Source organism: Sphingomonas sp. SRS2 (assembly GCF_000971055.1).
In the GTDB taxonomy this organism is placed as follows: Bacteria; Pseudomonadota; Alphaproteobacteria; order Sphingomonadales; family Sphingomonadaceae; genus Rhizorhabdus.
The window spans coordinates 57672-115342 of the sequence record NZ_LARW01000084.1; the positions used below are offsets into that span (position 1 = coordinate 57672).

At 62.7% G+C, this 57671-nt stretch carries 47 protein-coding genes and 2 pseudogenes (2 of these 49 cut by a window edge); 27 read left to right on the plus strand and 22 right to left on the minus strand.

Annotation, left to right across the window (positions count from 1 at the left end; all coding sequences use genetic code 11):
- Nucleotides 1-934, minus strand: the beginning of a protein-coding gene (locus WP12_RS10575) for a serine hydrolase domain-containing protein (RefSeq protein ID WP_046193674.1). 1052 nt of this gene lie to the left of the window's left edge; 934 of the gene's 1986 nt are visible here — the first part of the coding sequence; the start codon lies at nt 932-934; its stop codon lies off the left edge, out of view.
- 195 nt (nt 935-1129) lie between these two features.
- Here WP12_RS10575 and WP12_RS10580 point away from each other — a divergent pair, with 195 nt between their 5' ends.
- A complete protein-coding gene (locus WP12_RS10580) occupies nt 1130-1744 on the plus strand; it encodes a helix-turn-helix domain-containing protein (RefSeq protein WP_235399093.1) in 615 nt (204 codons plus the stop codon).
- The gene (locus tag WP12_RS10585) at nt 1741-3009 is read left to right on the plus strand and encodes a dipeptidase (RefSeq protein WP_046193676.1); all 1269 of its coding nucleotides are present in this window, start codon (nt 1741-1743) and stop codon (nt 3007-3009) included. The genes WP12_RS10580 and WP12_RS10585 overlap by 4 nt, the downstream gene beginning before the upstream one ends.
- Nucleotides 3010-3048: 39 nt before the next feature.
- Here WP12_RS10585 and WP12_RS10590 read toward each other — a convergent pair whose 3' ends face one another.
- The 4 genes from WP12_RS10590 to WP12_RS10605 are packed head-to-tail and all read right to left on the minus strand — an operon-like array spanning nt 3049 to nt 7865.
- On the minus strand, nt 3049-3978 hold the full coding sequence (locus WP12_RS10590) for a right-handed parallel beta-helix repeat-containing protein (protein WP_046193736.1): 930 nt from the start codon (nt 3976-3978) through the stop codon (nt 3049-3051).
- 17 nt (nt 3979-3995) lie between these two features.
- Nucleotides 3996-4922 carry a glycosyltransferase family 2 protein gene (locus WP12_RS10595; RefSeq protein WP_046193677.1) on the minus strand — a complete coding sequence of 309 codons (927 nt, stop codon included), beginning with the start codon at nt 4920-4922 and terminating at the stop codon, nt 3996-3998.
- Between the two features lie 13 nt (nt 4923-4935).
- Nucleotides 4936-6348, minus strand: coding sequence for an ArnT family glycosyltransferase (locus WP12_RS10600; RefSeq protein ID WP_046193678.1), 1413 nt, complete (start codon nt 6346-6348; stop codon nt 4936-4938).
- Between the two features lie 2 nt (nt 6349-6350).
- On the minus strand, nt 6351-7865 hold the full coding sequence (locus tag WP12_RS10605) for a hypothetical protein (protein ID WP_152663953.1): 1515 nt from the start codon (nt 7863-7865) through the stop codon (nt 6351-6353).
- Nucleotides 7866-8028: 163 nt separating this feature from the next.
- On the opposite strand from WP12_RS10605, the gene WP12_RS10610 reads away from it, so the two are divergent.
- Entirely contained in the window at nt 8029-8775 is a 747-nt protein-coding gene (locus tag WP12_RS10610; RefSeq protein WP_052730318.1) for an FkbM family methyltransferase, read from the plus strand.
- 49 nt (nt 8776-8824) lie between these two features.
- Here WP12_RS10610 and WP12_RS23435 read toward each other — a convergent pair whose 3' ends face one another.
- Nucleotides 8825-9805, minus strand: a complete 981-nt coding sequence (locus WP12_RS23435) for a glycosyltransferase family 2 protein (protein WP_052730319.1) — start codon at nt 9803-9805, stop codon at nt 8825-8827.
- A gap of 518 nt (nt 9806-10323) precedes the next feature.
- On the opposite strand from WP12_RS23435, the gene WP12_RS10620 reads away from it, so the two are divergent.
- Nucleotides 10324-11202 carry a PEPxxWA-CTERM sorting domain-containing protein gene (locus WP12_RS10620; protein WP_046193739.1) on the plus strand — a complete coding sequence of 293 codons (879 nt, stop codon included), beginning with the start codon at nt 10324-10326 and terminating at the stop codon, nt 11200-11202.
- Between the two features lie 5 nt (nt 11203-11207).
- Here WP12_RS10620 and WP12_RS10625 read toward each other — a convergent pair whose 3' ends face one another.
- Nucleotides 11208-12485, minus strand: coding sequence for an ATP-grasp domain-containing protein (locus WP12_RS10625; RefSeq protein WP_152663954.1), 1278 nt, complete (start codon nt 12483-12485; stop codon nt 11208-11210).
- Between the two features lie 257 nt (nt 12486-12742).
- On the opposite strand from WP12_RS10625, the gene WP12_RS10630 reads away from it, so the two are divergent.
- Both WP12_RS10630 and WP12_RS10635 read left to right on the plus strand, forming a co-directional pair.
- Complete coding sequence (locus tag WP12_RS10630; RefSeq protein ID WP_046193681.1) at nt 12743-14245, plus strand: oligosaccharide flippase family protein; 1503 nt, start codon at nt 12743-12745, stop codon at nt 14243-14245.
- Nucleotides 14242-14985: a hypothetical protein gene (locus WP12_RS10635; protein ID WP_046193682.1), complete on the plus strand. Its 744-nt coding sequence runs from the start codon at nt 14242-14244 to the stop codon at nt 14983-14985. The genes WP12_RS10630 and WP12_RS10635 overlap by 4 nt, the downstream gene beginning before the upstream one ends.
- On the opposite strand, the gene WP12_RS10640 is transcribed toward WP12_RS10635, so the two are convergent.
- The gene (locus tag WP12_RS10640; protein WP_084690889.1) at nt 14952-15593 is read right to left on the minus strand and encodes an IS630 family transposase; all 642 of its coding nucleotides are present in this window, start codon (nt 15591-15593) and stop codon (nt 14952-14954) included. The two genes, WP12_RS10635 and WP12_RS10640, sit on opposite strands and share 34 nt — an antisense overlap.
- Complete coding sequence (locus WP12_RS24810; protein WP_046193683.1) at nt 15509-15895, minus strand: helix-turn-helix domain-containing protein; 387 nt, start codon at nt 15893-15895, stop codon at nt 15509-15511. The genes WP12_RS10640 and WP12_RS24810 overlap by 85 nt, the downstream gene beginning before the upstream one ends.
- Before the next feature lie 338 nt (nt 15896-16233).
- Here WP12_RS24810 and WP12_RS10650 point away from each other — a divergent pair, with 338 nt between their 5' ends.
- On the plus strand, nt 16234-16734 hold the full coding sequence (locus WP12_RS10650) for a GNAT family N-acetyltransferase (protein ID WP_046193684.1): 501 nt from the start codon (nt 16234-16236) through the stop codon (nt 16732-16734).
- A gap of 23 nt (nt 16735-16757) precedes the next feature.
- Here WP12_RS10650 and WP12_RS10655 read toward each other — a convergent pair whose 3' ends face one another.
- The 3 genes from WP12_RS10655 to WP12_RS10665 form a co-directional block, all read right to left on the minus strand.
- On the minus strand, nt 16758-17723 hold the full coding sequence (locus WP12_RS10655) for a LysR substrate-binding domain-containing protein (protein ID WP_046193685.1): 966 nt from the start codon (nt 17721-17723) through the stop codon (nt 16758-16760).
- A 102-nt stretch (nt 17724-17825) separates the two neighbouring features.
- Nucleotides 17826-18203, minus strand: coding sequence for a nuclear transport factor 2 family protein (locus tag WP12_RS10660; RefSeq protein ID WP_046193686.1), 378 nt, complete (start codon nt 18201-18203; stop codon nt 17826-17828).
- 11 nt (nt 18204-18214) lie between these two features.
- Nucleotides 18215-18973: an FMN-binding negative transcriptional regulator gene (locus WP12_RS10665; protein WP_160299209.1), complete on the minus strand. Its 759-nt coding sequence runs from the start codon at nt 18971-18973 to the stop codon at nt 18215-18217.
- A gap of 76 nt (nt 18974-19049) precedes the next feature.
- On the opposite strand from WP12_RS10665, the gene WP12_RS10670 reads away from it, so the two are divergent.
- The 9 genes from WP12_RS10670 (at nt 19050) to WP12_RS10710 (ending at nt 35452) form a co-directional block, all read left to right on the plus strand.
- Nucleotides 19050-20081, plus strand: a complete 1032-nt coding sequence (locus WP12_RS10670; protein ID WP_046193741.1) for a phosphotransferase — start codon at nt 19050-19052, stop codon at nt 20079-20081.
- A complete protein-coding gene (locus tag WP12_RS10675; protein ID WP_235399094.1) occupies nt 20078-21403 on the plus strand; it encodes an aspartate aminotransferase family protein in 1326 nt (441 codons plus the stop codon). Before WP12_RS10670 ends, WP12_RS10675 begins: the two co-directional genes overlap by 4 nt.
- A gap of 26 nt (nt 21404-21429) precedes the next feature.
- Nucleotides 21430-22806: a P1 family peptidase gene (locus WP12_RS10680; protein ID WP_052730324.1), complete on the plus strand. Its 1377-nt coding sequence runs from the start codon at nt 21430-21432 to the stop codon at nt 22804-22806.
- Between the two features lie 110 nt (nt 22807-22916).
- On the plus strand, nt 22917-25028 hold the full coding sequence (locus WP12_RS10685; protein ID WP_046193687.1) for a TonB-dependent receptor: 2112 nt from the start codon (nt 22917-22919) through the stop codon (nt 25026-25028).
- Between the two features lie 243 nt (nt 25029-25271).
- Nucleotides 25272-28400, plus strand: coding sequence for an amidohydrolase family protein (locus tag WP12_RS10690; protein ID WP_052730325.1), 3129 nt, complete (start codon nt 25272-25274; stop codon nt 28398-28400).
- The gene (locus tag WP12_RS10695) at nt 28400-31672 is read left to right on the plus strand and encodes an LpqB family beta-propeller domain-containing protein (RefSeq protein ID WP_235399095.1); all 3273 of its coding nucleotides are present in this window, start codon (nt 28400-28402) and stop codon (nt 31670-31672) included. Before WP12_RS10690 ends, WP12_RS10695 begins: the two co-directional genes overlap by 1 nt.
- Nucleotides 31673-31909: 237 nt before the next feature.
- Nucleotides 31910-33019 (plus strand): serine hydrolase domain-containing protein, encoded by a 1110-nt coding sequence (locus tag WP12_RS10700; protein ID WP_084691088.1) that lies wholly within the window; start codon nt 31910-31912, stop codon nt 33017-33019.
- Between the two features lie 19 nt (nt 33020-33038).
- On the plus strand, nt 33039-34409 hold the full coding sequence (locus WP12_RS10705; RefSeq protein WP_052730327.1) for a peptide MFS transporter: 1371 nt from the start codon (nt 33039-33041) through the stop codon (nt 34407-34409).
- A gap of 38 nt (nt 34410-34447) precedes the next feature.
- Complete coding sequence (locus tag WP12_RS10710; protein ID WP_046193691.1) at nt 34448-35452, plus strand: right-handed parallel beta-helix repeat-containing protein; 1005 nt, start codon at nt 34448-34450, stop codon at nt 35450-35452.
- 23 nt (nt 35453-35475) lie between these two features.
- On the opposite strand, the gene WP12_RS10715 is transcribed toward WP12_RS10710, so the two are convergent.
- Nucleotides 35476-36693 (minus strand): aspartate aminotransferase family protein, encoded by a 1218-nt coding sequence (locus WP12_RS10715; protein ID WP_200894492.1) that lies wholly within the window; start codon nt 36691-36693, stop codon nt 35476-35478.
- Between the two features lie 42 nt (nt 36694-36735).
- Nucleotides 36736-37770 (minus strand): phosphotransferase, encoded by a 1035-nt coding sequence (locus WP12_RS10720; protein WP_052730328.1) that lies wholly within the window; start codon nt 37768-37770, stop codon nt 36736-36738.
- A 188-nt stretch (nt 37771-37958) separates the two neighbouring features.
- On the opposite strand from WP12_RS10720, the gene WP12_RS10725 reads away from it, so the two are divergent.
- The 7 genes and pseudogenes from WP12_RS10725 to WP12_RS25810 form a co-directional block, all read left to right on the plus strand.
- Nucleotides 37959-39344, plus strand: coding sequence for an aspartate aminotransferase family protein (locus WP12_RS10725; protein ID WP_084691089.1), 1386 nt, complete (start codon nt 37959-37961; stop codon nt 39342-39344).
- Nucleotides 39344-40807: an NAD-dependent succinate-semialdehyde dehydrogenase gene (locus WP12_RS10730; RefSeq protein ID WP_052730329.1), complete on the plus strand. Its 1464-nt coding sequence runs from the start codon at nt 39344-39346 to the stop codon at nt 40805-40807. The genes WP12_RS10725 and WP12_RS10730 overlap by 1 nt, the downstream gene beginning before the upstream one ends.
- 105 nt (nt 40808-40912) lie before the next feature.
- A complete protein-coding gene (locus WP12_RS10735; protein WP_152663958.1) occupies nt 40913-41959 on the plus strand; it encodes a hypothetical protein in 1047 nt (348 codons plus the stop codon).
- A gap of 255 nt (nt 41960-42214) precedes the next feature.
- Complete coding sequence (locus WP12_RS10745; RefSeq protein ID WP_046193696.1) at nt 42215-43303, plus strand: PepSY-associated TM helix domain-containing protein; 1089 nt, start codon at nt 42215-42217, stop codon at nt 43301-43303.
- Nucleotides 43300-44715 carry a putative porin gene (locus WP12_RS10750; RefSeq protein ID WP_046193697.1) on the plus strand — a complete coding sequence of 472 codons (1416 nt, stop codon included), beginning with the start codon at nt 43300-43302 and terminating at the stop codon, nt 44713-44715. The genes WP12_RS10745 and WP12_RS10750 overlap by 4 nt, the downstream gene beginning before the upstream one ends.
- 2 nt (nt 44716-44717) lie before the next feature.
- Nucleotides 44718-45929 carry a carbohydrate porin gene (locus WP12_RS10755; RefSeq protein ID WP_084691091.1) on the plus strand — a complete coding sequence of 404 codons (1212 nt, stop codon included), beginning with the start codon at nt 44718-44720 and terminating at the stop codon, nt 45927-45929.
- Nucleotides 45930-46448: 519 nt separating this feature from the next.
- A pseudogene (locus tag WP12_RS25810) lies at nt 46449-47336 on the plus strand (IS110 family transposase); the annotation flags it as partial.
- A gap of 128 nt (nt 47337-47464) precedes the next feature.
- Here WP12_RS25810 and WP12_RS26460 read toward each other — a convergent pair.
- From WP12_RS26460 to bioB, 6 genes and pseudogenes are all read right to left on the minus strand, one after another.
- Nucleotides 47465-48724: pseudogene (locus WP12_RS26460) on the minus strand (PBSX family phage terminase large subunit); the annotation flags it as partial.
- Nucleotides 48721-49107, minus strand: a complete 387-nt coding sequence (locus tag WP12_RS10770; RefSeq protein WP_046193700.1) for a DUF5681 domain-containing protein — start codon at nt 49105-49107, stop codon at nt 48721-48723. The pseudogene WP12_RS26460 and the gene WP12_RS10770, both read right to left, overlap by 4 nt.
- Complete coding sequence (locus tag WP12_RS10775; protein ID WP_052730331.1) at nt 49104-50012, minus strand: DNA-methyltransferase; 909 nt, start codon at nt 50010-50012, stop codon at nt 49104-49106. Before WP12_RS10775 ends, WP12_RS10770 begins: the two co-directional genes overlap by 4 nt.
- A complete protein-coding gene (locus WP12_RS10780) occupies nt 49996-50445 on the minus strand; it encodes a DUF2924 domain-containing protein (protein ID WP_046193701.1) in 450 nt (149 codons plus the stop codon). Before WP12_RS10780 ends, WP12_RS10775 begins: the two co-directional genes overlap by 17 nt.
- Nucleotides 50445-50690 carry a DUF3489 domain-containing protein gene (locus WP12_RS10785; protein WP_046193702.1) on the minus strand — a complete coding sequence of 82 codons (246 nt, stop codon included), beginning with the start codon at nt 50688-50690 and terminating at the stop codon, nt 50445-50447. Before WP12_RS10785 ends, WP12_RS10780 begins: the two co-directional genes overlap by 1 nt.
- 263 nt (nt 50691-50953) lie before the next feature.
- Nucleotides 50954-51955 carry a biotin synthase BioB gene (gene bioB / locus WP12_RS10790; protein WP_046193703.1) on the minus strand — a complete coding sequence of 334 codons (1002 nt, stop codon included), beginning with the start codon at nt 51953-51955 and terminating at the stop codon, nt 50954-50956.
- Nucleotides 51956-52074: 119 nt separating this feature from the next.
- On the opposite strand from bioB, the gene WP12_RS10795 reads away from it, so the two are divergent.
- From WP12_RS10795 to WP12_RS10810, 4 genes are read left to right on the plus strand one after another with little or no spacing between them, the layout of a single operon-like run.
- Nucleotides 52075-53742, plus strand: coding sequence for a flavin-containing monooxygenase (locus WP12_RS10795; RefSeq protein WP_046193704.1), 1668 nt, complete (start codon nt 52075-52077; stop codon nt 53740-53742).
- Nucleotides 53743-53746: 4 nt separating this feature from the next.
- A complete protein-coding gene (locus WP12_RS10800; RefSeq protein ID WP_084691092.1) occupies nt 53747-55054 on the plus strand; it encodes an acyl-CoA dehydrogenase family protein in 1308 nt (435 codons plus the stop codon).
- A gap of 9 nt (nt 55055-55063) precedes the next feature.
- Nucleotides 55064-55834: an SDR family NAD(P)-dependent oxidoreductase gene (locus tag WP12_RS10805; RefSeq protein WP_046193706.1), complete on the plus strand. Its 771-nt coding sequence runs from the start codon at nt 55064-55066 to the stop codon at nt 55832-55834.
- 22 nt (nt 55835-55856) lie between these two features.
- Nucleotides 55857-56702: a 3-hydroxyacyl-CoA dehydrogenase family protein gene (locus WP12_RS10810; protein WP_046193707.1), complete on the plus strand. Its 846-nt coding sequence runs from the start codon at nt 55857-55859 to the stop codon at nt 56700-56702.
- Nucleotides 56703-56743: 41 nt separating this feature from the next.
- Here the strand turns inward: WP12_RS10810 and WP12_RS10815 are convergent, their stop codons facing one another.
- Both WP12_RS10815 and WP12_RS10820 read right to left on the minus strand, forming a co-directional pair.
- On the minus strand, nt 56744-57517 hold the full coding sequence (locus WP12_RS10815; RefSeq protein ID WP_084691100.1) for an enoyl-CoA hydratase-related protein: 774 nt from the start codon (nt 57515-57517) through the stop codon (nt 56744-56746).
- A gap of 14 nt (nt 57518-57531) precedes the next feature.
- Nucleotides 57532-57671 carry the final stretch of an acetyl-CoA C-acyltransferase gene (locus tag WP12_RS10820; RefSeq protein ID WP_046193709.1) on the minus strand. The gene runs 1063 nt beyond the window's last position, so only the last 140 of its 1203 coding nucleotides appear in the window; the start codon falls outside the window, past its right edge; it ends in the stop codon at nt 57532-57534.

Genomic DNA, 57671 nt, shown 5'->3' on the forward strand with positions numbered 1-57671 from the left:
GCATCAGTGCCGCGGTCTCGGGCTTCAGCAAGCCGCGCCCCTTGTCGAGATGCGCGATCATGAAACGCGCCATGTCGAGCCCCGTCGAAGACAGCGAACCCGCGGGAGCCGGGCCGACGAACTCGAAGCCTTTCGCGGGCTCCGAGGCGCGGTCATAGCCTGCCGACATATGAGGCTGCAGGGCCTTGGGCAGCGGCTGGCGAAAGCTCGACATCCGCATGTCGAGCGGAGCGAAGATGCGGCGTTCGACATAGTCGTCGAACGGCATGCCGGAAACGCGCTGCACGATATAGCCGGCGAGCGCGGTCGCCCAGTTCGAGTAATTCGGCGTGGTGCCAGCATCGAAGATGCGCGTCGGCACCCAGTCCTTCAGATAGACTTCGAGTGGAACCTGTACCTTGGGGTCATAGACGATGATGTTCTTCAACACCTCCTCAAACCCGCCGGTATGCGTCATGATCTGGCGCAGCGTGACGGGCTTCCCGTTGCGCGGCGGAATCTTGAAATCGAGATAGGCGTTCACGTCGCGATCGAGATCGAGCTTGCCTGCCTCGACCTGCTGCATCACCGCCGTCCAGGTGACGAGCTTAGAGGTTGATCCCGGCCGGAACAGCGTTCGCGCCGGATCAACGGGCGTCCGCTTGGCGACATCGGCATAGCCATAGCCCCGTGCGGCGATCACCTGACCATCCTTGACGACGGTGACGACCGCGCCCGCGATGTCGCCGCTGTGAAGCGCGTAGGGCGTATAGCCGTCGAGCCACGCGTTAACATCGGCGGCGACGAGCGCATGGCTGCCTGGCGGCGAGAGCGGCGTCGGCGCGGCGATCACGGGGACAGGCGCGGGAGCAGGCATTCGCAGCGCCGGCCCCTGCGCGAACACCACGCTTCCGACCAGCATAGCCACCGTGGCGATCAGCGCTCCTGTACGCATTGACATCTCTCCTGCCCATTGCCGCGCCTTCCAAACTTCTATATTGAAGATGGAACGCTCTGATCGGGACTTAATGATCCTGATTAGAGAATTGGTCAACAGCTTTCGGGAAGGATCACCGTGTCGTCAGCGCCGTCCACCTTGGGAGTTCTGCTCCGTGGCCTGCGGTCCCGGGAGGGATGGACACTGAAGGAGATGAGCGAGAAGAGCGGCATCCCGGTTTCCACCCTGTCCAAGATCGAACATGATCGCCTGACCCTCACATACGACAAGCTTCAGTCGCTGGCGCAGCGGCTTGGCCTGCGCTTGTCCGAACTCTTCGCCGAGACCGGGGACGAACCGGTTCAGGCCGTGACCGCACGGCGCAGCCTCAGCGACATTTCGCGGTCAGTCCGGGTCGAGACGCCTAATTACGACTATTATTATCTCTGCACCGAGCTTCGCCGAAAGCGCATGGTTCCGCTGCTGACGAAGATTCGCGCGCGTTCGGTCGAGCAGTTCGGGGAACTGGTCCACCATAGCGGCGAGGAATTCCTCTATGTGCTGAGCGGCAAGGTGGTCGTGCAGACCGAATTCTACGATCCGGTTACGCTGGGACCCGGCGAGGCGCTGTATATCGATTCAAGCATGGGTCATGCCTATCTGGCCGCCGAAGGCTGCGATGAGGCGGAGGTGCTGGCGGTGATGTCCAGCGCCGACGAAGACCTGATGGAATCGCTGCTCGAAATCCATGATGTGCAGAAGGGTGCCAAGACAATCGCGAAAAGCACATCGGGCGCACGCCCCCGCGGTGTGAAACGCGGACGATGATCAAGCGCTCGATCGTGCTTCTGCTGGCGGCGGCCTGCGCGCCGCTGATGTCGCCGGCCCATGCCGCGTCGCCCGATTACGAAGCCCGCGTCGCCGGCATCCTGCGCGCGATGCCGCTGATCGACGGGCATAATGACTGGCCCGAAGCCTTGCGCGAACGGGAAGGCGATGGCCGATGGACAGCCGACCTCACCGATCTGTCGGGCCGCTCCCCTCGCTACAACACCGACATCAAGCGCCTCCGCAGGGGGATGGTCGGCGGGCAGTTCTGGTCAGTCTGGGTATCCCCCACCCTCCCCGGCAAGGAGCAGGTCGAACAGACGCTCGAACAGATCGACCTCGTGAAGTCGATCGCGGCACGTTACCCGGACGATTTCGCCATGGTCCGCACCGCCGACGATGTGCGCCGCGCCCATGCCTCCGGCCGGATCGCCAGCCTGATCGGGGTCGAGGGCGGCGGTCAGATCGACAACAACCTGTCGGTGCTGCGCTCCTATGCGGCGCTCGGCGCCGGCTATCTCACTCTCACCCATTCGCTGACGATCGAATGGGCCGACTCCGCGACCGACAATCCCAAACATGGCGGGCTGACCGAGTTCGGCCATATGGTCGTCCTGGAGCTCAACCGGCTCGGTATGCTCGTCGACCTGAGCCATGTCAGCGAAGCGGCGATGCGCGATGCGCTCGCGGTGACCAAGGCGCCGGTGATGTTTTCGCATTCGAGCGCGCGCGCCATTGACGATCATCCCCGCAATGTATCCGACGCGGTGCTCAAGCTCGTTCGCCAGAATGGCGGCGTGGTGATGGTCAATTACGCACCTGCCTATATTTCAGACGCCTATCGCCGCTGGTCGGCCGATGCCGCGGCGGAAAGGACGCGCCGCAACTCACCGCCTTTCGATGGCCTCGATATCGGGCAGCCGGAACGGGCGGCCGCCAATTTCGCCACATGGCTGAAGGCCCATCCGGCGCCGCGCGTGACATTGTCAGAGGTCGCCGATCATATCGATCATATCGCCCGCATCGCCGGCGTCGATCATGTGGGCATCGGTTCGGATTTTGACGGCGTCGGCGAGGCGCTCCCCACCGGTCTCGAAGATGTCGCGACCTATCCCGCACTGTTCGCCGAACTGATGCGCCGCGGATGGAGCGATGCCGACCTGTCAAAGCTGGCCGGCGGCAATATATTGCGGGTGATGGAGGCCGCCGAGCAGGTGCGCGTCAGCCTTGCGCCAGCCGCGACGGGGGCGAAGACCAGGCCCTAATGTGAAGGGCCACCCGCCGGAAACGCGCGGGTGCCGAGTTTACCGGGCGATCGGGCTCGATAGCTGGATGCCCGGGCCTATGTCGTTCACCCCCCGTTTCACCGAGCCGCTGCTGTCGGCGATGAAATAGGTCGTCCAGCTTACCGGAACGGCCAGCCGGGCGCGATTGTTCGCGACGACCAGATCCCTGGACGGATTGCGCCGGGACTCCGCCGCCACCGCGATCAGGGCCATGTGGTTTTCCTTGTTGGAACCCTGCACCAACAGGTTGCCGCTGATCCGCCCCTGCGAACCATCGGGCAGGTCGATCAGATAGTTGGTGCCGCGGCCGTCGCTGTCGTCGAACTTCGTCCGGTCGACGAAGATCTGCGCTGCCCGACTCTTGAGATAATGGCCACCGGTCCCTTTGTGGAAAAGACATCCCGTCACCGTGAGCGACCGCACCGAACTTATATAGACCGCGTGGGCGCAGCTCCGTCCGCCGTGGCAGCCGCCAAGGCCGGAGAAGGTCGAGTTCATGATGACGATGTCCGAGGTCTGATCACCGCCGCCATCCAATATTCCGGATTCGGAGTTACGGAATGTGCTCTCGGCGACCTTGAGCGGCCCCCTTTCGATACGGATTCCCGCACCATTGCCGTCAGGCACGCGGAGGTCCTGGAAGACGATCCCCTCCACCACCGCGCCCCGGCCGCGCAGAACCAAAGTCGCCTTGCCCTCGCATGTGCCGCCGTCGAAGACGGCGGTTGACGGTTTCTCCGCGCGATAGGTGATCTTGCCCGCGGTCTGGACGGCGCAATCGCGATAAGTGCCCGGCGCGATCGAAATGACGGCTTCGCCATCGCCGATCGCTATCACCGCATCCGCCAGCGTGCCGTAGGATTTACCCGTCGGCTGGACCTGAAATGGCTGGGCGGACGCGGAGCCGGCCATCAGCAGAGCGGCATAGAAAAAGCAACTGATCCGCATCGTTCGATCCTTCATGATCAGGTCCGCAGCTTGAGGAGCGGACCCGCGAGGAAGGGCGCGATCCTGAGCAGCCGCAGGATGAGTCTCCATTTGCCGGTCAGCCTGTCGGTATTGACGCGCGCGAACTTCGCCAGCGCCGGCCGGGTCTGACCCTGGTGGAGAAGCTCGAACGCCTCGGCGACCTCGATATCCTTTTCGAGTTCCGAACACATCTCGGCCGCGGCCAGCTCTTCGGGCCTGCCCTTGAGGCGCTCCCTGGCTCTGCCGGTCGCGACCAGAGCGGTGCGGAGCATTCCGGTCGAGTTGCGTGATGCCTGAAGACCATGCCGCCGATAGCGCACCAGCGGGCGGGGAATATAGGCCAGCTCCCAACCGGACTCCATCATGCGTATCCACGCGTCGAAATCCTCGGAAGAAATGAGGCTCGTGTCGAACCCGCCGATGCCCATGATCGCTTCGCGCCGCATCACAGTCTGCGAAAAGACATTGAACTCGCGCCGTATCACGCGTTCGAGCGACGCCGGCAGCTTCTGGGGACAATAGCTCGAGAACAGTTCCCCATTTCGATCGGCCCCGAAAAAGGTGGCGTCGCAGGTGACGAAACCGACCCGATCTGACGTGAAGGCGGCGAGCATGGCGGACAGGAAATCGGGATCGAGCTGATCGTCGCCGTCGATCAGACCGATATATTCGGTGGTGGCCTTGCTCATCCCGCGATTCCGGGCTGTCGATGGCCCACCATTATCGGTCTGCAGAAAGGTGAAGCGATCATCGTCCAGATAGGGTCGCACATGATCGGCAGCACGCGGATCGCCGTCATCGACGACGATCGCCAACCAGTCCTGACGGCTTTGCGCGAGCAGCGAATCCAGCGCATCGCAGATCATGCCGCCCACACCATAGGCCGGGATAACCATCGTAATTGTCGCGGAGCCGGTTGTCATGGAGAGGCCCTCGTCAGCTCGGCTTGGTTCGCACGAGGAACGCTGTTCCGGAAGGCGACATCACCCGCCCGCGAACGCGTTCCGGAAGGACTTGCGAAAGATCGAGCGCGTCCAGGACCTGCCCGATACGGGTCGGCGGGGCATGATAGACCGCAACGATCTGATCGGCTGGCCCGACGTCACCGATAACGAGCCGCAGCGGCGCGGACGCGAAAGGCGCGATCCTGACATTGGGGCTGCCGTCGATGGTGAGGAGTATCTCGGCGCGCTTCACCACGTCGGAATCGCCAGCGATGACGGCGCGCGGATAGGTGCGCGCGGCCGTCGCAAGCGCCTCGCTCGACCAGCGTGGGTCCCGGTTGGTGGCGGAAAGCAGCAACAGATTGGACGCCACGATAAGGGCAAGTACGCCGAGGACCGTCCGGTTCGTCTGCCGGCTCAGCCATAGGGCGACAACCAGCAGCATCGCAATGGCCGCAAGGCTGAAATAGCGCGGGTTCAGGACCAGCTTCGTATATAGCAGCGATATGACGACGAAGCTGGCCAGCGCCATGCCGCCGATCAGGAAAAAAGCGTCCCTTCCGCTTCTGACAGCCCCCGTCGGCAGCCGTTTCAGCAGCAGGACAGCACCACCGATCCAGAACAGCAGCCCGAAGTCGTCGTTGACCAGCAGGACGAGCAGCGGATCGATCGCCGGGTGAACCAGGAAGTTACCTTCCAGATTGGCCGGACGGTTGATGTGGGAGTCATGGTTCGCGGCGATCCCATAGCGGTGGAAGGCATTGCCGGTGACCCAATATTGGAAGAGCATTTCCGCGCCGAGCACCAGCACTATGCCTACACCGACCAGCAGCAACCGCCGCCGCATGGCCGCCCCCCGCATCAGGAAGGGAATGGCCAGGCCGGCGAGCGCCAGTATCGCGGTCTCGCGGCACAGGACGGCGTGGCCGAAGCTGCACCCCGCGAAAAGCGCCGATCGGGTCTGCCGCCCCCCGATCAGCAGCCATAGCCCGCCCACCAGAAAGACCGCCTCCGGCAGGTCGCAATTGACGATCGATGCGTTGGTCGCGATCACCGGCAAGGTGGCGGCGAGGATCGCGGCGATCCAACCCGCGCGCCGCCCCGCCAGCTGCCAGCTCAGGCCTGCCGTCACACCGACGATGGCGAGATACCAGAACAGGGACACGAGGTGGAAGGCGAGCAGGCTTCGCCCGAACATGGCGATCGAGCCCACGAAACCAAGCACGACGGGAAAACGCGTCGCCCAATGGTTGGCGCCCGGTGCTGGTGGGTTCGTGAACCATTGCAGCGCCGCATAATAATATAGCCCGTCGTCCGACGCCATGAAGCCGACCCAGCCCGCCCAGACCGCGGCGATGCCAAGGACCGCCAGGAGTATCGGCCAGCCGGCATTTCGCAGCATCATGGTCACGCCGCGGGAGCCTCTGCCGACCGGGGCCGACGCCCGACGAACCAGAGCGCGCCCAGCAGAAGCACCGGCGCTATGTCATAATGCGCGCGGTTATTTTCCCAGACGTCGAAGCTCGACGAGACCATGATCACGAACAGCCCGAAGCCGGCGATGATGATGGGGATCGCCAGCGATTCATCCGGCCGCTGACGCAGGCGCACCGCCCTAAGCAAGGCGGCCAGACAGGCGAAACCCGCGCCCAGAAAGGCAAGGGTGAGGAGCAGGGCCGAATAGGAAGGCTGCAGCCAGATCGACTGCGGCCGCTGCTTATCCAGTGAGCTGCCGAACCAGGCGGTGGGTTGCAGCCCGATCACGGCATTGCTGAACCGGTCCCACCCCCGGATGTGCGCCAGATTGCGCTCCAGCCCCTTGAACTCGCTCGCAGGGCGGTGAAAATGGTAGAGCGACGTCACCAGCACCTTGGCGAAGGAAGCGGGAGCATAGCGCATGGCGAACAGCGCGTCGTGCACCCGCTCAGGGCCTATCTTCGTGTACAGCACATGGTTCCAGTTCGCCTCGCCCGACGATTTTTCCATATTGTCGAGAAGCGGTACGCCGGTTTTCGCGGGAGCCGGCATGACCTTGAGATAGTCGCCTGGCGGCGCGAAGACGCTGACGGGCGCAAAGCGTGAAAGCTTGCCCTGGTGCATCAGTTCGATGCGCGTCGCGACGGGCAGCCTTTCGACCGTGGTATGACCAAGCGACAGCGGTGCCCAACTGCTGAGCTGGACGATCCCGAACACCATGAAATTCTTAGCCAGCACCAGCAGGATCGCCGCAGCGGGTCCGATCGCCGTCACTATCAGCCGCCGCCTTTGACCGGGGAACAGGGCGACCATGATCCCGGCGGCGAGGAATAACAGCAACGGATGGATCATCGCGCGCAGCAATATCGTCGCGGCGAGCATCGAGAAACCGAACAGCAGGCGGGGGCCGCTCCGTCGCACGGCGCCGCTGTGAAGCCCCCACAAAGCCATCATCAACATCCACGGGACGAGGCCGTCATAATAAAGCTTCTGCGAGAACAGCAGGACCGATGGCGCCACGCACAACCATGCCGCCACGATAAACGACAGTCGCGGGCGGCCCGAAATGTCGGCGGCGACCGCATGGAAAGCCAGTATCCCGCCGAGCGTCACCACGCCGTAGATCAGCAGCATCACCCAGGGAAAGGCCGCCAGCCCGAGCTTCAGCGTCAGCCCGATCAGCAGGTTGAACAAGGGCGGTTGGGTATGAAGATAATAGAGGCTGCGCCAGAGGTCGTGGCGCAGCAATTCCAGATCGATGATCTGCATCCAGGACGTGAGATTGTCCGCATCGAAGCGGCTACCCGCCAGAAGCATGACGATTTTCGCCGCCAGATAGAGCAGGATCAGACGAACAGCCGCCTGGCGCGGAGTCCATTCCAAAGCGCGCGTCAGACGATCGGCCCAGCCGGAAGGGCTCGCGCCAGAGAATGTCTTACTTTTCATCGCGCGCCGCTATAGTGCATGGCGCATAGGCGGTGACGGGAAATGACGATGGCGGCTGCCCATGAGCAGGGGACCATACACATAGCTGGTCCAGCCGCAACGGCGATAGATCGTACCGCATGACGCGGAATTGGCGCAGATATCCTGTGCTTGGAGATATTGGATGAGCTTCGGACGCCGCCTTGCAAATTATCTCGGCCGGCTGTTCGGCGTGGACATCGTTACGTCGCGCTATGCGAGCTATTGGTTCGAAGAACGCTATTTCTCCCAATATCTGACCGCGCTTCAGGTCGATTGCGTATTCGATGTCGGCGCGAACGTCGGTCAGTTCGGGCGGCTGGTGCGCAAGTGCGGTTTTGCCGGCACGATATTGTCATTCGAGCCCGCGCCGAAAGCCTTCGCCGCCCTGGCCGAAGCTGCGAAAAATGATCCGCATTGGCATGTGTTCAACATCGCCCTGGGTTCCGCCGATACGAAGCTGCCTTTCAACGTCATGGAATCTGACGACTTCTCGTCCTTCAAGGCGCCGACCACGTCCGAAGATGGCACCTTCGTGAAGCATAATGTCGTGCAGTCCGTCATCGAGGTGCCCGTCGAGCGGCTGGATGGGTTCCTGAAAAATATCAAAGCCCAGCACGATTTTTCGCGCCCATTCCTGAAAATGGATACGCAAGGATATGATCTCGAAGTGATCCGGGGGGCGGGAGCCGATGTCCGGAATTTCGTTGGCCTGTCGAGCGAACTGGCCGTCCGCCGTATCTACGAGGACAGCCCCGACATGGCGGAGAGCATCTCGCTCATCAATGAACTGGGCTTTGATTTCGTGAATTTCTTCCCGGTGAACCCCAATCTCACGATCAATCCCGTTGAACTCAACAGCTATGCCGTGCGCCGCGATCTGACCGCTTAGGCTGCTCGCGGCCGCGTAAGCATAGACCTTCGGGCCGGCACCTGAGCCGTCATTGCGGTGCTCGACCTCCCCCGGTCAGCAGGGTCCAACCCAGCTTCACCATCGTTGACAGCCCACGCCGCGACGGCGCCAGCATCACAGACTGAACGGCGAATTCCCAGGCCGTGCGAACCCGGCCGTCCTCGACCGCGTGCCCGGCAAGCTCCAGCAAGCGCCAGGCGCGGTTGCCGCGCGCCACTTTTCGCAGACCGGGATCGGTAAGCAGCGTCTCGGCGCGCAGCGCCGCCGTGATACCGAACAGGACACGATCCCGCTCGGTGAAGGAGCGCCCGATACTGATATGCGGACCGACGTCGGCATCGGCCGTGACCGTGGACCGGTACAGGATGGTGCCGGCGCGATCGGCGAGGCGGAACGCGAGATCGAGATCTTCGCAAAAGCTGATTTTTTCCCAATAGGAATTCAGCTGCGCAAGAAGTTCACGGGCGACGACGAGAGTATTGGCGGGGAAGATTCGGTGGCGCAGGAAGCTGGCGACGACGTCGCGCTTCAGCCTGTGGACGTCGCTTTCACCGGCGATCAGCTGCTCCGGACCAGCGGAAATGATGCCGTGAAGGCCGTACCAGTCGCGATCGACCACGATACCCTCGCGGGAGGTCTGCATGTTCGAGACGAACAGGTCGGCCCCGGCTGCATCCATCGCGCGCGCGGCGACCCCCAGATGATCCGAGCGGGTCCAATAATCATCATCGTCGCAAAAGGCGACATATTGTCCCTTTGCCAGGGAAATGCCGGTGTTGCGACCGGCCCCCGGACCGCCCGGATGAGGCCTGCGCGTCAGTTGGAAACGATCGTCCAGCTCGCGCCATAAACCATCATATTGCTGGATAGTATCTTCGGATGAACCATCGTCGACAACGATGCATTCGAAGTCGTCGAATGCCTGCTCCCTGACTGTCTTGAGTAACCTCGCCAATTCTTTCGGGCGATTACGGGTCGCTATGACAACGGAAACCTTGGGATTGGGCATCAACTTTCCCTGCCACATAATTTAGCGCTAGAAGAGTATGTCATCGCTCGAAGTCTATACTTCCAGACCAGATATCTCGCGCATGGTACATTTCCGAGTACCCGCTGCCAACGGCCAAATATTGACACGGATTCCTGCCGCGAGGCGCCCTGGAACGGGGCGGCGGAACCCGATCGGGAAAGCGCGGCAGAAGTTGGCGGCATCGAAGACAGAGTCTTGAGATCAGCGCGAGCGAATCCCGATTGAGAGTGCGCAACGTTACCAGAAGAAATTATGTTGATATGTGACTCTGTGCGGGAGTCTCGACGACTATCTGAGCTAACCACATTCTCGTTAAGGATACTGTTGTATATTTTCAGCCCTATTCAACAAAAGTATAACCTACCATTGGCGTAGCTGGCGGCAAACAATGTTAAATCGTTGTAAAATCCGTCACCTTTTATTCGATCGCTATGCGGACTATTGATTTTCGCCTCATTTCATCATAGGCCATGGATGCCGGAGGGAATGTGGTGGGTATGCGTACGAAGCTGTTGGCATTGTTGTGCGCGTTGCTCGCATGCGTGAGCGTGCAGCCAGCGCAGGCCGCCAATTTGCTGGTGAACGGCGATTTCGAGCAGATCACCGTCAACCGCTCGTCGATCTTCGATTCCGCTCCCAATTCGCGGCCCTGGGGCCCGAATGGCCCTTCGGACAATATTCAGCAGACCGTGGTCGGCTGGGAATCGATTGGCTTCAACTTCGTCATGCGGCCCGGTGACGTCGATACCATCGGCGCGGTGAGCCCCTATGCCGGCGCGAACCTCATCCTGTGGGGGCCGGGCAACGGTGTCGCCAACGGGCTGACCGGCAGCCCGACCGGCGGCAATTTCATCGCCGCCGACGGCGCGTTCCGCAACGGCCCGATCAGCCAGACCGTCAGCAACCTGCAGATCGGCGAGAGCTATACCGTCAAATTCTGGTGGGCCGCCGGTCAGCAGAAGAACTTCCTGGGCGCCACCACCGACCGGTGGGATGTCTGTTTCGGAACGTGCGATTTCCAGGTGAACAACGCTCCCGACGGTTATGGCATGTTCCTGAATGGCACGGTCAAATCCTCCTCGACCGTCGCCCTTCCCGACAAGGGGTTCTCGCCTTGGAAAGAGGAGTCGATGACCTTCGTTGCGACCGCTCAGACCCAGAAGCTGTCACTGCTCGCTTATGGCACCCCGCTCGGCCAGCCGCCCTTCGCCCTGATCGACGGCATCAGCCTTGAGGGCGGCATCGTTCCCCCCGTTGCGGTGCCCGAGCCTTCGACCTGGGCGATGATGCTGATCGGCTTCTTCGCGGTCGGAGCCACGCTGCGTGGCCGGCGCTCCATCCACGTCCCGCGCTCCGCTCGGCAGCAGATCATTTAACGGCACTATCCGCCACGGCGCGTCAGCGCACGCCTGAGTTGCCGCCAGAACAAGCGCCGATCCCCCGGAAACAGCAGATCCGAACGGACGCCCGGATCGAGCGTCAGCCCGACGGCTTCGACCAGCGACCACGCCTTGCGCGACCAGGATACCGCACGGTCCCGCCATAGCGACACGAGATAGCCCAATTCGTGCGGGTAGAGGTGGCGGCACCTTATGCCGATATCCCCTTCCACCAGCTGTGCGGGCACATCACCAAAGAAGCTGTCCGCCAGCAGCCGTGGAAAATCGACCCCTGCATAGAGGCTCAGATGCAGCGATCCCCAAAAGCGGAAGTTGATTTCCATGAGCCAGAATTCACCGCTGGCCTCATCATAGCGATATTCGACCATCGCAACGCCCTGCCAGCCGATCGCGGCGAGCTTGGCTTCGGCGTCGGCCATGATCTCGGGCATCCACCATGACTGGCGCAACGAAGACGCCCCACCGGTATGCGGCATTTCGTGCAAGCGCCGGTGCATCATCCGCGCCACCGTCCGGCAATCCCACCGCAAGGTGAAGGCGCCGACGCCTCTCCCCGCGACATAGCCCTGCACCAGCGCGTGCGAATAGTCGGCGGCGAGCCTCTGGAGGGCGGCACGCGCCGCTTCGCCATTCGGGCAGCGCAGCACGTCGTCCCCCGACGCGCCCGTCGTCCCCAGTGCGCCGTCGAGCTTGATGAACAGCGGCACGCCAAGGGACGCCAGTTCATCCGCCGTCGGCAATGGCGCGGCCAGATCGACCAGCAGGAAAGGCGGCAGATGCGCGGCGGCTTCGCCGTCATGCTGCGACAGCCGCTCGAACAGGCGAAATTTGGATGCCGCGATCGCGCCTTGTTGTGGGCCGCCGTTGAAGGGGAAAACTGCTTCATGCTTTCGGGCGAAGGACGCGTCCGGGTCGAAACCGCCGCCCGGCATGACGAGCGCGATATCGTTGCGCTTCACATAGTCGTCGAACCAGCCCTGAAACTCTTCCGATGACAGCGGCGGATGAACCGCGCGTTCGTCCGCATAACGCGACGCCAGCCCCAAGGCGTCTCTGCTGGGCGCCACCGCATGGACGCGATAGCCGGCGCGCCCGAGCGAGCGGATCACGCCGATCCCGCCGAGCGAATGCGCTGCGGGAACAAGCACGTTTTTACGTCGACGCTGCCCCGGCGTCACGAGCGGCTTTTCCTGGTAGCTGTCGAAGGAGCGGCGGTCCGAGCCGCACGCCGCGGACACTCTCGCCGCGCAGACGAGCACAGCCGGATATCATGCTGGTCGTCTATTCCCACGCGCTGGGAGGATAGCGATTATTGCAGTGCGCTCAAGGGGGCCGGATCACCATCTTCGTTGGCATATTCCCGAAATGCCCGATAGAGATCGTGACGGCATTCGAGACGTCTTTGCCACGGACATCACGGGGAACTTGTGCTTTCGATTGAGTTCACCGCACCTGCCGCACCAGCCCTTGTTTCGCGGCAATCCCGGCCATCTTCCGCCATGCGTACGGACCCGCGATGAGCGATCCGGCGGACTCGCTCAGCCGGCGCACCGCGACCGGCGCGGCCTGGATGGTCGCCTGGCGGATGGGGGCGCGCGTCATCGGGCTGGCAAGCACCCTGGTCCTCGCCAGAGTGCTCGCGCCCGCCGATTTCGGGCTCGTCGCCATGGCGATGGTGTTTGCCGGCGCGATCGACTCCCTGTCGCAATTTGGGTTGGCGGAGGCGCTCATCCGGCGCGAGGAGCATGACGAGAATCTTCTCAATGCCGCCTTCTCGATCCAGTTCATACGGGGACTGGCCACCGCGCTGATCATCGCCGGCGTCGCCTGGCCGGCGAGCGTCTGGTTCAACGAGCCGCGCCTGTTCTACATGCTGCTGCCGTTGGCAGCGGGTTCGATCCTATCGGGATTGGAGAATATCGGCATCGTCGAGTTCCGGCGCAATATCCGCTTCGACATGGAATTCCGGCTGCTCGTCACGCCCCGGATCCTGCAGGTGCTCGTCACCATATTGCTGGCCTTCACGCTACAATCCTATTGGGCGCTGATCGGGGGGATCGTCTTCGGGAAGCTCGCCCGGCTGGTGATGACCTACAGCTTCCACCCCTATCGCCCGCGATTTTCCCTGACGGGATGGCGGGAGCTAATGGGCTTTTCCTTTTGGACGTGGCTCGGTGGTCTCGTCACGATGGTATGGGAGCGCGCGGATTCCTTCGTGATCGGACCGGTCGTGGGGGCGTCGGTGCTGGGCATTTATCTGCTGGGGGTGGAGATAGCGATCCTGCCCGTCACCGAGCTGATCGCGCCGGCAACCGCCGCGCTGTTCGCCGGGATCGCGCGCGCCCGCTCTCGCGACAGCGGGATCAGCGATCGGGCCCTGCCGCTGATATCGCTCGTGCTGCTGCTGGTGGCGCCGCTGGCCATCACCTTGTCGGCGACGTCGGGTTATGTGGTCAATGTGCTGCTCGGCGCGCAGTGGAAGGCGGCCCAGCCGCTGATTTCGATCTTCGCGATGATCAGCATATTCGCGCCATTCAGCTATGTCTGCACCACTATCCTGTTGGCGGAGGGCCGTGTTCGCCAGAATTTTCAGGTCGTGGCGATTTCCGCAGCAATGAAGGTCGCTTTGCTGACCGGGATGACCACCGTCACCCATCGGCCCGAACTGATCGCCGCCGCATCGGTCTGCTCGAACATATTCGAATGCATCTTCTTTCTTATTCAATCGAGAAGGATCGGCCCGCTCGGCTGGTCCGCGGCCAAGGGCGGGATGCTGCGCACCCTGCTGGCCACCATGGTCACTGCGGCGGCCCTTTATCTGACCGGGCTCGGCTGGCAGCCGCCGGGCACCGATCACATAGTCCTCAACATCATCATGGGCGCACTGATCGGCTCGGGTGCGATGGGCCTTGCGCTGTTGCTCCAGTTCGGATTGTGGCGGCTGGGCGGCTCTCCGCCGGGTGCCGAAGAACGCGCCCTGGGGTTGTGGACCGAAATGCGTGGTCGCCGGACGAAATGAAGCTGGTCGTCGACCTTCAGAGTATTTCCCGGGACCATATCCCGTTCAACACCGCGTTTCTCAAGCTGCTGCGCCAGGCGGCGCGGAACGAGCCGATCGCGATGCTGTGCCGGCAGGATCATGCTGACGCGATAGCGCCCTATGTCGCCGATGATGATATCCGGTTCCTCGCGCTGCCATCGCATCTGCACGAGCCGCCGCGAGGTCGCTTCGTCCGGTTCAACGAACGCGAACAGCACGCCTTCGTCGAGACGATTTGGCGCCAGACCAGCGCCGACCATCTTATCCTTCTGGGCTGCCGGGCGGACATGCTGGAGCGCCTGCGCCGCCGTCCTCCACCGGTCGCCATGGACGTCGTGCTCCATGCGACGCTGGCGGAGGGGATCAAGTGGCGATCGCGCAATCCGCTGCGCCGGCGACGCGATATGTTCGCCACGCTCAGGCGGCGATTTCCATCCACAGTGCGGCTGATCTTCCTGGAGCAGGGCATTGCGGATCGGGCCCGCCCGCTGATCGGCAGGGACACGCAATATGCCATCCTCCCCCATCCGATCGTCGGCAGTCCGATGGAGACCGCACCTGGGCCCGACCGGCATATGATCAAGGTCGGGTTCCTTGGCGAGGACGCGATGGGGAAGGGTTTCGCTCACTTCATGGAGCTTGCCCGACACGCGCCTCCCCACCTGCAGCTTAGAGTCGAGCACGATCAAGATTGCACATATCCGGCATGGCGGAGATAGTTTGAGCATTCGTCGGGTTTGAATTTTTCGAGGATGATCTGCAGGGCGTCGCAAATGGCGTCGAAGGACCGCGGGGCCATTCGGCGGAGCAGTTTCTTGATTTTGGCGAAGACCTGCTCGATCGGATTGAAGTCGGGGCTGTACGACGGGAGATAGAGCAGCCCCATGCCTGCGTCCTCGAGGCAGTCGCGGATGCCGGCGACCTTGTGGGCGGGCAGATTGTCGGCGACGACGATGCTGCCCGGCGCCATTTCGGGGATCAGGCATTCGACCAGCCATTGGCGGAAGATTTCGCCGGTCATCGGCGTATCGATCAGCATCGGCGCGAGGATGCCGTCGTGCTGCAGCCCGGCCACGAAGGTCGACGTCATCCAATGGCCATGCGGCGCCTTGCCGATGAGCGGCTTGCCCTTGTGGCCCCAGCCATGGGTTCGCACCATGCTCGTGGTCGTGCCGGTCTCATCGATGAACACCAGCGACTGGAAGTCGAACCCGGCCTGCGCCGCCTGCCAGATCGCACGTGCTATCGCGACGTCGGGCCGGTCTTGCTCGCTGGCGTAGATGGTTCTTTTTTTAAGCGCAGCCCCAGCTTCTTCACCGTCCGCCATACGCTCGTATAGCTCACCTCGGTGCCACGGCCGGCAAGACCCTCACGCACATCCGTCAACGTCAGCTCCGGCACCGCCGCCAGGCGCTCTGCGATCCAGTTCACCTCGGCGGTCAATTTCGAACGATGGTCGCCGCCCATCGGCAAGGCCGCGTAGCTGGTCGTCCGCTGATAGCGCCGATACCAGTTGCCCGCCGTACTCGGCGCTACGCCAAAAATCGCGCCCGCTTCGCGGCAGCTCCGGCCCCCGACCATCGACGCTACCACGCGCTCCCGCAAATCATCCGAATAAGGTTTGCCCATCCATGCCGACCTCCATCCCAGCCAGCACTCTGAATCACAAATCAGCCTCAAAGGGAATCCGCCGATTCAACACGATCGTGTTCGACTCTAGGTCTGGATATGCGTTCGCCCCACCACCCATAGCCCCCGTCGGTGAACGATATGGGCACGAAGTCTCCGCCTCGATCCGGAGATAGCGGTAACAACAGCAACGCTCCGTTTTGAGCAGAAGTAGAGAGGATGTCGATAGTTACTGAAAAAGGTTTGCGTCGAGATAATGGTGATGTGGTAAGCGCCATGTTCAATATATTTCAGCGCCGTGTGGAACAATTCACTTCAACATAGATTGCAGGTAGACTATGAGCAATTATCTCTGGCGAAACATGCGCGCGGACGATTTGGCCGGGGTGGTTTCGGTAGCTGCCGTGTCCTTCCCATCTCATTTTGAAGGGCATAACTGTTTCCAAGAGCGTTTTGCGGTCTTCCCGCAGGGATGCTTCTCGCTGACTTCGGCCGATGCTTTGCGGGGCTATTTAATCGCGTATCCCTGGCCACTAGGATCGATCCCGCCTCTTAACAGCTTACTTGGCATTCTGTCGGAACCGGGGGACGCCCTATATCTGCATGACCTCGCCCTGCATCCGGACGTGCGGGGGCAGGGTTACACCCGATCGATCGTCGAGCGGGTCGCTCGAGAGATGAGCCAACTCGGTGCCCGGAGGATCGCGCTCGTATCGGTCAATGACACGGTGGGCTTCTGGCAAGGGATGGGGTTTGGATCCGTGACTGGGGATGACGCGATCACGCAAAAGCTTGAAAGTTATGGCGATCGATCGAGCTACATGATTCGCGAGCTCTGAAGCATCGGCAAAGACTCGGGCTGCTACGAAGCGCCTGACGTAGATAGTGGAAGAATGGTCTCGCCCATCGCGTGGATCAGCCATTGGCGGAAACGCCGGATCAGGGGCTGGTCCCATCGATCGGCCCGCGCGATGAAATGGTAGATGCCCATGCCATAGCTTTCGAATGCCGGCTCGTTTAGGCCGACTTCGATGAGATGACCTGCCTTGAGATCCTCGACGACGATCATATGGTTGGCCAGAGCCACACCGCGACCGTGGCGTGCGGCTTCGAGCGTTAGGTGACCCTGCCATAGCAAGGGCCCGTTTAGATCGAGGTCCTCATACACGCGGTGCGCGGCAAACCAAGTAGCCCAGCTATCGAAATTATGCTCGTGCAGGAGCCGATGCTTGGTAAGTTCGGCGGGGGTCTTTATCGGCGGGTGCGAGGCAAGATAAGCGGGGCTGGCGACGGGGACGATCGGGACACGGGCAAGCTCGATGCTCTTGAGGCCCGGCGCAAGTTCGAACGGATCGCCGTATGTCGAGACGAACCGGATATCGATGTCGCTCTCATGATAGGCGAAATTTGGACTGCGATCCGTGGGCCGCAGCTCAATGTCGACACCTGCATTGGCTTTTTCAAATGCACCGAGCTGGCGCGACAGCCAATGGAAGGCAAAGCCGGGCATCGACCAGATATGGAGGCGGTGACGGTCGCCGCGCCGCATCAAATCGATGGTGGCGAGCGCGATATTGTCGAGCGCCTCTGCGATCTGCTTGTGATAGCGCTTCCCATCCTCGGTCAGCACGCTGCCGCCGCTCCCGCGTTCTATCAGCGTGGTGCCGGTCCAGCTTTCGATCCCGCGCAGGTGGCGGCTGACGACGGCGTGGTCGCGCCCGAGGCTGAGCGCCGCCTTGCGGATACCGCGCAGCCGCGCGACCGCGTCGAAGGCCCGCAGCGCTTCAAAGGGGGGCAGTGCCTTTCGTGAGGGTGGATTGATCGACATGCTGACTCTCGAAGGATCCATGATAACCTGCCCTCACCCTGCGAGTTCCTATGCCGCCGTCAAGCGTTGCTTTGTAAAGCGCGGATGCGCTGCGGGCAGGCGTCAGGCCAGCGACGTCGAATGGAAGGACTTCGCGACGATGCGCCAGCCGTCGGCCAGCTTCAGCAGCAGCAAGTGATCGACAAAGGCGGCGGGGGGTATTGTGCATTCGACCTTCACGCAGGCCGTGGCAGGGCCGGAGAAGTCGAGGGAGACGACGCGGTCGTTTCGCTCCAGGCCGCGCGATTGGGCCGACGGGCGCTGTTCAATCAGCTTGAGCCAGTCGGCACGGGGCAGGTCGCCCAGCGCGCCTTCGGCGCCGACAGAATAGAGATGGCTGTCGGGATGGAACGCGGACGCGATGCCGGCCGCATCGCCGTTGAAGAGCGCTTGGAGATAGGTTTGGACGACGGCGCTGACGGCGGCGATCTCGATTTGCATTTCTAGAGTCCTCATGGGTGAATGGCGTCGGGCAGGTCCGCTATGAAGGCGGCGATATCCCTCTGGATGTCTTCAGCGCGAAGGCCATCGATGATCCGGACGCGGTCTGCTGGCGAATGGGCCTGGCTGAGCTTAGAGACTCCTTCGATGCGCTCGACGTGGATGCGGAAGGCGCGGACCATCGGCAGCAGGAACTCGACCCGTCCCACCGGGGCCTGCTCCATCGTCCAGGGCCGCTCGGCGGCGGCCTCGCAGATCGTGGCCGTTTTCGCGAGGATCTGGAGCGTCGACGCTTCGTCGTCCAGCGGTTCTATCGTGCCGCGCACATGGGTGGTGACGTAGTTCCAAGTCGGAACGGTCGGGCGATCGACGTACCAGCGGGGGGACACATAGGCGTGCGGCCCATTGAACATCGCCAGGACGTCCTGCCCGTCACTTATCGCCTGCGCATGGGGATTGAGGCGGGAAAAATGGCCAATCAGAGTGTTTGTCTGATCGGGATGTTCCCAGCATATCGGTGTCATGGTCGCATGCAAGCCCGGCGAAACGAGAGTCGCGAAGGGATAGGCTCCAATGATCGGCAACGGGTTGTCGGCAATGAACTGCGGCGGCGCATAGAGCCGTGCAGCTGGCGGCGTTTTGCTATCTTCGGCGTCTGACATTGGGTTGGTCACTATCCTGTCCTCGTGCGTCAAGGATTGGGTGCTGCGGCCGGGAGCCGCCAGATGACAAGCTTCACGGATCTGGTGAGCAGGGCGCACCACCCGCATCGGCCTTAGCATCGACAAAGGCGGCTGAAACGGGGCTAGACCTGTTGCCACGATGGCCAATGGACAGCAGGTTATGATGCACGGCGCTTTTGAAGCTTCGCCGCCGATGGTTTCCGAAAGCGATGCCGAAGGATTCGCCTACAAGGTCTTTGGCGTAAAAGGTCGTGCCAAGATGCTGTCGAGCGAGCGGGACGCGAACTTTCGCCTGCTGTCGGATCGGGACAGTTTTCTGCTCAAGTTCATCAACAGCGGCGAAGACCCCGAGACCAACCGATTCCAGACAGATCTGCTCAAGCATCTGTCGGCCAGCGCTACCGAGCTGCCGGTGTCACGTCTTTGTCCGGATTTGACGGGCGGTATCCAGACCCACGTCACCCTGTCGAACGGTGTGGTCCATGCGGTGCGGCTGATGACCTTCCTGCCCGGAACGAGCGGTCATGATGTCGTTCGCGGTCCGGGATCGCGCCACCGCCTTGCTACCGTCCTTGCCGCTTTGGATATCTGTCTGGCTGACTTCAGTCAGCGACCGACGGGGCAACCCCTGCTCTGGGACGTCAGTCGGGCGGAACATGCAGCCGGATTGCTGGAGGCCATCGGGGATGACGAAAAGCGCGGGCAGGCGGCCGGAATATTTGACCATTGGCGGGCTAACATAGCGCCTGGCCTTCCGGCATTGCGCCATCAGGTAATTCACAACGACCTCAACCTTCATAATTATCTCGTTGACCAAGCGGGCGCGATTTCGGGTGTGATCGATTTCGGCGATGCCGTCTTTGCGCCGCTAGTCGCCGACTTGGCGACCGCGGCGTCGTATCAAATTCTTGATGCCGACGATCCGATAGGCGCGCTCGCCGAGATGGCTGCAACATATTGCCGCATCCTGCCCTTGTTGGACGACGAAATCGATCTGCTATGGGGCCTGTGCGCAGCCCGGTGGGCGATCACCATGAGCATCACCAATTGGCGCGCGGGTCACCATCCGGCGAATCGAAGCTACATATTGCGCAACGAACCGCTTTCGGTTCGGGGGCTTGCCTTGTTCCATGCCATCGAGCCCGACAGCGTCGCGGACCGCGTGCGCGCGATATGCCGGAGGGTGGCGGCATGAGCGCCCAGGTTCGTGATGGCGGAATGGTAAACGCCTTTACGGGAGATCCGTCCAGTCTGGCTCCTGTGACTCGGCAACTCATCGAGCGGCGCGCACGCCTGCTCGGCCCCGCCTACCGCCTTTTTTATGAGCAGCCCCTACACTTGGTCCGCGGCGACGGCGTGTGGCTCTATGATGCCGACGACCAGCCATATCTGGACGTCTATAACAACGTGGCGTCGATCGGGCACTGCCATCCGCGCGTCGTGGAGGCGATCCAGCGCCAGGTCGCCACGCTCAACACCCACACGCGATATCTCCACGAGACAATCCTCGACTACGCGGAACGATTGCTGGCGACATTCCCGCCGGAATTGAGCCAGGTCCTTTTCACCTGCACGGGTAGCGAAGCGAATGACCTAGCCCTGCGGATTGCCGAGGCGGCGACTGGTGGCACCGGTGTCATCGTCACCGAACTCGCCTATCACGGCCTGACGCATGCAGTGTCCGGCATGTCGCCGTCGCTTGGCGCGCATGTGCCGCGCGGCCCCCATGTCTGGACCGTCCCGGCGCCGAGGGATGCTCGAGATATCGAAGATGTCGGCGCAGGGTTCGCGGCGGGTGTCGCTGCTGCGCTTGCGGAGATGCAATCGCAAGGCGTTCGGCCAGCGGCGCTCTTTTGCGACACGATCTTTTCCAGCGACGGGATATTTAGCGATCCGCCAGGCTTTCTTATTGAGGCGGTCGACGCCGTGCGCGCCGCAGGTGGACTGTTCATAGCCGATGAGGTGCAGCCAGGCTTTGGTCGCACCGGACAGGCGATGTGGGGATTCGCTCGGCATAGCGTCGTTCCCGACATGGTCAGCCTGGGCAAGCCGATGGGAAATGGCCATCCGATCGCGGGTCTCGTCGTGCGCCCTGATATCGTTGCCGAGTTTGGCGCCAACGCACGCTATTTCAATACTTTCGGGGGGAATCCTGTCTCCTGCGCCGCGGGCCTTGCTACATTGTCCGCCATCGAAGAGTATGGGCTCGTAGCGCGAGCGCATTCGGTGGGGACGTATCTCCGGGAGGGGCTTTCGGCGCTGGCCGGGCGTGACGGTCGGATAGCCGCGGTGCGGGGGGTGGGACTGTTCGTCGGGGTCGAACTTGGCGAAGGCGGATTGCCGGATCCGGCCTTGACCGGGCGTATCGTCAACGGATTGCGGGAACGTCGCGTCCTGATCAGCGCGACGGGCCCATCCGCCAATGTCCTCAAGATCAGACCACCGCTGGTATTCGGGAGAGAACATGTGGACCTGCTGCTCGCGGCTCTAACGGCAGAGCTGGATGGCGCGCATTAAGCGATTTCAAAAGGGAAGGACTTGCTATGCGGTTTTTGCGAATAATGCTGGCATCGGCCATCGCGATGGCCGTCACGGCGGGCCCTGCGATTGCTGACACCGCGCCGGATCCGCAGGACAAACTGGCGACGGTCGTCAACAGCGGCGGCAAAACGATGAAGTTCGACTGGCCGATGCTGAAGATCGGTACTGCCGAATATAGCGAAGGGCCCACCGGCGTTACCGTGTTCCGGTTCGACCACAAGGTGCTGGCCGCGGTTGATGTGCGGGGCGGCGGGCCGGGGACGGTCAATACCGACTGGCTGCGGCTCAGCTATGACACCCCCGATCTCGATGCGGTCGTCTTCTCCGGGGGCTCCTGGTACGGGCTCGAAAATGTCACGGCCGTCGGCACCGCGCTGAAGGACGACGGCGTTCGCACAGGAATGTGGGACAGCATCGCGCTGTCGGTCGGCGCAATCATCTATGACTTCGGTGATCGCCGCCTCAATGAAATCTATCCCGACAAGCGGCTCGCGCAGGCGGCCTTTCATGCCGTGGAGGCTGGCACCTTCCGCAATGGGGCTTCTGGTGCAGGTCGGATGACCCGCACCGGAGATTTTTTCAAGTGCAAGGCACATTCGGGCCAGGGAGGCGCCTTCCGCCAGATCGGCGACCTGAAGATTGCAGCCTTCACCGTGGTGAATGCTCTGGGTGTAGTCACGGACCGTGAGGGGAAAGTCGTCGCCTGTAATCCGGAAGCAGGATGGCCGAAGAATCTGCGCACCGCCGATCTGATGGCCGGTTTGCCGGGCAGCCGGCGTGGCAACTGGAAGGGAGACCTGAACGCCAAACGCAACACCACCGTCAGCCTGGTGGTCGTGAACCAGAAGATGCCGGTAGCAGAGCTGCAACGCCTAGCCGTGCAGGTACATACGTCGATGGCCCGGGGTCTGCAGCCTTTCGCTACGCTGGCCGATGGCGATGTCCTCTATGCCGTCTCGACCGGCGAGATCGATGCGCCTGAAGGCAGTGCTGGATTGAGCAGCCCGGAAATGGGGGCGGTTGCCTCCGAAGTGATGTGGGATGCGATCCTGGCCTCCGTGCCGGAGCAGCCGAAGCCCGTTCCCGTCGTGACTGTCGGCAAGGACGAAATGCGGGGTTGGGGGGCTCATGCCGGCGATTACCGGTTCAGCTCCTATGTCAGCATCCGGATCACCGAAAAGGGTGGCAAGCTGTTCGCGCACGCGACCGGCGAGCGTGACGCGTTCGCCATTTCCCGTGCAACGCCGGTTGAGCTCAAGTCGGCAGGCCCAGCGATGTTCACGATCCCCGGCCGCTATCCGTTGCTTCTCAAATTCGAACGCGGTGGTGATCTGACCGTCAATCCGGGAAGCTGGCAGCAGTCGGGCAAGCGGCAGTGACGTTTCCTGCGGTGCGCGGGATGCACCGGGCGTCATTGTTTTCGCATCTGCCGTCGCGGTGCGACCCTTGACACCTTCCAGCAGGGTTAAGCCAAAAAAGGGGGCTGAGCATGACGGTATCGAAACTGTTGCTGATGACGACCGCGATGACACTGCTACATTCCGCAGCAGCCAGCGCGGAAGAGGGCAGGGACGCGGTACGCGCGTCCGATGACATTGTCGTGACGGCGCAGAAACGCGAACAGCGCCTCATCGACGTTCCTTTTACGGTGACGGCGATCACCGGTGAGGATCTGAAGGCGCGTAATATCCAGACTGTCCAGGATCTGTCCTTTGCAGTGCCCGGCGTGGTACTGCGCGCCGACGGCCCCGGTTCGATGCAAATCTTCATGCGCGGTATCGGCAATCTCGCCGGTTCGGACGCCCTCGTGGCCGTCTACCAGGATGAAACGCCGGTGACGCTCAACGGCTCGTTCCGGCAGCTCGATCTGCGTGCCCTGGATATGGCGCGAGTCGAAGTACTCAAGGGCCCGCAGGGCACGCTCTACGGACAGGGCGCCACTGCCGGCACCGTTCGCTTCGTAACCAATAAGCCGAAGCTGGACGTGACCGAAGGCAGCGTCGACGGAGAGATGTCATTTATCGATGGCGGCGCAGCGGCAACTAAGCTGACCGGCATCGTGAACCTGCCCATTGTCGATGGCAAGCTGGCCGTGCGCGTCGCCGCGACCTTGGAAAATGGCGGCGGCTGGATCGACCAGCCCGAAGCTGGGATCAAGAACGGCAATAACCAGGACCTCTACAGCATCCGCGCGAAAGTACTCTTCAAGCCGAACGAATGGCTTGAGCTCCTGGGTACGGTGCAGGCCTATCGCAACAAGAGCCGCTTCGGCCTCGACTATGAGGAAAAGGATCGCACCAACGAAGTCGGCGTCGATCGCGGCCTCATCCTACCGCCGCGCGACGATCGCTACCAGCTGTACAATCTGACCGCGACTGCGGATCTGGGGCCGGCGACGCTGACAAGCTCGACCAGCTATATCGACCTGGAGCGCGATTATCACCTAACCTATATCGCGGGGCCGCAAACCGTCTATGGCGTCCAGAACGAAGGTTACGACATCAACAACGACCATTCGACGCAGTTCACCCAGGAAGTACGCGTGGCATCGAACGGCAGCGGGCCGCTCCGCTACACTGTCGGCGGCTTCTACCGTGACGTGAAGTCGGACTTCTACGATGTCGGCGTGAACGCCTTTGCCGGGGTCAATTACCCCTATATTTATATCAACAACGAGAGCAGCAAATCTTGGTCAGTCTTCGCCGATGTCTCCTATGATATCACGGAGGCCTTCCAGATCGGTGCCGGTGCGCGTCGCTTCCGGGATCGCGCCCGCCAGTCGGACGGCACGGTGGAGCAGCGCGGTACCTTCAGGTCGACCGATCCTCGCTTCTACGCCAGCTATTCGCTGAACGATGACTGGCGCGTCTATGCCAATGTGGCCAAGGGCTTCCGCAGCGGCGGTTTCAACCGCAACGGGCTGCCACGCTTCAGCCCAGAAAAGGCTTGGAACTATGAAATCGGCACCAAGGGCGTCACTGCTGACGGCCTGCTGACCTTCGACATCGCGGCCTATTATACCGACTTCTCCGATCAGCTGCGTCGCGGTCTCTTCTACGATCCCGGCTCGCTTGGTGGGGTGCTGATCAACCGAACCAGCAACATCGGCAAGGTAGAGATTAAGGGCATCGAGGCCGGCGTCGTGGTCAAGCCGATCCGGACGCTGTCGTTGAGCGGTTCGGCGTCCTATGTCGACAGCAAGGTGAAGAGCCTCAACCTTACAGCCGGCGAGACGATTGCTGTGCAAAAAGGTGATCGCAGCGATTATGTGCCCAAGTTTAGCTTCACGCTGGCGGCGGACTCAGACTTCGACTGGACGCCTACGGTCGCGGGGTTCGCGCATGTCGACTTCAGCTATCGCAGCAAGGTCTACTACACCGACGACTTCCTCTACTTGCCGCAATTCCGCCGCCAGTCCTCGGATAGCGTCGGACTGCTGGGCGCGCGGATCGGCGCGCGCTTCGATCGAGTGTCAGCGGAACTCTTCGCAAACAACATCCTCAACACCAACAAGGCGCTCGATCCCTTCGTCGGCTTCTCGCAGGCCAATCGCACGAAGCCGCGCACGATAGGCGTACGCCTGGGCATGACCTTGAACTAACATGAGGACGAAGTGTCGCTGGTCCCTGCCCCGCGGTGGAGCGGGGCCGGCGGCACGAGGAGTACATTGTCGATGCTGATGTTTCTAAGGTCGGACGACGGCCGCCGCGTATTAAAGCTGGCGACCTGCGCGGCTGCGATGACATTAGCCTGTCAGGGCTCTGCAGGCGGGCCAGCCTGGAACGTCGCCAATACCGGCCAGCCTTCCCGCGATATCGCAATCTCTACGACCGAGGGCACGTGGATGAGCCTGGACGTCAGCCCGGACGGGAAGACGATCCTGTTCGACATGCTGGGCGATATTTTCGCGATACCGGCGAACGGCGGCGAAGCACGGCCGATCCAGGTGGGCCCCGCGATTCAGCGCACGCCCGTCTTCAGCCCGGACGGCCGCTCGATCGCCTTCATCAGCGACCTGAACGGCAGCGACAATATCTGGACATCGCGGGTCGACGGCAGTGCGCCTGTCATGCTCACCCAAGAACGGGTCGACATGCTGAGCGCTCCGGCCTGGACATCGGATGGCCAGGCAATCGCCGCCGCTCGCCTTCCCGCTGATGCGCCGCATAACTACACCACCGAGATACGCCTGTTCGATACCGCCGCGCCGACTCCCCAGGGCGGCGGCAAGACCCTGATCGGCGCTCCCGCCGCGCGGCGCGACGTGCAGGAGGCGACCTTCTCGCCGGATGGCCGCTATGTCTATTATACCGAACGGCTGAAGCGCGATAATATCTACATCGACGCGACCTTCATCAATTTCGGCGTAAAGCGCCGCGATCTCGGCCTTGGCGTGACCGAGTTGATGGCGAGCGGCTGGGGTGGCGCGATCGCGCCGGCGCTGTCGCGCGACGGCAAGCAACTCGCCTTTGTCCGCCGTGTGCGCGCTAAGACCGTCCTGTTTCGCCTCGACCTGACAACTCGCGAGCAGGTCGCGGTCTATGACGGCCTCGATCGCGATCTCGAAGGCGACTACGTCACCCAAGGCAATTATTACCCGCGCTACGCGTGGTTCCCGGACAATGTCCATGTCGCCATCTGGGCGAAGGGCAAGATCTGGAAAGTGAATATATTCACCGGCACGGCGGTGCACATCCCCTTTCACGTCAGTGCGAACCATCGCGTCACCGAACGTCTGGCCTTCACTCACGACATCGCGCCCGACAGCGTCACTGTGAAAGCCGTCCGCCAGGCGGTGGCTTCCCCGGACGGCCGAACGATCCTGGTCACCGCGCTTGGCCATATCTGGCGCAAGGAGTGGAACGACGCGGCGCCCTTTCGGCTGACGAAGGAAAGCGCGTTCGAGTTCGAACCGGCATGGTCAGGCGACGGCAAGCGCATCGTCTTCGCGACCTGGGATGACGAGCTAGGTGGGGCGATTGTCGTCACCGATGCCCAGGGGCGCGGCGCGCGGACCATTGTTAAGTCGGCCGGGGCGATCCGGCAGCCGCAATTCTCGCCCGACGGACGCGATATTGTCTATCGCATCCAGAAACCCGATCCGAGCCTAGGCGGCGCGCGCGAGAAGCCGGGCATCTATACCATCGCCGCAAAGGGCAGCGCGCCATTCTTCGTCGCGTCGGGCGACGACTATCCGATGTTCTCGCCAGACGGCGAGCGGATCTATTTCGTCGAGCAGGATAATGCGGGCGACAATATCCAGCAGGTGTTGCGCAGCATCCGGCGCGATGGGCTCGACCCACGCAAGCATGTGGTCAGCCGCGATGCCGATACCGTCGAATTGCGCCCGAGTCCCGACCTGCGCTGGATCGCGTTCAAAGACCGCCAAAAATATAATGTCGTCCGCTTCCATGACATGGGCAATATGGTCGATCTCTACGCCGCCAATCCGGAGGTGAAGGCGACGCGACTGGCCGACCAGGGTGGCTATGGCCTTTCCTGGTCGGCCGATTCCAAAGCCGTCACATGGGCGCTGGGCGCTACGATACACCGCGTTGAACCGGATGCGGCCGATGTCCGCGCCGCGACCCGGACGGTCGCGCTCGGGCTAACCGTAGCAGCCGACAAGCCGCGCGGTGCGGTCGCCTGGGTCAATGCCCGGATCATCCCGATGGTCGGGGACCAGGTGATCGAACGCGGCACCATCGTCATCCGCGACAACCGGATCGAGGCGGTTGGGCCCGCCGATACTGTCAAGTTGCCGGCCGATGCCAAGGTGATCGATGCATCGGCGAAGACGATCATGCCCGGGCTGGTCGATGCGCATGGCCATATAGATTGCTGCTACAATGTCGGCATCGTCCCGCAGAAGCAGCCGCAGCGCTATGCTGCGCTGGCCTATGGCGTCACCACCAATTTCGACCCCTATCCCAACGATCTGGTAAGCTACGAAAGCGGCGAAACAACGCAGGCGGGCATATCTGTCGGCCCGCGCTGGATCACTACCGGCGCCGCGATCTACGGCCGGTCGCGAAAGGGCGATTTCATCTACATGCCGGTCGACAGCATGGCGGATGCCCGCGATATCCTGGCGCGCAAGAAGGCGCTCGGCACCTTCACGATCAAGAATTACAAACAGCCGGCCCGTTTCCAGCGCCAAATGCTGATGCAGGCATCGCGCGAGGCGGGGATCAACGTCGCCTCCGAGGGCGAGAGCCACTATGCTTACGACCTCAGTATGATCCTCGATGGCACGACCAGTCTCGAGCATAATCTGCCGGTCGCCAATTACTATGACGATCTGGTCCAATTCATGGGCAAGGCCGGCGCGCACAACACGCCCGTCCTGGTCGTGTCTTTCGGTGAGCTGTTCGGCGAAAATTACATGTATCAGCATACGGAGGCGTGGAAAGATGTGCGCATCCGCACCTATGTGCAGCAGGTACTGAGCGGCTACAGCCCACTCGGCACGCCTTATGAGGCACCGCCTTATTCGCGGGCGATGACGACGATCAATCTGGCAGACGAGCTGTGGGACATCGGCTTCCGCAGCGTTTCGCGCGCCACCAAAAAGCTCGACGATGCCGGGGTGGTGATAAACGTCGGCTCGCACGGCGAGATACCGGGGCTGGCGATGCACTGGGAAATGAACCTGCTTGCGCAAGGCGGCATGGCACCGATACGGATTCTGCGCGCGGCGACGATTAACCCAGCCAACACGCTTGGGATCGATGCGCAGATCGGATCGCTAGTACCTGGCAAGCTCGCGGACCTTATCGTCCTTGACAAGAATCCGCTCGACGACATCCGCAACAGCGAGTCGGTGGTTCAGACCGTGGTGAACGGCCGGATCTACGACACCGCCACGATGAACGAAGCCGGCAATTACAGTCGCCCCCGCGGCAAGTTCTATTGGGAGCTGAGGCAGATGAACGGCATCAATTGGAACCCCGCCTGGACGGGGGGCGAATGATGCGCTCGATCGTTCCAGCCCTCGTGGCGGCCGCCCTTGCCAGCGCGCCGGTATCGGGCAACGGGCCCGCCTGGGACGTCGAAAACACGGGGCAGCCCTATACCAACGTCAGCTTCACCGTTTCCGAGGGAAGCTGGATGAGTCTAGACGTCAGCCCGGACGGGAAGACGATCCTGTTCGACATGCTAGGCGACATCTATGCGTTGCCCGCGACCGGCGGAAAGGCGACGCTGATCAAGGGTGGCGCCGCGATGCAGCGCGATCCGCGCTTCAGCCCCGACGGATCGCGAATCGCCTTCATCAGCGACCACAGCGGCGGTGACAATGTCTGGATCGACAAGATCGACGGATCGGATCCCCGCCAGATCACCAGCGAGACGACCAACGCGCTGACCGGACCGGCCTGGACTTTCGATGGCGGTGCGATCGCCGCGGCGCGGATGCCCGACAGCGATCATAAGCTGCACAATGCCGAACTCCGCCTATTCCAACTCTCCGGTGGCAAGGGCCAGCTACTGGTGGCGCAGCCGACTGTTGGCGAGAACGTCCACGAGGCGCAGTTCTCGCGTGACGGGCGCTATCTCTATTACACCGAGAAGCTGCTGCCGCCGACCAAGTCGGTCGTCTATCTCGACGCCAACCACGCCCAATATGCTATCAAGCGCCGCACGCTGGCGACCGGTGCGACCGAGGAGCTGATCCGCGGTTTCGGCGGCGCGACGACGCCCCGGCCGTCGCCGGACGGCAAGCGGATCGCCTTCGTACGCCGCGTCATGGCGAAGACGGTGCTGTTCTCCTACGACATTGGGACCGGCGAGCAGCGGCCGATCTTCGACGGGCTCGATCGCGATTCCCAGGCGGATTACACCTGGCAGGGTTCTTATTACCCGCAATATGCTTGGTTCCCGGACAACCGGCATGTCGCGATCTGGGCCAAGGGCAAGCTGTGGAAGGTGGACATGGAGAATGGGGCGCACAGCCCGATCCCGTTCAGCGTCACGGCGCACCACAAGCCGATCAAGCCGCCCGTCTTCACACATGACATGGCGCCCGGCACCTTCATGGTCCGTGCCATTCGTCAGCTCGCTTACACGCCCTCGGGCGACACCGTGCTGTTCAACGCGCTGGGCCGGCTCTGGCGCAAGGATCGCAATGGCGAGCCCGTCCGCCTGACCCGTTCGACCGCGCTGGAGTTCGAACCTGCGATTTCGCCGGACGGTCGATCGGTCGTCTATGTCGAATGGCGGGACGAGCAGGGGGGGGCGCTGAAGCTGCGCAATCTCGCCACCGGCGTCGAACGCACGCTCGTTACCAGTGGCGGGGTCCTGCGTCAGCCGTCCTTCTCGGCCGACGGCAAGCGCCTGGTCTACAAGATTGACGCCGGCGACCGTTGTCTGGGCGGCCACGCCGCCGAGCCCGGCATGTACTGGATAGATCTGGCTGGCAGCGAGAGCCACCCGATCGGACCGCCCGGCGAAGCGCCGATGTTCTCGCCCGATGGCACGCGCGTCTATTATGTGATCGCCGACTATATGGGCGAGGAGATGGTCTCCATGCTGGAGAGCATCGACCTGAACGGCCGTCACAAGCGGACGCATGTCCGCACCCCCGACGCCGACACCTCCGAACTGCGCATCAGCCCCGACCTGCAGTGGATCGCGTTCCGCGACCGCCAGCAATATTATGTGGCGCGTTACCGGGACAGCGGCGCGCCGATGATGCTCACCGCGGCGACCACCGAGACCCCGGTGGTGCGGATCAGCGAGATTGGCGGCTATTCGCTGCTTTGGTCGCGGGACTCGCAAAAGCTCCACTGGGCGACCGGCCCGACCCTCGAAAGTGTGCGCATCGATGGTCCCGCGCTCAAGGTCAGCAAGCTCGCCAATCTCGAGACGAGGCTGATCGTACCGAGCGATAAGCCGTCCAGCACCATCGCCTTCACCAACGCGCGCATCCTGACGATGGCGGCCGACGACAAGGTGATCGAGAAGGGCACCGTGGTCGTCCGCGGCAACCGGATCGCGGCGATCGGCAGCAGTGATCAGGTCAAGCCGCCGGCCGGCGCGAAGGTCTATGACGTCGCAGGCAAGACGATCATGCCGGGGCTGATCGACATGCACGGCCACCTCAACAACTGCTACTACACCTCGTCGGGGCTGATGCCGCAAAAGCAGTCGAGCCGCTATGCCGCCCTCGCCTTCGGCGTTACCACCAACTACGACCCCTACACGTCGGAACTGCCGAGCTATTCGCAAGCTGAGATGACCATGTCGGGCGACATGGTGGGTCCGCGTGCGATCGAATCCGGCTTCATCGCCTTCGGCCGCAGGGGAAAGGGCGATTCCGCCTATATTCCGATCGACAGCTACGGCGATGCCAAGACGTTAATGGAGCGCAAGAGCGCGCTCGGCGGCTGGATCGTCAAGAGCTACCGCCAACCGATGCGGAGCGCACGGCAGCAGTTGGTAAAGGCGGGACGCGACACCGGGCTGATGGTCGACGTGGAAGGCGAGAGCAACTTCTACAACAATGTCACCATGGTCCTGGATGGCAACACCAACCTCCAGCACAACATGCCCATCGCCAACTATTATGACGACGTCGTCCAGTTGATGAAGGGTGCCGGAGCGCATCACACGCCGACGCTGGTGGTGGTGTTCGGTGAACTGTTCGGCGAGAACTACATCTACCAGACCGAACGGGTGTGGGACGATCCCAAGGTGAAGACCTTCGTCCAGGTGGCAACCAGCGGCTATAATCCGCTGGGCACCGGCCATTATGCACCGCCGCAGGTGCGGGGCATGTCGGGGATCCGGGCGGCCGACGAGATCTGGGACATCGGTTTCCGATCCGTGGCCCGGTCGATGAAGAAGCTCGACGATGCCGGGGTCACGGTCAATGCCGGATCGCATGGCGAGTTGTCGGGCCTAGCCCAGCATTGGGAACTCGAATTGCTTTCGCAGGGCGGGATGGCGCCGATGCGCCTACTGCGCACCACGACGATCAATGTTGCGAAGACATTGGGTGTCGATGACCAGATCGGTTCGCTGGAGGAAGGCAAGCTCGCTGACCTGATCGTCCTCGACAAGAACCCGCTGGAGGACATCCGCAACAGCCGGTCGGTCATCTACACCATGGTGAACGGGCGGCTCTACGACGCGGCGACGGTGAGCGAGACGGGCAGTCGCGAACTGCCGCGCAGCAAGTTCTATTGGGAAGTCGGGCACATCAACCACATCGTCGACTGGAAGAAGGCGTGGGCGCATCAGTAGACACGCGCCTCGCCAGAGATCGACCGTGGTGATGCCCACGCACCGGGCTTCCCGATCTTGGCACCTTGGGCAAGGCAGCGGCGCAGGCCAAGCCTCTTCTGGACACGGTAAGTTTACAGGCATGCGGGGGTTATGTTGACAGGGTACGGACGAGACGCGCAGCCGAAGAAAGATCGGGCAGCAGTGTGGGTGTTGCGGGATAACATCCCGGCGACCTCATCGGATACAATCGCGCATATGGTCGATACCTATGCGGGCAAGTTGATGCCAGGGCAGCAGGTTCAGACTTTCCGCAACACCGACGTCGCCTTCTCGACGCGCCGGATAGCGCGCGGTGCCGACGTGCGGCCGTTACAATATGCCGACCTGAGGCTGGTCGACTACCCGATCCCGTCGGGCGATAAGACCTACGATCTCTACGATTATGTGTCGCGCAACCGCATCGGCGGCCTGCTGGTGATGCACGGCGGAGCACTCGTGCTGGAGCAATATGAGCTTGGCTTGGATCCCAGCACGCGCTGGCTGTCGATGTCGATGGCCAAGTCGGTGAGCACGACGCTGGTCGGCCTGGCGATCCAGGACGGTTTCATCGAGAGCGTCGACGATCTGCTGACCCGCTATCTGCCCAAGCTCGTCGGGTCCGCCTATGATGGCGTGACGATCCGTGAGCTGATGCAGATGACCTCGGGCGTACATTGGGACGACACTCATACCGAGCCCAAGTCCGAACGCCGCCGCATGCTGGAGCTCCAGATCGGCCAGCAGCCGGGCGCCATCATGGATTATATGGCGGAGCTGCCGCGCTCCGCTGATCCGGGCAGCTTGTGGAACTACAGCACAGGCGAAACCCATGTGGTGGGGGCGATCGTTCACGCCGCAACCGGCCAATGGCTGTCCGATTATTTGAGTGCGCGGATATGGTCGCGCCTGGGCATGGAGAGCGACGCCACCTGGTGGCTGGAAGCGCCGGGCGGGCTGGAGGTCGCGGGCAGCGGCATCGCGGCGACGCTGCGCGACTATGGGCGCTTCGCGGCCTTTCTGCTGGCCGATGGCGTCATTGACGGCGAGCGCGTCCTTCCCGAAGGCTGGGTCAGCGAAGCCGGCGCCCCGCGTGAGGTCGGCGGCAGGCAGCTGAACTACGGCTATATGTGGTGGGCGGTGCCCGGCAGCGACGGTTCGATGGCCGATGGCGCGTTCAGCGCGCGCGGTATCTTCGGGCAGTTTATGTACATCAACCCGGCCAGGCAGGTGGCGATCGTGGTGCTGAGCTCGCGATCGAAGCCGAAAGGCGCCGAAGCGATCATCGACAATGATTTCTTCAACGCTACCTTAGACGCGTTGCGGTAGGGCGGCAGGGAGCATGCCGATGTCATCAGAGCTCCCCCCATCCGAGACGGTGCCCGCCGGCCGCACGGCCTTCGGACACCCCCGCGGCCTCGCTTACATTGCGTTTGCCGAAGCTTGGGAGCGTTTCTCCTTTTACGGCATGCAGGCACTGCTCATGCTGTACATGACGCAGCATCTGCTGAAGCCGGGCGTGATCGAGCGGGTCGCAGGAGCGGACGGCTTCAGGCATGGCGTCGAGGCCGTGTTTGGCACGCTGTCGGACCAGGCCTTCGCATCGCAGGTCTTCGGTCTTTATGTCGGCTTCATTTATTTCGCCCCGATCTTCGGCGGCTGGCTCGGCGACCGGCTGACCGGGCGGACGGTTGCCGTGCTGGGTGGCGCCTTTTCCATGGCGATCGGCCATTTCCTGATGGCGTTCGAGGCGGCGTTCCTGCCCGCTCTCTTCGCGCTCATCGTCGGCTCGGGATTGCTGAAGGGCAATCTAGCGGCACAGGTCGGTGCGCTCTATCCGATCACCGATCGCCGACGTGATGCGGGATACACGATCTACTTCACCGCCATCAACATCGGCGCGTTCGTGGCGCCGCTGATCTGCGGATCGCTCGGCGAGTTTGTGGGTTGGCATTATGGCTTCGGCGCGGCGGGTATCGGTATGCTGCTTGCCATCGCGATCTATGTCAGCGGTCTCAAATATATGCCCACCGACAGAGTGAGCTCGGCGACCCGGCGCGAAAAGCTGTCTGCGACCGATCGGCGTGCGATCGTCATGATCGCGGCGTTGCTGGCGATCACGTCGATCTTCTGGACGATCCAGGCGCAGGTCTGGAACATATATCCGCTGTGGGTCCGTGATGTCGTCGATCGCAATATCGGCGGCGGGATCGAGATTCCGGTCTCCTGGTTCCAGTCGCTCGATGCCCTGACGGTCCTGATCCTGGCGCCGATCGCCGTCGTCTACTGGCGCTTCCAGGCCAGGCGGCAGGCGGAGCCGAACGATATCGCCAAGCTCGCCATCGGCAATGTCATCTTTGCGGCGGCGGCATTGAGCCTGGCGATCGCGCAGATGGTGTCGGGCAACGGCGGAGTATCGTTTGCATGGCCGGTGGCTTTCCACTTCCTGATCGGCGCGGGCTATGTCTATTGCGCCCCAGTGGCGTTGGCTCTGGTCTCGCGGGTAGCGCCAGCGGCGGTCAATGCAATGATGGTCGGCGCCTTCTACCTAGGCCTGTTCGCTGGTGGAATCTTCAGCGGCTGGCTGGCGCGCTTCTACGAGCCGCTGGGGCCGATCGGCTTTTGGGCAATGCACGCCGGCATCGGGTTGACGGGGGCGGTTGCAGTATTGCTGCTCGGATATATCGGTCGCGATCTCCTGATAGCGGATCGCGCCTAGGCGGGCTGATCGCCGACACATTCATGAAAGGACATCATATGCGCTTCGCATGGAGATTTCTCGCATCCCTGTCACTTGGCCTGAGCGCCACAGCGGTGATGGCCGCGTCGCCCCGCACGCTCACCGTCTGCCCGGCCAAGGCGGCCGGTTGTTTCTTCCAGGGCGGCGGCGGCATCCAGAAGGCGATCGATGCGGCGGCCGATGGCGATACGGTTCGTATCAAGGCCGGTCGCTATTCGACAGACAACTATCGCGACGTTCCCTACAAAGTCCACCAAATACGCGGCTTCCTGGTTGTCAGCGGCAAGTCCTTGACGATCACGGGCGACGACGGGGCCGTCCTCGACGGTTCGACCGGACCGGCCACGACGGCGCTGGTCATCGACCATGCCAGTCTCGCCGTCAGCGGGCTGACCATCACCGGTTTCCGCTGGGACGTCCAAGAGGACGAGATCTATGACGGCCATGGCATATTCGCGATCGACAGCGATGTCCGCATCGCCGACGTAAAGGTCGAGAAGTTCCTCAAGATGGGCCTTGTGGGACGTGGCGACACCCATATTCGCGCCGATCGGCTGACGCTGAGCGACGGCCACGTCGCGATCTGGCTGCGCGAAGGCGCCCAGCTCGACCTGCGCAACTCGATCGTTCGCCATAACGAGGGCAGCGGCGTTGCCGCTTATGACAACACATATACGCGCATCGTGGGGAGCGTGTTCGACGGGCTGGCCGACGATGTCCTCTACGCCGAGAATAGCGCGGGGATCCATGCGATCGATACGCTCATTCTGAACAGCAAGCCGTTCGCAGCCCATGCCCTCAACGATAGCGCGATCTGGATCGAACATAGCGCGATCTTCGCCAATGCCGATATATCAAAGGCCGAAGACAAGTCCCGGATCTGGCTGGGAAAGCTGATTACCACCGATCCGATGGTGGATGCGAACTACAAGCCGCGCCAGGGATCGCCGCTCCTGGGGGCAGGGCAGCCCGATGTCCTGCGGGCGAAGGGGCAGGGCGTGGATATCGGCCCGAACCGCTGACATCGGGATGGCGGCCGGCGCGGTCAGGCTTCTGCCAGGACCGCGCCGAGGCTGTCGATCAACAAATCGATTTCCGCAGACCGGATAGGCAGCGGTGGCCGGATCTTCAGCACGTCGACATTCCTTCCGGCAGCACCGATCAAGACGCCCGCATCGCGCAACCCGTTGACGATCCGAGCAGTCTCGGCCTTGCTGTCGTCGCCGGTGATCTGCACGCCAAGGAACAGGCCGGTACCCCGGATCTCGCTAATCCGCCCGTGTCGTTCGGCAAGACCCTCAATACCGGCGCGAAGGCGCTGCCCCATCGTGGCGGCATTCGCCATCAGGCTTTCGGACTCGATGACGTCGAGCACGGCCATCGATGCTGCGCAGGCCACGGTATTGCCGCCGAACGTGTTGAAATATTTCGCAGTGCTGGCGAACGCCTTCATGATTCCGGAGCGTACCGCCATCGCGGCGATCGGGTGACCGTTGCCCATAGGTTTGCCCATCGTGACGATGTCGGGGACGATGCCGTGACGCTGAAAGCCCCACATTGCCTCGCCGGTCCTTCCGAAGCCGGGCTGAACCTCGTCCGCGATGAACAGGCCACCTGCCGCGCGAATGGCGTCGGCGGCATGGGCGAGGAATCCCGCAGGATCGGTGATGACGCCGTCGCTGGAGAAATTGGTGTCAACCATTAGCCCAGCGGGGCGGACGCCGCGCGACCGGAGCAGGGCGATGGCATCGCGGACGCGATCAGCGAATTCCGCGGGCCCTTTGGCACCCAACGGGGCCTCCACAGTCACGACGTCCTTGCCTAGTGCCAGGCCGGTCGCGGGGGACATGCCCGCGATCGTCTCCGTAGTACCGTGATAGGCATAGGAGGTGACGATGAAACCAGTATTGCCTGTGGCTGCCTTGCTTACACGGACGGAGAGGTCATTGGCTTCGCTGCCGCTGCAGGTGAAGACCATGTTGTCGATCTCGGCTGGCATGGTGCCCAGCAGCCGTTCGGCCAGTTGGACAGGCTGGTCGGTGATGTAACGGGTATGGGTGTTCAGCGTCCCCGCCTGGCGGGTGATCGCGTCTACCACATGCGGATGGCAATGGCCGACGATCGGTACATTGTTATAAGCGTCGAGATAGCGGCGACCCGTGTCGTCGTATATCCATACGCGTTCGGCGCGCACGGCATGCACCGGTTCGTTGTAGAAAAGGCTGTATGTAGGCCCCATCGCTTCGCGGCGGCGTGTCAGCATGGTTTGATCCTGTTTGATGTGGACCATGTCGGTTCCTCGCGATCAGAAGGGTATGACGATGCGGGCGTGCATCAGTTGCTCGACGATCGCCACGCGGCGCTCGATATAGGTCGCGTCAACACGGGCGTAATGCACCTCGTCAGGATTGTGCGCGCGATGCCAGGACGGGATCACGGCGTCTGTGACGAGCCGGGCCGCGATCAGCCAGTTGAGCGCGGCGGCCTCGTCGGGCAGCAGTGGATTGGCGCGATGATAGGCAAGGGTGAACTCGGTCACGTCGGACAGGGCCGTCGATGGATCGGTGACCTGCGCGCTGGCGGCGATCGCGACGTCCGCAATCAAGGCGGTTTCGACCATGTCGCCGAAATCGATCACGCCGATGACGGTCGCATTATCGGCCTCGTCGACCATCACGTTGTTCGCGTTGAGATCGTTATGGACAACCTGCTGGCGGAAATCGCTCAAGCGATAGCCGACCTCCGCCCTATAGGCAGAAGCGAAATCGCTGATGAAGCCGCGGGCGGGCAGGTCGGGCAGGTCTTTCAACAGCGTCGTCACGACGTCGAAATTAGCGAGGTCCCAGATCAGGGGGCGAGCCGCGGCCGGATGGCGGAAACCGCGCAGGCCGGTCGCCATTGCGGCTGCCAGCTGCGCACAGCCCCGCCGCTGTAGGCTCGATCGGTCGGCATCCCGCAGTGGACGGCCGGGCACCCATCCCAGCAACCGGACGGTGCGCGCCTGTCCATTATCGTCGGAAAAGTGAACCAGCGTCTGGCCGTTCAGGGCGCGATGGACACGCGGGCAGACGATATCAGGCGCCGTCGCTTCCATGTGCAGCAGTGCAGCCGTCATCAGCGACAGAGTCGCTTCGTCCTCGGCCGGATGTGATATCTTCAGGACGAAGCTGTCGCCCTCGGCGGTGCTGATGCGGAAATTTTCATCGCGTTCGCCGGTCAGGCGGTCGATCCGTCCCGCGACGCCGAAGGTCGTCCGCGCAATGGCGGTTGCCGTCTCGATGGCTAGTGGCGGACCGGCCGCGACCATCGCTTCGAGAAGTTGGCCCAGTTCGTACGCCATCCCATTCCTTATGGTCGCGGGTCATCCATCAGCGCTGTCTGTGCCCAAGGCCCGGCCTCCGAAAGGTGCCAACCCCTCGGTGCGTGGTGAGCAGGGGGCACCAGAGGCCGTGCCATTTGTCATCTTCCACCTTTGAGAGTCCATTGCGAAGGAGAGAGCATAGAAGTCCATGTCAACGGAGGCGCATCGTGGCGGAAGACAATACTCGTCGAAATTGGACGCATACGCAGGATTTGCAGGCGCGTGACGCCGCGCACCATCTTCATTCGTTCACAGACCCGCAGGTCATCGAGACCCAGGGATCGCGTATCATCACCCGCGCGCAGGGCAGCACCGTCTGGGACAGCGACGGCAATGAGCTGCTGGACGGGATGGCTGGCCTGTGGTGCGTGAATGTCGGCTATGGCCGCGAGGAGCTTGTCGACGCCGCGACGCGGCAGATGCACGAACTACCTTATTACAACAACCACTTCCAGAGCACGACCCCGCCGATCATCGCCTTGGCGGAGAAGCTGGCCACGCTGACCCCCGCCGGGCTCGACCGCTTCTATTTCGGCAGTTCGGGATCGGAGGCGAATGACACGATCGTGCGGATGGCGCGACAATATTGGCGCATCAAGGGTCAGCCTGAAAAGACCATCTTCATCAGCCGGACGCTGGCCTATCACGGCACGACCGTCGCCGCGACGAGCCTGGGCGGCATGCCGCACATGCACGCGATGGATGGCACTCCGGGGCCGGGCTATTCGCATATCGACCATCCGCACTGGTACCTGCGCGGCGACGGACTGACCCCGGAAGAGTTCGGCCTGAGGGCGGCCCGCGCGCTAGAAGAACGGATCCTGGAGCTCGGCGCAGACAAGGTCGCGGCGTTCATCGGCGAGCCGATCCAGGGCGCCGGCGGTGTGATCGTGCCGCCCGACAGCTACTGGCCCGAAATCCAGCGTATCTGCCGCAAATACGACATCCTGCTGGTGGCGGACGAGGTAATCTGCGGCTTCGGACGCACCGGTACGTGGTTCGCGTCCGAGCAGTTCGCCATCGAGCCCGACCTTATGCCCATGGCGAAGGGCCTGTCGTCGGGATACCTGCCCATTTCGGCCGTCGCGATCTCATCGCGCGTCTACGACGTTGTGAGCAAGGGCGGCCTGTTCGCCCATGGCTATACCTATTCGGGTCATCCGGTCGCCTGTGCCGTGGCACTGGCCAATATCGGGATCATCGAGCGCGAAGGCCTGGTCGAGCGCGTAGGTGGCGACATCGGTCCCTATTTCCAGTCCGCGCTGGCCAGCCTCGCCGATCATCCGATCGTCGGCGAAAAGCGTGGGCTCGGCCTTATGGCTGCCCTGCAGCTGGTACGGGACCGCGACAGCAAGACGATGTTCGCGCCCGAGGACAATGTTGCGATCATCTGCCGCGATGCCTGCTATGCAGAAGGTCTGATAGCGCGGGCCATTTCGGGCTCGATGGTATTGAGCCCGCCGCTGGTGGTCACCCATTCGGAAGTCGACAACATGGTCGAGCGTCTCGGTCGCGCGCTCGACAGCACTGCCCAGAAGTTCGGAGTTCTTTGATGACCGATGCCCTGCCTCTTTCCGCCGCCGCTGCAACGCTGCTGCGGGAGGCGCTCGATTTCGCGCGGCCCGCATGCGCCAGCTTCGCCGTGTTCGATCCCTCGAACGGTGCGCATATCGCCGACGTGCCCGACCATGGGGCGGAAGCGACCGAAGCCGCGATCGCCGAAGCGAAGGCGGCGTTCCGGCCCTGGAGCAAGCGTACCGCCAAGGATCGCGCCGCGATCCTGCGTCGCTGGCATGGCCTGATCGTCGACAATGCTGACGCGCTGGGCGAAATCCTGACCCTCGAACAGGGCAAGCCGCTGGCCGAAGCGCGCGGCGAGATCCTGTTCGGCGCGAACTTCGTCGAATGGTTCGCGGAAGAGGGCAAAAGGATTTACGGGGACGTGGTGCCCAACCATGCGCCGGACAAGCGCTGCATCGTGCTGAAGCAGCCGATCGGCGTGGTCGCGGCGATTACGCCCTGGAACTTTCCCAGCGGGATGATCACCCGCAAGGTCTCCCCGGCGTTGGCCGCCGGCTGCACCATCGTCGTGAAGCCCGCCGAGGATACGCCGCTGTCGGCGCTGGCGCTGGCGGTACTGGCCGAGCGTGCGGGTCTGCCTGCTGGGGTGATGAGCATCGTCACCGCGGCGAAGGCCGCAATCGTCGCGGGCGTGCTGACCGCGAGCCCGGACATCCGAAAGCTGTCGTTTACCGGATCGACGCGGGTCGGCAAGCTACTGATGAGCCAGTGCGCCGATACGGTGAAGAAGCTGTCGCTCGAACTTGGCGGCAACGCGCCCTTTATAGTGTTCAACGATGCCGACATTGACGCTGCGGTTGCCGGAGCGATCATCTGCAAGTTTCGCAATGCCGGCCAGACCTGCGTTTCCGCCAACCGGATTTATGTCCAGGCCGGGATCATCGAAGAATTCTCGGAACGCCTCGCGGCAGACGCCGCCAAGCTCATTGTCGGCGGCGGGCGCGATAGCGGTACGACGATCGGGCCGCTGATCAATGCCGCTGCCGTGATGAAAGTGGAGGGACTTCTCCAGGATGCACTGGCGAAAGGCGCAAAGGCGCTGCAGGGGGGAGGGCGTCATGTGCTTGGTGGCAATTATCTCGAACCCACGGTGCTGTCGGGCGCGACTCCGGACATGCAGATCGCTTCGGAAGAGATTTTCGGTCCTGTTGCCGCGATTTATTCCTTCGCGGACGAGGACGACGTCGTCCGCATTGCCAATGACACGCGCTACGGCCTTGCGGCCTATTTCTGGGCGCGGGACATCGGGCGCATCTGGCGCGTCGCCGAAGCGCTCGAATTCGGCATGGTCGGCGTCAACGAGGTACTGAGCTCCAACGAAGGCGCGCCGTTCGGCGGGGTCAAGGAGTCCGGGATCGGTCGCGAAGGATCGCGCTACGGCATCGATGACTTCGTTGAGATCAAATATGTCGCCTTGGGCGGTCTCGATCGTTGACGGCCAAGCCTGAGCGCCCCCTCACGTAAATAGGGGACCCCCATCACCAAAGCTTCCAGACATCGTTCGTAGGCGAGCGATGCGCGTGGAGGATCGGAGGACATAATGAAACTCGTTCGTCTCGCAGCGTTCGCCGGATTATTCTTTGCCGCAACTGCGGAAGCGCAGCCGGTTCCGAGCCCGCTTTATCGAATGGAAACAAGCGTAAGTCTGCTAAGCACCGACACCGACTGGGACTATGTGAAATTCCAGCCTGGCAGCGCCCGGTTGTTCATGGCGCGGATCAAGGACGGCCTGACGGTCTTCGACGCTGACACCAATCGATCGCTCGCGACGATAGCGAATTCGTCCGGTGCCAATGGTCCGTTGCTTTTGCCGGACCATAACCGCGGTTACGTCGCCATGGACGACGGATCGCTGCTTTCTTTCGAGCTGGACAGCCTAAAGCTGATCAACCGCGTCGTCCTCACAAAGGACGGCGGGCTCAACAGTGGAATATTGGATCGTGCCACGGGCCGGATCCACTTCATTACAAGCTCTCGCCCTGTGGAATCGACCTGGTTCACGCTGAATCCGGCGACGGGAAAATTGCTGAGCCAAATCCGTTTCCCTTTCCGCAAGATGGACGATCCGGCTGGTGATGATACGGGCCACCTCTTCGCGCCCGTTCGCTACGACCAGATGGTTCTGCAACTCGATGCCCGCACATTGCGGGAGCAGGCGCGATGGAAGGTCGGCTGCAATGTCTCGAAGCTTCGGTACGACAATCGGTCGCAGCGGCTCGTCGGCGCATGCGGTGGCGACCAGCCTTCGGTTTTCATCCTCGATCCGAAGATCGGCAAGGTTACGGCACGTGTGACGATCGGAAAGGGGATTGATGCAATGATCATCGATCGGACGCGTGAGCGGATCGTAACGAGCAACGGCGAAGGATCGATGACGATAATTCGCTACGACGGCGGTGATGGTCTCGACGTCATAGGCACGATCCCAACCCGGGTTGGCGCCCGGATGATGGATATCGATCAACGCACCGGGAAATTATATCTGGTGAGCGCAGATTCCACGATTTTCCCTACCAAGGATGGGGCAGAAGCTGTGACGCGTTACCACGACGATAGCTTTCGGGTCGAGGTCTACACCCCGCTCTAGGTGGTTGGATCGGTGAACGAGCGCCGAGATCGGTACCAGCTTGCTGACCCACAACATCCAGATCGGGGGAGCGGCCGCTCGCATACTCGTCATCGTATCGATCCCGAGTTGGCGACATGGCCGCTACTGGGCTGTTGCGGGTGCGATGACAAAGGGGAGAACCCATATGACTTTGCCGAAATACGCCTCGACGGCCCTCGCGGTGCTGTTGCTGACCGGCGCGGGCCACCGCATCACGACGGCCGCGCCACAGCCGTGACCGTGAAGGCAAAGACCACGCGCGGCGGGCCGCGGGCCGGGATCGTCAGGCTGCATCGCTGGCTGGGCCTCGTTGCGGCGGCCTTCTGGCTGCTGCAGGCGGTCACCGGCACCCTCATCGTCTTCCACTGGGAAATCCGCGATGCGGCGATCGGCGACACCCATCGCCCGACAGACCTTGCCGCCATTGAGCGCCGCCTGACCACGCTCGCACCGCCCGGAAGCGGCGCCGCGATCGGAACGATGTGGACGACCGCCGGCCTGCCCGACCGCTACGACATCTATTACACCGATGCGAAAGGCGAGGACCGTTCGGCGCGGATCATCGGCGACGGAACGGTCCTGGGCACGGACACCGCGACCGGCGGCGTGCTCGATACGATGGTCGGGCTCCATCACAACCTGCTCGCCGGCCCGACCGGCGACTGGATCCTCGCGATCACCGGAACGCTGCTGGCCAGCAACCTGATCGCCGGACTGGTGGCGGCGTGGCCGCACAAGGGAACATGGGCCGTCGCCCTGAAGCCGATCGGCAAGGGCAATGCCGCCGCCCGCCTCTACTCCTGGCATCGCGCGGTCGGCCTGTGGCTCGTGCTGCCCGCGCTGCTGATCGCGATCACCGGCACGCTGCTCAAATTTCCGGACGGCGTGGCAAACCTGCTTGGTTCGGCCAAGCCTAGCCTGCCGCCCGTTCCGGTCCGCGCCGCGCCGGTCGGCTTCGCCGTCGCGGTCGGTGCGGCGCTGAAGGCGCTCCCCGGCAGCGCGCTGGTATCGGTCAGCTTCCCGGAGACGAAAGACGCCACCTATATCGTCCTGCTCCGCACCCCCGAGGAGATGCGCAATGCCTATGGCGCCAGCCGGGTCCTGATCGACGCCAATGACGGAACGGTGCGCGGCAGCTTCCCGATCGTCGCGGCCTCGGTCGGCACGCAGGCCTCCAATGCCATCGTTCCCCTTCACACCGGACAGGCCGCGGGTCTCGTCGGCCGTCTGGTAATCCTCGCAACCGGGCTGGGCCTTATCGCCATGATCGTGACGGGTCCGCTGCTCTGGGCTCGTCGCCGCAAGAAGAGAAGAAGAACATGACCCCCAAGATCTCCACCCTGCTGTCCCTGCCGCTTCCGGTGCTCGCGCTCGTCGCGGCGATGCCGGCATCGGCCCAGACAAATACCCCCGCCAGCCGGGTCGAGCTGCTGGAGCGTGAGCTTGCCGCCCAAAAGGATCGGATCTCGCGGCTCGAGGCGCTGGTCGAACGGCAGAATGCCGCGCTCGAACGCCTCGCGCCACCCCAGCAGCTGGCCGCCGGCCCGCAGGCGTCGCTGCCGCCCGTGGTCGCCGTCGCGCCGCCGCCGCCATCGTGCGCGGCGCATGCGCCGCTTTCGGCGCTCGCCGTGGTCGCCCCGGTCACCGCCGCCCAGGCGCCCATCGGGCTCGCCACCTTTGCCGGCTCCGGTGCGCCGTCGAAGGACGTGTTCCGCATTCCCGGCCTCGACGTCAGCGGTGACGTCCGCGTGCGCGAGGAGTTCAACTGGTCCGACAAGGACGCCCGCAGCCGCACCCGCAGCGTGCTGCGCGCCCGGTTGCGCGCCACCTATCAGATCACCAGGACCCTGTCGGTCGGCGGGCAGCTCGCCACCGGCGATCCCGATGATCCCAATTCGACCGACATCCCCCTGACCGGCTTCGACGACGATCTCGAGCCGTCGCTCGACCAGGCCTGGATCCGCTACAAGGCCGGCGGGCTGACCGCCTATGCCGGCAAATTCCCCAGCCTGTTCCGGCGCACCGACATGATCTGGGACGGCGACGTCGTCCCCGAGGGCGCCGGGGCCAGCTACAGCGTCAAGCTCGGCGACCGCGCGACCTTCGACGCCCACGCCACCTATTTCATCATCGACGAGGCCCCGGCCGGCCGCGACAGCGACATGCTGGGCTTCCAGGGCGTGTTGCAGACACCGATCGGCAGCGCGTTCAAGCTGATGCTGGCGGGCGCCTATTATGATTACAGCCTGGACTCGGTCGCGGGCGCCGATGCCGGCGATTTCCGCAGCAACCTGATCGTCAACGGCCGCTATCTCTCCGACTTCCGCCTGCTCAACGGCCTCGCCGTCGCCACCTGGACCGGGCTCGGCGAACGCTGGCCGCTGTCGCTGTCGGGCGATTATGTCCGCAACCTCGGCGCCAGGGTGTCCGCCGATACCGGTTTCAATATCGAGTTCAGCGTCGGCCGTACCGCGCACAAGGGGGACTGGCGGTTGTTTTTCAACTATTCCGAGGTCGAGGTGGGTGCGGTGTTCGCGGCCTTCTCGCATGACAATCTCGGCATCGCGACCAATTACCGGATGCACGGCGCGAGCGTCGGCTATGTCCCGGCCGAGAATGTCCTGCTGGACGCGACCTTCTACCATTATCGCCCGCTCGACAGCCTTTATGCCGGCGCAAACCAGCCGCGCGACTGGCTCAACCGGGTTCGTCTCAACATGATGTTGAGCTTCTGACGATGCTCGCCGCCGCCCTGCTGGCCTCAACCGCGGCGGTCGCCGCAACCGGCGATCTGCCGCAACCGACGCGGCACGCCCATTCGTACACTCATGCCGAAGGCGAGATCGACGAGGTACAGGGTCCGATCCTGCTGGAGACGACCTATACCGGCGAGGTGATCGGGGTCGCCGCCGGCGGGGTGCGGCGCGGCACCCGCTATCTCGACAATCTCGACATCGTGCTGGAGGCCGATCTGGTGGCGGTGGCCGGATGGCGCGGGGCGATGCTCCACGTCTACGGCCTCTACAACAACGGCACGTCGGTCTCAGACCTGGCCGGCGATGCACAGGCCGCGAGCAACATCGAGACCGGCGATCGCGCGCTGCGCCTCTACGAGGCGTGGATCGACCAGAAGCTGGGATCCCATGCCTCGGTCAAGGTCGGCCGCTACGACCTCAACTCCGAGTTCGACGCCCTGGAAACCTCCGGCCTGTTCCTCGGCAGCGCGCATGGCATCGGCACCGACATCAGCCAGACCGGGCTGAGCGGCCCGTCGATCTTTCCGAAGACGTCGCTGGCCGCGCGGCTGGAGGTTCGGCCGGCGGACGGCTGGGCGGTGCGCGCCGCGATCCTCGACGGGGTGGCCAACCGCATCGATTTTCCGCCCTCCGCGCTGCGCAAGGACGGGGCGCTGCTGATCGGCGAGGCCGAGCTGCCGGTGCTCGGCGGCCGGATGCTGATCGGCCACTGGCATTATACCGCCCGGTTCGATGCCCATGACGGCCGGCGCGAACGCGGCAATGGTGGTGTCTATCTGCGCGGCGAAGCGCCGATCGCCTCGGGCCCCGCCGGCACGCTCGCGGGCTTCTTCCGCCTCGGCACCGCCAATGGCCGGCTCAACATGTTCGATCGCTTCGCCAGCGCGGGGATGAAGCTGACCGGCTGGCTGGATGGCCGTGACGAGGATGAGCTCGGCCTCGCCGTCGCCACCGCCTTCACAGCGCGTGACTATCGCCTCGCCCAAGGCAGCGGAAAAGCCGAAACCGCCATCGAGCTGACCTACCGCGCGCCGATCGCGCCGTGGCTCAGCGTCCAGCCCAATGTCCAATATGTCCGCAACCCGTCCGCCGATCCGACGATCGCCGACGCGTTGGTGCTGGGCCTGCGCTTCGAGACGAGCTTCCGCCTGATCGGGTCGACCGGCGAAACCGCCGGTCAATCGTTGCTGTAGCTGATCGTCGTCATGTGATGGACGCGCGCGACATCTTCGCCGCTCATCTTGCGCGCCACATCCTCTTGCGTGCTCGCGACGAGGATATACCGGCCCTTGCCCCCATCGGGACGGTAAACCGCTCAGCGGCATCGGTCAGCACCTCCTTCTTCCAGCGCCTGGGTGAGAAACTGTCATTATCACAATTCACGCACTTTAGCCGGGAATGGCTACCGTTCAGTGATGGATGACTAAGCGAGCTTGGATTTGTTTTCGCTCCGGTGATCTCGCCGAAGTTGACCAATATACTTCACATCTGACTTGCCTGCCCTGAAGCGAGCAATCAGTCCCGTGCTCCCGCAATACTCGGGAGCGGGGCGTCAGAACCTCTCTGAGACAAACTCGGTCGAACCATTTCGGCCGGGTGGCATGCGCGCATGTCCAGCCGGTTCGCCGGTAAAGATCCCATGATGAGAGTTGGATAGCGGCCTGAAGGAGATCAGAGTCGGCTTGCTACCAACCGCTCTGAAAGGATTTGCCATGTCAGCAGACCCGATCTCACCGCCTGCCGCCATCCGAGTTGATCTTGGCGCAATTTTCGTTTCGCTGGAACTGTCGAAATCGACGTGGCTGGTGACTTCGCTGTCCCCAGGTAGCGAGAAGATGTCCCGTCACTCGGTAGTGGGCGGCGACATGTCAGCGTTGCTCGCCTGTCTGGATGCCCTGCGCGACAAAGCACAGGCCCGTGAAGGCCAACGCTATCCGGTGATCGTTATTCAGGAAGCGGGACTCGATGGCTTCTGGATTCATCGCGCCCTGGCGTCGGAAGATTGGGTCACCAGCCATGTGGTCGACGCCGCTTCGATTGCGGTGTCGCGCCGACACCGGCGGGCGAAGACTGACAGGATCGATGGCGAGACGCGGGTTCGTACTTTGATGGCGTGGACGCGCGGTGAGCCAAGGGTGTGCTCGATGGTTCGCGTGCCAACAATAGAGGAAGAGGATCGTCGACGGATCGGACGAGAACGCAAGGCGCTGGTCAAGGAGCGCACGCTGCACACGAACCGCATCAAAGGTCTGCTCTTCAGTGTCGGTATTCGGGGTTATGAACCCAACCGGCGAGACCGGCGCGAGCGCCTGGGGGACCTGCAGACGAGCGACGGCCAGCCACTGCCTTTGCATCTCAAGGCGCAGCTCAATCGCGAGCTCGACCGACTCGAGCTGCTCAGCGAACAGATCCGGTGCGTTGAGGCCGAGCGTGACGATATGTCCGAGACTTCGCCGCAGGCGATGCTCGCCACCCTCAAGGGCATAGGGCCGGAGTTCGCGAGCGTCCTCGCCAACGAGGGACTGTTTCGGCACTTCGATAACCGCCGCCAGATCGCAGCCTGGACGGTCTGGTATCGGCCGAATCCATACGATGGCGGAGTAAGACCGGGGTGCTGCAGAGCATTCTGGCCAAACTGAAATCCATTCGTGACCCTCATAACCCGGGGGCCGGCGCTGGCCGATGTGTAATCGGGCCTCACCACTTTCCGCGCTCCCTCCAGCGCATAGCGCAGCGCATCGATCACGTGGTTGTTCCGATCTGAGAGTTCGGGAAGGATGCTCCCGGTCAGCTTGTCGATCTTCCAACTATACAACGCCAGCTCGTCGATGAGGTGCCTGCAGCGAGGATGCACGACAATGTCGTAACCTTTGAGGAAGGTCACACCCTCCTCAATCGAGCCCGGGCCCTTCAGCGCACGCCGCATATTAAATCCATATGCTCGGACCATATGTGAGATAATCTCCTGGCGCGCGCTGTCTGCGGTGATCGGATACAGCAGCGCGCCCGGTACACCCATGTGGAGGAAGGGATTCTCCCAGCGCGGCGACTGACGACTGTCGCTTCCGGCGAACAATGCTGGCGTTTCGTCGATCTCGCACCTGACCTTATAGGCTTCATGATCAACGAAAAGGCACCGTCCATCGGGATCGGCGACGACCTCGCTGGCATAGGGCTCGCCTGCCCAACGGCCGATAAAGCATCGCACCAGCACGGCCGGATCGACGGCATAGCCCCAGTCTGCGCCAAAATAGAGCGCCGCGTCATCCGGCGCCTCGAAGGGGGCAACTCTCCACTTGTCGAATACCCGCGCTTCGCTGCGCACAAGATATTCGCCATTCCAGATATGCGCGTATTTCTCGGGATCCCGGTCCTGGTCGAACTCCATGTCGCGGTGCAGGACTTCTGGAAACCACTTGTTGTCGCGCCAATGGACCGCGAGCACGATCGAGCCGGGCGGGCGTGTGGCGGGGTCGCGGAATATCGCATCGACCGGGTCATGCGGATAGCGGGGGTTGTAACTCCACCAGATTTCGGAGCCCTCCCGACGGATGGTCGGCACAAGCGCGTCGATCGAGATCTTGCCGACAGTCGCCGCTTCTTCGACCCAAACCAAAGTGTAGCCTTCAAGCGACTTGATGGCGCTGTCTTTGCCCTTCAACCCCATAAAGCTGAAGATCGAGCCGTTCGCGCCGCGGATTTCCTTCTCGGTCACGGTGAAGAAGCCACTGCCACCGGCTCCCAATCCCAAACGATCGATGACATCCTCGAGCAGCTTCTTCGAGCTATCGCGGATCGAGTTCTGGAACTCGCGGGTGCACAGGATCCGCTCCTTGTTGAGCCATGCACGCTCGATCAGCTTGTGAGCGATCGTCCACGACTTGCCGCCACCGCGCCCGCCGTATAGAACCCGGTGACGGACGTTCGAGCGATCTTCGGCGCGGGGCACGTCGAGCCACGCGGCCCATGCGGGCAAATCGACCTTCATGATTTCTTCTCCCAAAGTTCTGCCGGCGGTGGAGCAATGCTGGACCCTTCCGCTTGGTGATAGGTCACCTTCATGTGCGCCATCTCCTGCTCGAAGAAGCGCGGCGCGTGTTTCTCGACCAGGCCGATCATCATGATCAGCTCACGCGGCGAGCCAGTCGTCATCATATGGACGAACCGCTCCATCATTATTTCCGCCGCCTTCATCGAGACGACCTGATCGCCGCGTTTGATCTTGCGGCGGCGATTGAGCGCCTGGCCGAGGATTTCGGGAAGGGAGAGCGTGCCGGTGCGTTTCTTCCCTCCCGCAGCAGCTTTGTTGCCCGGGCCGAACTGATGGCTGCGTGGCGGCTTGCGGTAGCCGACTTCATATTCGTCACTCATTTGGCTTCTCCGTTGTCGGTACGGCGTCGTATGATGTGGCCTGTCCAGGCGTTGACTGGCTCGATGCCTGTGACGTCGCAAAAGCGACGGAGCGTCACATCGGCGTAGTGGGGATCAAGCTCCATCGCAGCGCCCAACCGTCCGGTGCGTTCGGCGGCAACCAGCGTCGTGCCGGAGCCCGCGAACACGTCCAGCACCAGGCCGCCGCGCTTTGAGCAATCGAGCATGGCGTCGGCCACCAACGCGACGGGTTTGACTGTCGGATGCATCGCGAGCTGCTCGGCCCGGCCCTTCTGAAAGCTGTTCATGCCGGGCATCATCCAAACGTTCGAACGATTGCGACCGTGCTTACCCAGCTCGATATTGTTGATGTGGGGAGCGGTTCCCGCCTTGAAGACGGCCACCAGTTCGTGCTGCGAGCGGTACAGGGAGCCCATGCCACCCTGGCTTTTGACCCAGCAGCATATGTTCTTGAGTTCGGAATAGACCTCACCGGCTTTCAGCATGATGCCCAGGCCACGCCAGTCCATGCAGGAAAAGTGCATCGATCCGTCGACGCTGAAATTGATCAGCTGCTGAAATGCAGCGCGCAGGAAGCTCTCGAATTCGCCGTCGCTCATTTCACCCGAGCCCATGACGAACTCGCGGTGGCGCACCTTGCCGGCCTTGATATCAGCAAGCAGCATCTTGAGGGCAGGGCGGTCCATATTGCCGCCCGACAGTCCACCGTCATCATAGGCATCGCGAACGAGCTTCCAGCCCTCATGGCGCTGGCTGGCGATATAGGCGTCACACGCCTCGCGCTGGGCATCGAGGCTGTTGAACTCCTGCTCCAGTCCCTTCTCATCGGATTTGCGGGTATAAACCGCGCAGCGGATGACCTTGTTGTCAGCTGGCCGGCGCATCGAATTTCTCCTTCAGACCGAAGAAGCGCGGACCCGACCATGCCGCACCAGTTATTTCGCGCGCAATTGGGGTGAGCGATCGGTAATGGCGATCCTGAAACTGGAAGCCGTCTTCCAGCACCAGGACATGGTAGACGGTGCCATGCCATTGGCGGACCAGCTTGGTCCCCGGTTTGAGCTGGCGCTGCTTGCCGAGATCGATGTCACCGCTCTCGTGAAGCTGCTTGGCCAGGCGCTTCAACTCGCGGCTGGTGGCTGGCGCCAGCCCGCCGCGAACGCGCTCCTGCATCTTCCATGCGACGGCGCGGCCGGCGAGATCGCGACCCAGACCGGTCGGCATCAGCTGGCCCTTATGATATTTCCGCCATTCGGTGCGGAGCTGGGCCTGCGACAATGTCGCAAGCCCAGCCAGTTGTTCATCAAGGCTCGCCATCAGTTGGCCAGCCGATAGGAGGTCTCGCCGGTCCGGCGGGTTTCTTTGATCAAGTCCTTCTTCTTCCGGACGCCCGACAGGAAGGCCCGAGCGCTATGTGGCTGCCAGTGGGTTGCCTCCATGATCTCGGCCAGCGAGGCACCGCGGTTGCGCGAGAGTAGTTTGGTGACGATCGCGGTTTTGGAAGGGCGGGCAGGGGCGGGAGCTTGGGCTAAGTTTTCAGTGGTCGGCTGGATATCTTCCATGGTGGTTCTCCACGGGCGCGCATAATTGCGTCCCACCACCCAGAGCCCCGTCGGTCAGTCCGATCAGGGCCGCAGCGCCCTGCATCCGGGGCGCGATTCTATGCAGCACCAATGCTCTGGTTTGAACGGAAGTCGACCGATATTTTCCTTCAACGTCGCGGGCTCAGCGCATCTTCGATAGCGCTGCTATAATTGTAGCACAAAGGCGCTTTGCGATTAACGCAGGGCTATCTCGTTGCGAACGGTGCTGGAGGCGCGCCTTCTCAGACTGACCTTCCGAAACCCAGCTTGCCGAACAGCTTCGCATCGGCGTCGCTGCCCTGGTTGCCCGTGGTCAGCAGCCGGTCGCCGGTGAAGATCGAATTGGCGCCGGCGAGGAAGCAGAGCGCCTGGGTCGCGTCACTCATGCTCTCGCGGCCGGCCGACAGGCGGACGACCGAGCCGGGCATGGTGATGCGCGCGACCGCGACGGTGCGGACGAACTCGATATCGTCGATCCGCGCCTCGGGCAGCCCTTCGAGCATGTCGCCGAGTGGGGTGCCCTTGACCGGCACCAACGCGTTGATCGGCACGCTGCCGGGATGTTCGGGCAGGGTAGCGAGCGCGTGGAGGAAGCCGACCCGGTCGGCGCGGTCCTCGCCCATGCCGACGATGCCGCCGCTGCACACGTTGATTCCCGCCTTGCGGACGCGCTCGAGCGTGTCGAGCCGGTCGTCGAAGGTGCGGGTGGTGACGACCTTGTCATAATATTCGCGCGAGCTGTCGATGTTGTGGTTGTAGTAATCGAGCCCGGCGTCGGCGAGGCGATCGGTCTGGTCGTCGCTGAGCATGCCCAGCGTCATGCAGGTCTCCAGCCCCATCGCCTTGACCCCTTCGACCATCGCGACAATCGTATCCATGTCGCGGTCCTTCGGGGAGCGCCAGGCGGCGCCCATGCAGAAGCGCTCGGAGCCGGCGGCCTTCGCCTCGGCGGCGGCCTCCAGCACTTCCTGCACCTGCATCAGCTTGATCGCCTTTAGGTCGGTATCGTTACCCGCGGCCTGGCTGCAATAGCCGCAATTCTCCGCGCAGCCGCCGGTCTTGATCGACAGCAGGGTCGACAGCTGGACAGCGTTGGGATCGTGGAACTGGCGGTGCACGCCCTGCGCCTGCCACAGCAAATCGTTGAACGGCAGGTCGAATAGCGCCCGAACCTCTTCGCGGGTCCAGTCGTTGCGCGCTTGACGCGCCGGACATATTTCCTGAAGCCGAGCCGGCGTCGCCATCGCATTCTCCTCAAACCAAAACTCTATTTACAGAACTTGCTTGCGTAGAGCAAATTTGATGAGTAGCTAATCGGATAGGTGGCGGGCACGCCACGGCGCAAGATAAACTGAGAGGATCTATGCCAACGCCGACTTCAGGGCCCGATGGTCACTCCGAGCGCGCCGTCGATTATGACGTGGTGATCATCGGTGCCGGCTTCGGCGGTTTACGTGCATTTCACGAGATGACGCAGCTTGGCCTGTCGGTCCGGATCGTAGAGGCGGGGAGCGACGTCGGCGGAACCTGGCACTGGAATCGCTATCCGGGGGTCCGCACCGATTCCGAATCGTGGACCTATTGCTATTCCTTCTCAGACATCCTGATGCAGGAATGGAGCTGGCCCGAAAAGATGGCCAGCGGCGAGCAGGTCCAGGCCTATCTCGCCTTCGTGGCTGATCGCCTCGATATCCGGCGCCACATCGATTTTGGCCATCGGGTCGATGCCGTCCGGTATGATGGTGACGCCAACATATGGACAGTAACCGGGCAGACCGGCCTTAGCTACCGCAGCCGCTTCGTGATCACTGCTGTGGGTCTGCTGACCAAGGTCTACGATCCGCCCTTTCCGGGGCTCGAGAAGTTTAAGGGCGACTATTACCTGTCAGCGCGATGGCCTGACGAACGTATCGACTTCACGGGAAAGCGGGTTGCTGTGATAGGCACCGGATCGACCGGCATACAGATCTTGCCCATCGTCGCTCTCGAAGCCGAGCAAGTTACACTGTTCCAGCGCACTGCCAATTATGTGCTGCCGGCGCGCAACAATCCGATCAGCGCCGAAGAGCAGCGGGCCATCAAGAAGAATTATGAGAGGATCTGGAGCGAGGTGCGGAACCAAGTCTTTGCCTTCGCGATGCCAAGTCCCGGACGGTTGCACGACGATGTGACGGACGCCGAACGCCATGCCATCCTGGAAGCGGGGTGGGAGACGGGCGGCTTCCATTATCTGTTCGATACTTTTGATGACGTGATGGTCGACGAGCGCAGTAACGAGGCGGCCTCGGAATTCGTGCGCCAGAAAATTCGGGCGATTGTCAAGGATCCTGCCACAGCCGAAAAGCTGAGCCCTAACTATCCAATCGGAGCCAAGCGAACCGCACTGGGGCATGGCTATTATGAGACTTTCAATCGCGAGAATGTGTCGCTCGTCGATATTTCTGAGGATCCGATTGTCGAGATCACTTCCGACGGCGTGCGAACCGCCGGCGCTGCTTATGATTTCGACATATTAATATTCGCGCTGGGCTTCGATGCGGCGACGGGCGCGCTCAACGACATCGAGGTGCGCGGAAGGGACGGAATACTGTTGCGCGACAAGTGGCAAGCGGGGCCTCGCACTGCCCTTGGCGTCGCAGTGGACGGTTTTCCGAACCTCTTCATGGTATCGGGCCCGCAGGCGCCCTTCGCTAATATCCCTCCGATCACCGAAGCGGCCGCCACCTGGATCGGGCGGGCCGTGAAGACCGCACTGCAGTCAACAGAACTCTATATCGAGGCATCGCCCGAGGAGGTCCAGGCATGGACCGATCACATCACGACATTGCTCGACGCTACCCTGCTGGCGAAGGTCGGCGGTCTGACGTCGTGGTTCCTGGGCTCGAACATACCCGGCAAGCCACGCAGCCCGCTGTTCCACTTCGGTGGCGCCAACCGCTATTTCGACGAGCTTCGGGAGTCCGCCGAGAGCGGCTTCCCGGGCTTCACGATCGCGCGATCCGGATCGCGCGTCTCGTCTGACAGGAGATAGATCCGTGGACCTCACTCAAAGCCCTAGAAGCGTCGCGCTTGCCGAACGGCTGCGCGACTTTATGGCTAAGCATGTTTACTCGAATGAGCGGCGCTTCTTCCTCGAGGCCGAGCGGCTCGGCCCTTGGGCGCTTTATCCGGTCGTCGATGAGATCAAGGCCAAAGCCAAGGCAGCGGGCTTATGGAACCTATTCCTGCCCGGCCATGAGGTAGAAGGTGGGCTGACCAATCTCGAATATGCGCCGCTGTGCGAAATCATGGGGCGCAGCCTGTTCGCGCCGGAACTGTTCAACTGTTCGGCGCCCGACACGGGTAACATGGAAACCATTCTGCGCTACGGCACGGAGGCGCAGAAGGCCCGCTGGTTGGACCCGCTACTGGCGGGCGAGACGCGTTCCGCCTTTGCGATGACCGAACCCGAGGTCGCATCGTCCGATGCGACGAATATAGGCAGCTCCATCGTCCGCGATGGCGACAGCTACATACTGAATGGCCGGAAATGGTATACCACTGGGGCGACCCATCCGCGCTGCAGCATCATCATCTTCATGGGAAAGAGCGATCCCGACGGCGCCGATGTCTATCGCCGCCAGTCGATGATCCTGGTGCCGCCGGAGACACCCGGTGTCACTGTAATTCGCGCTTTGCCCGTGATGGGCTTCTACGGCGTTCCCGATCGCGCGTCCGAGGTTCTGTTCGATAACGTCCGCGTCCCCGCAGACAATATGCTGCTCGGCGAAGGACGTGGCTTCGAGATAGCGCAGGGGCGTCTTGGCCCCGGCCGGATCCATCACTGCATGCGGCTGATTGGCCTTGCCGAACGCGTTCTAGAACAGATGTGCCGTCGCGCGGAGCAGCGCGAGGCATTCGGCCGGACACTGGCCGAACAGACCGTCACGCTTGAACGCATCGCGCAGTCACGCGTCGCGATCGAACAGGCGCGGCTGCTGACTCTGAAAGCGGCCATGATGATGGATACGGTGGGCAATAAGGCAGCGCGGCAGGAGATCGCGATGATCAAGGTTGCGGCGCCGTCGATGGTTCAGCAGGTCATCGATCACGCGATCCAGATGTTCGGCGGTGGCGGCACCAACAACGATCATTTCCTGACGACGGCGTTCGCGACCGCCCGTCTGCTGAGGCTGGCCGACGGACCCGACGAGGTGCACCGCAATCAGATAGCCAAGCTGGAGCTTCGTCGCCATCGCGAACAGGACCCGGCATTGACCGGCGGCGACAGCAAGCCGTTGACTATCGTCGAGGCTCGCGCCTCCGGTGCCGATGGGCTCTGGCCGCGCCCGTCCGCGGCCTGAGGCTGCATAATGTTCGATATCAGGGGGCTCGGCGCGGTCGTAACCGGATCGTCACGCGGCATCGGGAAGGCGATCGCGGAAGCCCTCGCCGCCCAAGGCGCGAACGTCGTCATATCCTCGCGCAAGCAAGGCGCCTGCGACGAGGCCGCGGCGCAGATCAATGCCCGTGGCGGCGGCAGGGCTTTCGCCGTTGCCGCCGGAATAGGTGAACGTTCCGCAGTGGAGACGCTGATCGCGCAGGCGCAGACTCTCGTCGGCAAGGTCGATATCCTGGTCTGCAACGCGGCGACCAACCCGTTTTATGGATCGATGCGCGACATCAGCGACGCGCAGTTCGAAAAAGTGCTGCGCAACAATGTGCTGTCAACGCACTGGTTGGCGCAGTTGGTGGCGCCAGGCATGATCGAGCGCCGTGACGGAGCGATCATCATAATTTCGTCGATCGGCGGGTATCGCGGCTCAGCGTCGATCGGCGCCTATAATATATCGAAGGCGGCGGATTTTCAGCTGGCGCGTAATCTGGCGATCGAACTGGGGCCGCATAATGTTCGGGTGAACTGCGTGGCGCCAGGGCTGATCCGTACCGACTTCGCCCGCGCACTCTGGGAAGATCCGGACAATCTCGCCCGAGCGCTAACCGGAACGCCGCTCGGCCGTATCGGCGAACCCGATGATATTGCGGGAACGGTGGCGTTCCTGGCCTCGCCCGCGGCGCGCTACATCACCGGTCAGACCATCGTGGTCGATGGCGGCAACACCATCGCACCGCTCGGACTTTGACCCTAAATACGAAAGGCATCGGATGAGCGAGACGATAGGCGTGGTCGGCGCCGGGCTTATGGGTGGAGAGATCGCGCTGGTTTTCGCACTCGCCGGTCATCGGGTGCTGCTCAACGATCGAGACCAAGATGTCCTCGATCGTGCTAAGACCCGGCTTTCGACGCTTTTGCAAAAGGGCGTCGAACGCGGTTTCTATTCCGCCGATGATATCTGCCCCGCGCTGGAACGCATATCGTTCGTCACCGATATCGCCACATTTGCCGAAGCGGACATGGTAACCGAAGCGGTCTTCGAGGCGCAGGAGGTAAAAGCCGCGGTTCTTGAGCGGCTTGGCCAGGTTTGCCGCCACGATTGCGTGATCGCGTCCAACACATCGACAATCCCGATCTCCTCGCTTGCGGCGTTGCTGCCTTCCGAACGCCGGCCCTATTTTATCGGCACCCATTATTTCTCGCCGGTGTCGCGCATGAAGCTCGTCGAGGTGATCCCGGGTTTCGAGACGGCCGAAACGACGACCGAAGCTGCGATGCGGCTCACGGCATCGGCCGGCAAGACGCCGATCCGCGTCAAGGACGTTGCGGGTTTCGCGGTCAATCGCATGTTGCACATGTTCATGATCGAGGCGGTGCGCCTCGTCGAGGAGGGCGTCGCGACGCCGGAGGACATCGATACGGCATGCCAGCTGGGGCTGGGGCACCCGATCGGCCCGTTCGCGCTGATGGATGCCGTAACCTCCAGCCTGTGCGTGCAGGCACAGGAAATTATGCAGGAGGCCTATGGCGAGCGCTTCCGGCCACCGCCGCTGCTTAAGCAGCGGGTCCGTGCCGGGTTCGTTGGCGGCAAGGGCCGGCCGGGCTGGCGCCGCTAGAAAGGGCTTCCAGGACTGCCTATGCGGCAAATGAGGTCGCTTTAGCGGCCGACCCATTTCGGAGCGCGCTTCTCGATGAAGGCACGCGGCCCTTCGGCGAAATCCTCGGTCAGCATGAGGCGGCGCTGGGCTGTATCGCCGAGCGCTCTGAGCGAGGCATCGGACAGGTCCTGGCTGCGACGAGCGATGGCCAGGCTTTCGGTCACGGCCAGCGGCGCGTTCGCGGCGATCGTTTCGGCCATTTCGAGCGCGGCGTCGACAACGCCGCCCTTCGGCGCGAGCCTGTTGACCATGCCCAATTGCCAAGCCCGTTGCGCGGAAATCGGTTTGGCGGTGGCGATCATCTCCAGCGCGACTGCACGGGGCAGGGCGCGTGGCAGGCGGTAGAGACCGCCGGCCGCCGCCGCCAGGCCGCGCGTGACTTCGGGCAGGCCGAACGAGCCGTCCTCGGACGCCACGATCATGTCGCATGACAATGCGAGCTCGCATCCGCCTGCCACGGCGATTCCCTCGACCGCCGCGACCCAGGGTTTCGTGCGGTCGGCATGAGTCAGGCCGGCGAGGCCGCCCCGAAGCGTATACAGATGCTCGAGGCGGCCGTTGGCGACCACCTTTAGGTCGGCGCCGGCGCAGAAGACCTTTCCGCCGGCTCCCGTTAGGATCACGCAGCGTACCGATGAATCATGCTCGCTGTCATGGACGATCGCGTCGAGTTGCCGGGTAACCTCTTCGCTTATCGCGTTGCGCGCTTCGGGCCGGTCGATCGTGACGAGAAGAATGTGATCGCCCCGGCGCTCGCTCCGTACGAATTCCATGCTTGCCTTCTCCATCAGAAAATCTCGAACAGGCCGGCCGCGCCCATGCCGCCACCGACGCACATGGTGACGACGCCGTAGCGCGCGCCACGTCGTTTGCCCTCGATCAGCACATGGCCGGTCATGCGCGCGCCGCTCATCCCGTAAGGGTGGC

What these genes read in the sequence shown, in the direction of transcription:
- WP12_RS10620 (WP_046193739.1), top strand. Translation starts at nt 10,324, where the DNA reads ATGCGTACGAAGCTGTTGGCATTGTTGTGCGCGTTGCTCGCATGCGTG.
- WP12_RS10720 (WP_052730328.1), bottom strand. Translation starts at nt 37,770, where the DNA reads ATGGCGTACGAACTGGGCCAACTTCTCGAAGCGATGGTCGCGGCCGGT.
- WP12_RS10750 (WP_046193697.1), top strand. Translation starts at nt 43,300, where the DNA reads ATGACCCCCAAGATCTCCACCCTGCTGTCCCTGCCGCTTCCGGTGCTC.
- WP12_RS23435 (WP_052730319.1), bottom strand. Translation starts at nt 9,805, where the DNA reads ATGCCCAATCCCAAGGTTTCCGTTGTCATAGCGACCCGTAATCGCCCG.
- WP12_RS10700 (WP_084691088.1), top strand. Translation starts at nt 31,910, where the DNA reads ATGGTCGATACCTATGCGGGCAAGTTGATGCCAGGGCAGCAGGTTCAG.
- WP12_RS10660 (WP_046193686.1), bottom strand. Translation starts at nt 18,203, where the DNA reads ATGCAAATCGAGATCGCCGCCGTCAGCGCCGTCGTCCAAACCTATCTC.
- WP12_RS10785 (WP_046193702.1), bottom strand. Translation starts at nt 50,690, where the DNA reads ATGGAAGATATCCAGCCGACCACTGAAAACTTAGCCCAAGCTCCCGCC.
- WP12_RS10675 (WP_235399094.1), top strand. Translation starts at nt 20,078, where the DNA reads ATGAGCGCCCAGGTTCGTGATGGCGGAATGGTAAACGCCTTTACGGGA.
- WP12_RS10655 (WP_046193685.1), bottom strand. Translation starts at nt 17,723, where the DNA reads ATGTCGATCAATCCACCCTCACGAAAGGCACTGCCCCCCTTTGAAGCG.
- WP12_RS10775 (WP_052730331.1), bottom strand. Translation starts at nt 50,012, where the DNA reads ATGCGCCGGCCAGCTGACAACAAGGTCATCCGCTGCGCGGTTTATACC.
- WP12_RS10795 (WP_046193704.1), top strand. Translation starts at nt 52,075, where the DNA reads ATGCCAACGCCGACTTCAGGGCCCGATGGTCACTCCGAGCGCGCCGTC.
- WP12_RS10705 (WP_052730327.1), top strand. Translation starts at nt 33,039, where the DNA reads ATGTCATCAGAGCTCCCCCCATCCGAGACGGTGCCCGCCGGCCGCACG.
- WP12_RS10600 (WP_046193678.1), bottom strand. Translation starts at nt 6,348, where the DNA reads ATGATGCTGCGAAATGCCGGCTGGCCGATACTCCTGGCGGTCCTTGGC.
- WP12_RS10635 (WP_046193682.1), top strand. Translation starts at nt 14,242, where the DNA reads ATGAAGCTGGTCGTCGACCTTCAGAGTATTTCCCGGGACCATATCCCG.
- WP12_RS10665 (WP_160299209.1), bottom strand. Translation starts at nt 18,973, where the DNA reads ATGCGGGTGGTGCGCCCTGCTCACCAGATCCGTGAAGCTTGTCATCTG.
- WP12_RS10780 (WP_046193701.1), bottom strand. Translation starts at nt 50,445, where the DNA reads ATGGCGAGCCTTGATGAACAACTGGCTGGGCTTGCGACATTGTCGCAG.
- WP12_RS10810 (WP_046193707.1), top strand. Translation starts at nt 55,857, where the DNA reads ATGAGCGAGACGATAGGCGTGGTCGGCGCCGGGCTTATGGGTGGAGAG.
- WP12_RS10610 (WP_052730318.1), top strand. Translation starts at nt 8,029, where the DNA reads ATGAGCTTCGGACGCCGCCTTGCAAATTATCTCGGCCGGCTGTTCGGC.
- WP12_RS10670 (WP_046193741.1), top strand. Translation starts at nt 19,050, where the DNA reads ATGCACGGCGCTTTTGAAGCTTCGCCGCCGATGGTTTCCGAAAGCGAT.
- WP12_RS10770 (WP_046193700.1), bottom strand. Translation starts at nt 49,107, where the DNA reads ATGAGTGACGAATATGAAGTCGGCTACCGCAAGCCGCCACGCAGCCAT.
- WP12_RS10710 (WP_046193691.1), top strand. Translation starts at nt 34,448, where the DNA reads ATGCGCTTCGCATGGAGATTTCTCGCATCCCTGTCACTTGGCCTGAGC.
- WP12_RS10680 (WP_052730324.1), top strand. Translation starts at nt 21,430, where the DNA reads ATGCGGTTTTTGCGAATAATGCTGGCATCGGCCATCGCGATGGCCGTC.
- WP12_RS10595 (WP_046193677.1), bottom strand. Translation starts at nt 4,922, where the DNA reads ATGACAACCGGCTCCGCGACAATTACGATGGTTATCCCGGCCTATGGT.
- WP12_RS10640 (WP_084690889.1), bottom strand. Translation starts at nt 15,593, where the DNA reads ATGGCGGACGGTGAAGAAGCTGGGGCTGCGCTTAAAAAAAGAACCATC.
- WP12_RS10755 (WP_084691091.1), top strand. Translation starts at nt 44,718, where the DNA reads ATGCTCGCCGCCGCCCTGCTGGCCTCAACCGCGGCGGTCGCCGCAACC.
- WP12_RS10685 (WP_046193687.1), top strand. Translation starts at nt 22,917, where the DNA reads ATGACGGTATCGAAACTGTTGCTGATGACGACCGCGATGACACTGCTA.
- WP12_RS10695 (WP_235399095.1), top strand. Translation starts at nt 28,400, where the DNA reads ATGCGCTCGATCGTTCCAGCCCTCGTGGCGGCCGCCCTTGCCAGCGCG.
- WP12_RS10585 (WP_046193676.1), top strand. Translation starts at nt 1,741, where the DNA reads ATGATCAAGCGCTCGATCGTGCTTCTGCTGGCGGCGGCCTGCGCGCCG.
- WP12_RS10605 (WP_152663953.1), bottom strand. Translation starts at nt 7,865, where the DNA reads ATGAAAAGTAAGACATTCTCTGGCGCGAGCCCTTCCGGCTGGGCCGAT.
- WP12_RS24810 (WP_046193683.1), bottom strand. Translation starts at nt 15,895, where the DNA reads ATGGGCAAACCTTATTCGGATGATTTGCGGGAGCGCGTGGTAGCGTCG.
- WP12_RS10730 (WP_052730329.1), top strand. Translation starts at nt 39,344, where the DNA reads ATGACCGATGCCCTGCCTCTTTCCGCCGCCGCTGCAACGCTGCTGCGG.
- WP12_RS10805 (WP_046193706.1), top strand. Translation starts at nt 55,064, where the DNA reads ATGTTCGATATCAGGGGGCTCGGCGCGGTCGTAACCGGATCGTCACGC.
- WP12_RS10630 (WP_046193681.1), top strand. Translation starts at nt 12,743, where the DNA reads ATGAGCGATCCGGCGGACTCGCTCAGCCGGCGCACCGCGACCGGCGCG.
- WP12_RS10650 (WP_046193684.1), top strand. Translation starts at nt 16,234, where the DNA reads ATGAGCAATTATCTCTGGCGAAACATGCGCGCGGACGATTTGGCCGGG.
- WP12_RS10715 (WP_200894492.1), bottom strand. Translation starts at nt 36,693, where the DNA reads ATGCTGACACGCCGCCGCGAAGCGATGGGGCCTACATACAGCCTTTTC.
- WP12_RS10690 (WP_052730325.1), top strand. Translation starts at nt 25,272, where the DNA reads ATGAGCCTGGACGTCAGCCCGGACGGGAAGACGATCCTGTTCGACATG.
- WP12_RS10590 (WP_046193736.1), bottom strand. Translation starts at nt 3,978, where the DNA reads ATGCGGATCAGTTGCTTTTTCTATGCCGCTCTGCTGATGGCCGGCTCC.
- WP12_RS10815 (WP_084691100.1), bottom strand. Translation starts at nt 57,517, where the DNA reads ATGGAATTCGTACGGAGCGAGCGCCGGGGCGATCACATTCTTCTCGTC.
- WP12_RS10735 (WP_152663958.1), top strand. Translation starts at nt 40,913, where the DNA reads ATGAAACTCGTTCGTCTCGCAGCGTTCGCCGGATTATTCTTTGCCGCA.
- WP12_RS10580 (WP_235399093.1), top strand. Translation starts at nt 1,130, where the DNA reads ATGAGCGAGAAGAGCGGCATCCCGGTTTCCACCCTGTCCAAGATCGAA.
- bioB (WP_046193703.1), bottom strand. Translation starts at nt 51,955, where the DNA reads ATGGCGACGCCGGCTCGGCTTCAGGAAATATGTCCGGCGCGTCAAGCG.